53 protein-coding genes and 2 pseudogenes (1 of these 55 only partly in view) are annotated in these 56,160 nt (G+C 73.2%); 27 read left to right on the forward strand and 28 right to left on the reverse strand.

The window, feature by feature from the left end; all coding sequences use genetic code 11:
- A partial coding sequence (locus IG74_RS0109485; protein ID WP_199818810.1) for a TerD family protein occupies window positions 1-580 on the reverse strand: 580 nt, incomplete at its 3' end.
- A 281-nt stretch (window positions 581-861) separates the two neighbouring features.
- Between IG74_RS0109485 and IG74_RS0109490 the strand changes: the two genes are divergently transcribed.
- From IG74_RS0109490 to IG74_RS0109500, 3 genes are all read left to right on the forward strand, one after another.
- Window positions 862-1,314, forward strand: coding sequence for a DUF6643 family protein (locus IG74_RS0109490; RefSeq protein ID WP_030672784.1), 453 nt, complete (start codon window positions 862-864; stop codon window positions 1,312-1,314).
- Window positions 1,315-2,011: 697 nt separating this feature from the next.
- A complete protein-coding gene (locus tag IG74_RS0109495) occupies window positions 2,012-2,617 on the forward strand; it encodes a hypothetical protein (RefSeq protein WP_030672787.1) in 606 nt (201 codons plus the stop codon).
- 132 nt (window positions 2,618-2,749) lie between these two features.
- Window positions 2,750-5,173 (forward strand): right-handed parallel beta-helix repeat-containing protein, encoded by a 2,424-nt coding sequence (locus IG74_RS0109500; RefSeq protein WP_030672789.1) that lies wholly within the window; start codon window positions 2,750-2,752, stop codon window positions 5,171-5,173.
- Here the strand turns inward: IG74_RS0109500 and IG74_RS0109505 are convergent.
- Entirely contained in the window at window positions 5,112-7,340 is a 2,229-nt protein-coding gene (locus IG74_RS0109505; protein WP_234334294.1) for a hypothetical protein, read from the reverse strand. The two genes, IG74_RS0109500 and IG74_RS0109505, sit on opposite strands and share 62 nt — an antisense overlap.
- A gap of 300 nt (window positions 7,341-7,640) precedes the next feature.
- On the opposite strand from IG74_RS0109505, the gene IG74_RS0109510 reads away from it, so the two are divergent.
- Both IG74_RS0109510 and IG74_RS0109515 read left to right on the forward strand, forming a co-directional pair.
- Window positions 7,641-8,468, forward strand: coding sequence for a DeoR/GlpR family DNA-binding transcription regulator (locus tag IG74_RS0109510; protein WP_030672794.1), 828 nt, complete (start codon window positions 7,641-7,643; stop codon window positions 8,466-8,468).
- 98 nt (window positions 8,469-8,566) lie between these two features.
- Window positions 8,567-9,046: an SRPBCC family protein gene (locus IG74_RS0109515; protein ID WP_030672796.1), complete on the forward strand. Its 480-nt coding sequence runs from the start codon at window positions 8,567-8,569 to the stop codon at window positions 9,044-9,046.
- A gap of 22 nt (window positions 9,047-9,068) precedes the next feature.
- Here the strand turns inward: IG74_RS0109515 and IG74_RS0109520 are convergent, their stop codons facing one another.
- Entirely contained in the window at window positions 9,069-10,205 is a 1,137-nt protein-coding gene (locus IG74_RS0109520; RefSeq protein ID WP_030672799.1) for a PLP-dependent cysteine synthase family protein, read from the reverse strand.
- A gap of 370 nt (window positions 10,206-10,575) precedes the next feature.
- Here IG74_RS0109520 and IG74_RS0109525 point away from each other — a divergent pair, with 370 nt between their 5' ends.
- Window positions 10,576-10,902, forward strand: coding sequence for a hypothetical protein (locus IG74_RS0109525; RefSeq protein WP_030672802.1), 327 nt, complete (start codon window positions 10,576-10,578; stop codon window positions 10,900-10,902).
- 189 nt (window positions 10,903-11,091) lie between these two features.
- The gene (locus tag IG74_RS0109530) at window positions 11,092-11,601 is read left to right on the forward strand and encodes an ATP-binding protein (protein WP_030672805.1); all 510 of its coding nucleotides are present in this window, start codon (window positions 11,092-11,094) and stop codon (window positions 11,599-11,601) included.
- Between the two features lie 113 nt (window positions 11,602-11,714).
- Here IG74_RS0109530 and IG74_RS0109535 read toward each other — a convergent pair whose 3' ends face one another.
- The 3 genes and pseudogenes from IG74_RS0109535 to IG74_RS0109545 all read right to left on the reverse strand — a co-directional run bounded on the left by IG74_RS0109535 (window position 11,715) and on the right by IG74_RS0109545 (window position 15,507).
- Complete coding sequence (locus IG74_RS0109535; RefSeq protein WP_030672808.1) at window positions 11,715-14,285, reverse strand: ABC transporter permease; 2,571 nt, start codon at window positions 14,283-14,285, stop codon at window positions 11,715-11,717.
- A 161-nt stretch (window positions 14,286-14,446) separates the two neighbouring features.
- A pseudogene (locus IG74_RS0109540) lies at window positions 14,447-15,226 on the reverse strand (ABC transporter ATP-binding protein); the annotation flags it as partial.
- The gene (locus IG74_RS0109545) at window positions 15,223-15,507 is read right to left on the reverse strand and encodes an SHOCT domain-containing protein (protein WP_030672814.1); all 285 of its coding nucleotides are present in this window, start codon (window positions 15,505-15,507) and stop codon (window positions 15,223-15,225) included. The gene IG74_RS0109545 and the pseudogene IG74_RS0109540, both read right to left, overlap by 4 nt.
- A gap of 191 nt (window positions 15,508-15,698) precedes the next feature.
- Here IG74_RS0109545 and IG74_RS0109550 point away from each other — a divergent pair, with 191 nt between their 5' ends.
- The 6 genes from IG74_RS0109550 (at window position 15,699) to IG74_RS0109575 (ending at window position 20,284) form a co-directional block, all read left to right on the forward strand.
- Window positions 15,699-16,256 (forward strand): TetR/AcrR family transcriptional regulator, encoded by a 558-nt coding sequence (locus tag IG74_RS0109550; RefSeq protein WP_030672817.1) that lies wholly within the window; start codon window positions 15,699-15,701, stop codon window positions 16,254-16,256.
- 77 nt (window positions 16,257-16,333) lie between these two features.
- A complete protein-coding gene (locus IG74_RS0109555; protein WP_030672820.1) occupies window positions 16,334-16,729 on the forward strand; it encodes a cupin domain-containing protein in 396 nt (131 codons plus the stop codon).
- 47 nt (window positions 16,730-16,776) lie between these two features.
- Window positions 16,777-17,361: a DUF4865 family protein gene (locus IG74_RS0109560; protein ID WP_030672823.1), complete on the forward strand. Its 585-nt coding sequence runs from the start codon at window positions 16,777-16,779 to the stop codon at window positions 17,359-17,361.
- A complete protein-coding gene (locus IG74_RS0109565; RefSeq protein WP_420709874.1) occupies window positions 17,358-18,284 on the forward strand; it encodes a phosphotriesterase family protein in 927 nt (308 codons plus the stop codon). Before IG74_RS0109560 ends, IG74_RS0109565 begins: the two co-directional genes overlap by 4 nt.
- A gap of 88 nt (window positions 18,285-18,372) precedes the next feature.
- Window positions 18,373-18,972, forward strand: a complete 600-nt coding sequence (locus IG74_RS0109570) for a TetR/AcrR family transcriptional regulator (protein WP_030672829.1) — start codon at window positions 18,373-18,375, stop codon at window positions 18,970-18,972.
- 115 nt (window positions 18,973-19,087) lie between these two features.
- Window positions 19,088-20,284: an MFS transporter gene (locus IG74_RS0109575; RefSeq protein WP_030672832.1), complete on the forward strand. Its 1,197-nt coding sequence runs from the start codon at window positions 19,088-19,090 to the stop codon at window positions 20,282-20,284.
- A gap of 26 nt (window positions 20,285-20,310) precedes the next feature.
- On the opposite strand, the gene IG74_RS0109580 is transcribed toward IG74_RS0109575, so the two are convergent.
- On the reverse strand, window positions 20,311-21,531 hold the full coding sequence (locus IG74_RS0109580; RefSeq protein ID WP_030672834.1) for an ROK family protein: 1,221 nt from the start codon (window positions 21,529-21,531) through the stop codon (window positions 20,311-20,313).
- A 269-nt stretch (window positions 21,532-21,800) separates the two neighbouring features.
- Here IG74_RS0109580 and IG74_RS0109585 point away from each other — a divergent pair, with 269 nt between their 5' ends.
- Together IG74_RS0109585 and IG74_RS0109590 are read left to right on the forward strand one after the other, a co-directional pair.
- The gene (locus IG74_RS0109585; RefSeq protein ID WP_030672836.1) at window positions 21,801-23,015 is read left to right on the forward strand and encodes an MFS transporter; all 1,215 of its coding nucleotides are present in this window, start codon (window positions 21,801-21,803) and stop codon (window positions 23,013-23,015) included.
- Between the two features lie 324 nt (window positions 23,016-23,339).
- Entirely contained in the window at window positions 23,340-24,071 is a 732-nt protein-coding gene (locus tag IG74_RS0109590; RefSeq protein WP_030672837.1) for a maleylpyruvate isomerase family mycothiol-dependent enzyme, read from the forward strand.
- 52 nt (window positions 24,072-24,123) lie between these two features.
- On the opposite strand, the gene IG74_RS0109595 is transcribed toward IG74_RS0109590, so the two are convergent.
- Complete coding sequence (locus IG74_RS0109595; protein ID WP_030672840.1) at window positions 24,124-24,543, reverse strand: MarR family winged helix-turn-helix transcriptional regulator; 420 nt, start codon at window positions 24,541-24,543, stop codon at window positions 24,124-24,126.
- Window positions 24,544-24,629: 86 nt separating this feature from the next.
- On the opposite strand from IG74_RS0109595, the gene IG74_RS0109600 reads away from it, so the two are divergent.
- Entirely contained in the window at window positions 24,630-26,138 is a 1,509-nt protein-coding gene (locus IG74_RS0109600; RefSeq protein ID WP_030672842.1) for an MFS transporter, read from the forward strand.
- An 88-nt stretch (window positions 26,139-26,226) separates the two neighbouring features.
- Complete coding sequence (locus tag IG74_RS0109605; protein ID WP_030672844.1) at window positions 26,227-26,565, forward strand: DUF6332 family protein; 339 nt, start codon at window positions 26,227-26,229, stop codon at window positions 26,563-26,565.
- On the opposite strand, the gene IG74_RS0109610 is transcribed toward IG74_RS0109605, so the two are convergent.
- From IG74_RS0109610 to IG74_RS0109625, 4 genes are all read right to left on the reverse strand, one after another.
- Window positions 26,526-27,191: a response regulator gene (locus tag IG74_RS0109610; RefSeq protein ID WP_030672846.1), complete on the reverse strand. Its 666-nt coding sequence runs from the start codon at window positions 27,189-27,191 to the stop codon at window positions 26,526-26,528. The genes IG74_RS0109605 and IG74_RS0109610 overlap by 40 nt on opposite strands.
- Before the next feature lie 23 nt (window positions 27,192-27,214).
- On the reverse strand, window positions 27,215-28,492 hold the full coding sequence (locus IG74_RS0109615; RefSeq protein ID WP_199818807.1) for a sensor histidine kinase: 1,278 nt from the start codon (window positions 28,490-28,492) through the stop codon (window positions 27,215-27,217).
- A gap of 92 nt (window positions 28,493-28,584) precedes the next feature.
- The gene (locus IG74_RS0109620; protein ID WP_051854731.1) at window positions 28,585-29,088 is read right to left on the reverse strand and encodes a response regulator; all 504 of its coding nucleotides are present in this window, start codon (window positions 29,086-29,088) and stop codon (window positions 28,585-28,587) included.
- A 232-nt stretch (window positions 29,089-29,320) separates the two neighbouring features.
- Complete coding sequence (locus IG74_RS0109625; RefSeq protein ID WP_030672855.1) at window positions 29,321-30,523, reverse strand: geranylgeranyl reductase family protein; 1,203 nt, start codon at window positions 30,521-30,523, stop codon at window positions 29,321-29,323.
- Between the two features lie 220 nt (window positions 30,524-30,743).
- On the opposite strand from IG74_RS0109625, the gene IG74_RS0109630 reads away from it, so the two are divergent.
- Entirely contained in the window at window positions 30,744-32,102 is a 1,359-nt protein-coding gene (locus IG74_RS0109630) for a dipeptidase (RefSeq protein WP_030672858.1), read from the forward strand.
- 99 nt (window positions 32,103-32,201) lie between these two features.
- On the opposite strand, the gene IG74_RS0109635 is transcribed toward IG74_RS0109630, so the two are convergent.
- The 3 genes from IG74_RS0109635 to IG74_RS54190 form a co-directional block, all read right to left on the reverse strand.
- Window positions 32,202-32,639, reverse strand: a complete 438-nt coding sequence (locus IG74_RS0109635) for a peptidase inhibitor family I36 protein (RefSeq protein ID WP_030672863.1) — start codon at window positions 32,637-32,639, stop codon at window positions 32,202-32,204.
- Window positions 32,640-32,788: 149 nt separating this feature from the next.
- Window positions 32,789-33,478 carry a response regulator gene (locus IG74_RS0109640; protein ID WP_030672866.1) on the reverse strand — a complete coding sequence of 230 codons (690 nt, stop codon included), beginning with the start codon at window positions 33,476-33,478 and terminating at the stop codon, window positions 32,789-32,791.
- Window positions 33,475-34,740 (reverse strand): sensor histidine kinase, encoded by a 1,266-nt coding sequence (locus tag IG74_RS54190; protein WP_051854732.1) that lies wholly within the window; start codon window positions 34,738-34,740, stop codon window positions 33,475-33,477. The genes IG74_RS0109640 and IG74_RS54190 overlap by 4 nt, the downstream gene beginning before the upstream one ends.
- A gap of 368 nt (window positions 34,741-35,108) precedes the next feature.
- Between IG74_RS54190 and IG74_RS0109650 the strand changes: the two genes are divergently transcribed.
- Together IG74_RS0109650 and IG74_RS0109655 are read left to right on the forward strand one after the other, a co-directional pair.
- Window positions 35,109-36,461, forward strand: coding sequence for a tannase/feruloyl esterase family alpha/beta hydrolase (locus IG74_RS0109650; RefSeq protein WP_037824961.1), 1,353 nt, complete (start codon window positions 35,109-35,111; stop codon window positions 36,459-36,461).
- A 133-nt stretch (window positions 36,462-36,594) separates the two neighbouring features.
- The gene (locus IG74_RS0109655; protein WP_030672875.1) at window positions 36,595-37,311 is read left to right on the forward strand and encodes an MBL fold metallo-hydrolase; all 717 of its coding nucleotides are present in this window, start codon (window positions 36,595-36,597) and stop codon (window positions 37,309-37,311) included.
- A 59-nt stretch (window positions 37,312-37,370) separates the two neighbouring features.
- Here IG74_RS0109655 and IG74_RS0109660 read toward each other — a convergent pair whose 3' ends face one another.
- Window positions 37,371-38,291, reverse strand: coding sequence for a hypothetical protein (locus tag IG74_RS0109660; protein ID WP_030672877.1), 921 nt, complete (start codon window positions 38,289-38,291; stop codon window positions 37,371-37,373).
- A gap of 32 nt (window positions 38,292-38,323) precedes the next feature.
- On the reverse strand, window positions 38,324-38,767 hold the full coding sequence (locus IG74_RS0109665) for a peptidase inhibitor family I36 protein (protein WP_030672880.1): 444 nt from the start codon (window positions 38,765-38,767) through the stop codon (window positions 38,324-38,326).
- 288 nt (window positions 38,768-39,055) lie between these two features.
- On the opposite strand from IG74_RS0109665, the gene IG74_RS0109670 reads away from it, so the two are divergent.
- Window positions 39,056-39,976 (forward strand): ArsR family transcriptional regulator, encoded by a 921-nt coding sequence (locus IG74_RS0109670; RefSeq protein WP_420709876.1) that lies wholly within the window; start codon window positions 39,056-39,058, stop codon window positions 39,974-39,976.
- Between the two features lie 43 nt (window positions 39,977-40,019).
- Here IG74_RS0109670 and IG74_RS54385 read toward each other — a convergent pair whose 3' ends face one another.
- Entirely contained in the window at window positions 40,020-41,063 is a 1,044-nt protein-coding gene (locus IG74_RS54385; protein ID WP_030672886.1) for an NUDIX hydrolase, read from the reverse strand.
- 361 nt (window positions 41,064-41,424) lie between these two features.
- On the opposite strand from IG74_RS54385, the gene IG74_RS0109680 reads away from it, so the two are divergent.
- The gene (locus IG74_RS0109680) at window positions 41,425-41,757 is read left to right on the forward strand and encodes an STAS domain-containing protein (protein ID WP_234334286.1); all 333 of its coding nucleotides are present in this window, start codon (window positions 41,425-41,427) and stop codon (window positions 41,755-41,757) included.
- Between the two features lie 42 nt (window positions 41,758-41,799).
- Here IG74_RS0109680 and IG74_RS54660 read toward each other — a convergent pair whose 3' ends face one another.
- Together IG74_RS54660 and IG74_RS0109685 are read right to left on the reverse strand one after the other, a co-directional pair.
- Window positions 41,800-41,877 (reverse strand): 50S ribosomal protein bL37, encoded by a 78-nt coding sequence (locus tag IG74_RS54660; RefSeq protein WP_375256634.1) that lies wholly within the window; start codon window positions 41,875-41,877, stop codon window positions 41,800-41,802.
- Between the two features lie 164 nt (window positions 41,878-42,041).
- Complete coding sequence (locus IG74_RS0109685) at window positions 42,042-42,431, reverse strand: MerR family transcriptional regulator (protein ID WP_030672892.1); 390 nt, start codon at window positions 42,429-42,431, stop codon at window positions 42,042-42,044.
- A gap of 74 nt (window positions 42,432-42,505) precedes the next feature.
- Here IG74_RS0109685 and IG74_RS0109690 point away from each other — a divergent pair, with 74 nt between their 5' ends.
- Complete coding sequence (locus IG74_RS0109690; protein WP_030672894.1) at window positions 42,506-43,420, forward strand: NAD(P)-dependent oxidoreductase; 915 nt, start codon at window positions 42,506-42,508, stop codon at window positions 43,418-43,420.
- A 109-nt stretch (window positions 43,421-43,529) separates the two neighbouring features.
- On the forward strand, window positions 43,530-43,736 hold the full coding sequence (locus IG74_RS52025) for a hypothetical protein (RefSeq protein ID WP_037824964.1): 207 nt from the start codon (window positions 43,530-43,532) through the stop codon (window positions 43,734-43,736).
- A gap of 280 nt (window positions 43,737-44,016) precedes the next feature.
- Here IG74_RS52025 and IG74_RS47840 read toward each other — a convergent pair whose 3' ends face one another.
- The 4 genes from IG74_RS47840 to IG74_RS0109715 all read right to left on the reverse strand — a co-directional run bounded on the left by IG74_RS47840 (window position 44,017) and on the right by IG74_RS0109715 (window position 48,092).
- Window positions 44,017-44,793, reverse strand: coding sequence for a hypothetical protein (locus IG74_RS47840; protein WP_051854734.1), 777 nt, complete (start codon window positions 44,791-44,793; stop codon window positions 44,017-44,019).
- A 170-nt stretch (window positions 44,794-44,963) separates the two neighbouring features.
- Window positions 44,964-45,893 (reverse strand): carbohydrate ABC transporter permease, encoded by a 930-nt coding sequence (locus IG74_RS0109705; protein WP_030672900.1) that lies wholly within the window; start codon window positions 45,891-45,893, stop codon window positions 44,964-44,966.
- Window positions 45,890-46,804 (reverse strand): carbohydrate ABC transporter permease, encoded by a 915-nt coding sequence (locus IG74_RS0109710; protein WP_030672903.1) that lies wholly within the window; start codon window positions 46,802-46,804, stop codon window positions 45,890-45,892. Before IG74_RS0109710 ends, IG74_RS0109705 begins: the two co-directional genes overlap by 4 nt.
- Before the next feature lie 19 nt (window positions 46,805-46,823).
- Window positions 46,824-48,092: an ABC transporter substrate-binding protein gene (locus tag IG74_RS0109715; RefSeq protein WP_030672906.1), complete on the reverse strand. Its 1,269-nt coding sequence runs from the start codon at window positions 48,090-48,092 to the stop codon at window positions 46,824-46,826.
- 276 nt (window positions 48,093-48,368) lie between these two features.
- On the opposite strand from IG74_RS0109715, the gene IG74_RS0109720 reads away from it, so the two are divergent.
- Entirely contained in the window at window positions 48,369-50,426 is a 2,058-nt protein-coding gene (locus IG74_RS0109720) for an NPCBM/NEW2 domain-containing protein (protein ID WP_199818808.1), read from the forward strand.
- A 102-nt stretch (window positions 50,427-50,528) separates the two neighbouring features.
- On the opposite strand, the gene IG74_RS0109725 is transcribed toward IG74_RS0109720, so the two are convergent.
- Window positions 50,529-51,500, reverse strand: coding sequence for an ROK family protein (locus IG74_RS0109725; protein WP_030672912.1), 972 nt, complete (start codon window positions 51,498-51,500; stop codon window positions 50,529-50,531).
- 430 nt (window positions 51,501-51,930) lie between these two features.
- Between IG74_RS0109725 and IG74_RS0109730 the strand changes: the two genes are divergently transcribed.
- Window positions 51,931-52,917 carry a LacI family DNA-binding transcriptional regulator gene (locus IG74_RS0109730; RefSeq protein ID WP_051854762.1) on the forward strand — a complete coding sequence of 329 codons (987 nt, stop codon included), beginning with the start codon at window positions 51,931-51,933 and terminating at the stop codon, window positions 52,915-52,917.
- 86 nt (window positions 52,918-53,003) lie between these two features.
- On the opposite strand, the gene IG74_RS54195 is transcribed toward IG74_RS0109730, so the two are convergent.
- From IG74_RS54195 to IG74_RS0109740, 3 genes and pseudogenes are all read right to left on the reverse strand, one after another.
- Window positions 53,004-53,447, reverse strand: a complete 444-nt coding sequence (locus IG74_RS54195; RefSeq protein WP_267885555.1) for a hypothetical protein — start codon at window positions 53,445-53,447, stop codon at window positions 53,004-53,006.
- Between the two features lie 142 nt (window positions 53,448-53,589).
- A pseudogene (locus IG74_RS54200) lies at window positions 53,590-53,952 on the reverse strand (protein kinase domain-containing protein); the annotation flags it as partial.
- A 31-nt stretch (window positions 53,953-53,983) separates the two neighbouring features.
- Window positions 53,984-55,282, reverse strand: coding sequence for a DUF6986 family protein (locus IG74_RS0109740; RefSeq protein ID WP_030672917.1), 1,299 nt, complete (start codon window positions 55,280-55,282; stop codon window positions 53,984-53,986).
- Between the two features lie 286 nt (window positions 55,283-55,568).
- Here IG74_RS0109740 and IG74_RS0109745 point away from each other — a divergent pair, with 286 nt between their 5' ends.
- Window positions 55,569-56,160 carry the 5' portion of an endonuclease/exonuclease/phosphatase family protein gene (locus IG74_RS0109745; RefSeq protein ID WP_030672921.1) on the forward strand. The gene runs 314 nt beyond the window's last position, so only the first 592 of its 906 coding nucleotides appear in the window; it begins with the start codon at window positions 55,569-55,571; the stop codon falls past the right edge of the window.

Raw genomic sequence — 56,160 nt, forward strand, 5'->3', positions numbered from 1 at the left:
GGGCGGGCGCGGGCGGCGGGGTCGGTGCGGCCGCCTGCTGGGGCTCGTCCACCGTGATGCCGTAGTCCGTCGCCAGGCCTTCCAGGCCGCTGCCGTAGCCCTGGCCGACGGCACGGAACTTCCAGGCGCCCTGGCGCCGGTAGAGCTCGCCGAGGACGAACGCCGTCTCCACGCTCGCGTCGGCGCTGTCGTAGCGCGCGATCTCCGCGCCGCTCGCGGCGTCGAGGACCCGGATGTGCAGACCGGGCACCTTGCCGAACGAGCCGCCGTCCGAGGACGCGGCGAGCACGACCGTCTCGACGGCGGGCTCCACGCGCGCGAGGTCGACGACGAGCGCATCCGTCACGGTGCCGCCCGCGGTCCGCTTGCCCTCGTGGCGCACGGCGCCGGAGGCGTGCGTCGCCTGGTTGTAGAACACGAAGTCCGCGTCCGAGCGCACCTTGCCGGACGCCGCGAGCAGGAGCGCGGACGCGTCGGCGTCCGGAACTCCGGGTCCGGAACCCCAGCCCAATTCGACCCGTACGGCGGATGCCTGCACGGGAACATTCGAACCTTTGGCCATAGACATGTCTGCCCCCATCACCAGTGCCGGGCCCGGCAGGACCGCCGTTCCGTTCCCGCCCAACCTATTACCTGGCATTCGCGGACACTCACCGACCCACCCGTCAATCGCTCCGCGTCAACCGCCGGTCGACCGGCGGTAACCCAGCAGAACCCCGCCTTTTACAGGATCCCTACGTCACTGCGCGACCGATTTTCCCAGGTTCGCTCGCATTGGGGATCCGGGGCCACTGGCAACACGGCAAACAACCCTCTTATCGGTCTCCCCAACCAGCACATCAAGGGCTTAACTTATGGAGCATGACCTCCCCCCGCTCCACCTATGGCGGCGGTTACTACTCCGCGCCGTCCTTCCCGGACACTCCGATCTACGACTCTCTGGTCGCCGAGCGGGGCACCCCGCAGATCGCCCCGATCCGGGTGAACCCGTCCCCTTATGACACGGGCAGCCACCTCCCGGCCCTCCCCGCCGCGCTGCCCGCCCTGCCGTCGGCGCCCTCCGGGCCCTCGATGGCCGCTCCCCCGAACGCCGCGTACGGCTACGCGCCCGCCCCGCAGCCCGCTCCGCTGCAACAGGCTCCCGCGCCGTACATCCCGCAGCAGGCGGGTCCGCCCCGCGGCTATCCGGGACCGCAGCAGCAGCGGCCCATGGGGACCACGACGGGCTATGAGGCGATGCGCCCCGCGGCGCCCCGGCCGGCGCCCGCGCCCCACGAGGACCCGTACAACCGACAGCAGTACCGGGGCTACTGACCGGCCGCGGCCACCGCCGTCAGTGACCGCTGACAGCGTGGCCGCGCGTCGACGCCCGTCGTTCACTCGATCCACGTTCATCCGCTGAAGGCGGCCGGGGGGCACGCCCGGCGTGAGGCCGCCACCGAGCCCGAGGGCTCGCGGAGAACCACCGACGAGTACGGACCGACAGCGCGCCGCGGTGCCCTGACCCGGCATCAGCAGCAGCCGCGCCGCGTACGAGCCGCCGTCGTGCCATGGGGCCGACGGCGGCTTTCGCGTGCGCGCCCACGGCCCGCGCCTCCTCCCTCGTACGCGGCATCCGCGCACGCCGACGAGGTCCCTCGCCCATGAACCGTTTCCGGTCGAATGTGAGGCGCCCGAACTCCCCGCCGCGGCGAACGACCAGCCGTCTTTCCGGGCCGGGTGCGTTCCGCGGACGACCGGCACCATCCGTATCGGTGACCCTCAGAAGATCCTCGAATGAACAGGAAGAGCGCGGGGAACTCGACAGCGTGACAAGGTCGTTGAGGTTCATCGGGGCCCGACGGGGACCCGCTGGAAAGCACCGGCGACGGGCCTCGCGAGCCGTGCGGGGACGAGTCCGGAAAGCGACGAGAAGGAGGGTGATGTCATCCTCAGTTCTCGTGACCCACGCGTGAGCCGTGCCGTTCGCGGTTAGGGCCGTGGTGACGGACGCGGAAGGGGGTGCAAGGCCGTGCGAGCGATCGCCGGACTCTGGCGCTGGCGCCGCAATCCACTGCGCCGCGGCACTGACCTCACCGAGGCCTGGGTGGCCCTGGCCGCCCTCGTGCTGATCGTCGTGGCGACCCCGGCGGTCGGCGCGGTGACGGGCAGCCTGACCAACGACGCGCTGCTGCGCTCGGTCGAGGCACAGCGCGAGGCCCGCCACGTCGTGACGGCCACCGTGCTGCACAAGTTCGACCAGCCGCCCCTCGACCCCGACCCGGAGACCTCCTCCGCGCGGGACGCGCACCACCGCGTGCTCGCCCGCTGGACCGGCCCGGACGGCTCGGGGCACGCGGGCACGGTCGCCTCCGACCTCAAGTCGCCCCGGCCCGGCGACCGGTTCACCGTCTGGACCGACCGGCACGGCCGGGTCGTCGGCCGCCCCCTCGACCCGGCCACCGCGACGACCCACGCGGCGCTCGCCGGATTCGGCGCCGCCCTCGCGAGCGCGGGCCTCGTCGAAGGCGCGAGGCGGCTGCTCCTGTGGCGCATCGTCCAGCGCCGCTACGCCCGCTGGGACCAGGCCTGGGAGCAGGCGGGACCGGACTGGGGCAAGACCGGTACGGGCGCTTGAGCTGGTGAGAGCCTGCCCATCGGGTCAACTCCCCCGCGCCGCGCGCGCTACGGTGGAGCGGGCCAACTCTTCGGCCTCCTCGTGCGCGGGCGCGAGGTCCCGCGTACGTCGAGGTGGGGGCAGAGCAACTCCATGGCACAGGGCACGGTCCAGGTGACGCACACCGGTACGTCGCGGTGGCGGCGCCGCACGGGAGAGTACGCATCGCTGACCGCCGCCTTGGAGGCCGCGGGCGACGGGGACGTCCTGACGGTGGCCCCGGGGACGTACCGCGAGAACCTCGTCGTCCAGCGGGCGGTGACGCTGCGCGGCCCCGAGGGCTCCCCCGGCTCCGTGCGCATCGCGCCGGTCGACGGCGTGCCCCTGACGGTGCGGGCCTCCGCCGTCGTGCAGGATCTGCACATCGAGGGCCAGGACTCGGCCGCGCCCGCGCTGCTCGTCGAGGACGGCGCGCCGGAGCTCGCGGACATCCGGGTGATGACGCGCTCGGCGGCCGGCATCGAGGTCCGCGGCGGCGCACGCCCCACCCTGCGCCGCTGCACGGTCGACAACGCGGGCGGCATCGGCATCGCCGTACTCGACGGCGGGGGCGGCGTGTTCGAGGAGTGCGAGGTCGTCGCGGCGGGCCAGTCCGGGGTCGCGGTGCGCGGCGGCGGCCATCCGCGCCTGGAGCGCTGCCGGGTGCACCACACCTCCGGCGCGGGCCTCTCGGTCACCGGCGAGCACAGCGGTCTGGAGGCCGTCGGCTGCGAGGTGTACGAGGTCAAGGGCGCGGGCGTGCAGATCACCGCGCGCGCCACGGCGCACCTGACGGACTGCGCGGTGCACCGCACGACGTCCGACGGCGTCACCCTCGACACGGACGCGGTCCTCACCCTCGCCGACTGCCGCATCCACGACATCCCGGAGAACGCGGTCGACCTGCGCTCGCGCTCGGTCCTCACGCTGACGCGGAGCACGGTGCGCGAGTTCGGCCGCAACGGCCTGTCGGTGTGGGACCCCGGCACCCGCGTGGACGCCAACCAGTGCGAGATCCACGACAGCACGGGCGACTACCCGGCGGTGTGGGTCAGCGACGGCGCGACGGCCGTCCTGGAGTCGTGCCGGGTGCACGACGTGCCGGACGCGCTGTTCGTCCTGGACCGGGGGTCGCGCGTCGACGTCATAGACAGTGATCTGACGCAGGTGCGCAACACGGCGGTGTCGGTGAGCGACGGCGCGACCGCCCAGCTGGACGACGTGCGCATCCGGGAGGCGGGGACCGGCGCGTGGTTCCGCGACCACGGCAGCGGCGGCGTCCTCGCGGACTGCACCGTGGACGGCACGCAGACCGGCGTGATCGTCACCAAGGGCGCCGACCCGACCATCGAGCGGTGCACGGTCACCTCGCCCGCCGAGGCGGGCTTCTACGTCTCCGCGGGCGGGCGCGGCAGCTTCCAGCGCTGCAAGGTCGTCGGCAGCGGCGGCTACGGCTTCCACGTCCTCGACGGCTGCCGTACGACGCTGAAGCGGTGCCGCACGGAGCGGTGCGCGCGCGGCGGCTACGAGTTCGCGGAGGACGGCCCGCTCGTCGAGGACTGCACCAGCGACGAGAGCGCGAGCGTGCGCCCCGCCGCGGCCGAGGCGACCGTGCAGACGGCCACGCAGTCCGCGGGGCTCCTCGGCGCGGTGCCCGAGCCGCGCGCCACCGAGCAGCCGCCCGAGCGGGCCGCCCCCGCGCTGTCCCGCACCTCCAAGGCCGTGCTCGGGGAACTGGACACGCTGGTGGGCCTGGAGAGCGTCAAGCGCGAGGTGCGGGCGCTCACCGACATGATCGAGGTGGGGCGGCGCCGCCAGGAGGCGGGGCTCAAGGCCGCCTCCGTCCGCCGCCACCTGGTGTTCACCGGCTCCCCCGGCACGGGCAAGACGACCGTGGCCCGGCTCTACGGCGAGATCCTGGCATCGCTCGGCGTCCTGGAGCGCGGCCATCTCGTCGAGGTGTCGCGCGTGGACCTGGTGGGCGAGCACATCGGGTCGACGGCCATCCGCACCCAGGAGGCGTTCGAGAAGGCCCGTGGCGGCGTGCTGTTCATCGACGAGGCGTACGCGCTCTCGCCGGAGGACTCCGGGCGCGACTTCGGCCGGGAGGCGATCGACACGCTCGTGAAGCTGATGGAGGACCACCGCGAGGCGGTCGTGGTCATCGTCGCGGGCTACACCGACGAGATGAACCGCTTCCTGTCGGTCAACCCCGGCGTCGCGTCCCGCTTCTCCCGCACCATCACGTTCGGCGACTACGACGCCGAGGAACTCCTGCGCATCGTCGAGCAGCAGGCGGAGGAGCACGAGTACACGCTCGGCACGGGCACCACAGAGGCGCTCCTGAAGTACTTCACGGCCCTCCCGAAGGGCCCCACGTTCGGCAACGGCCGCACCGCGCGGCAGACGTTCGAAGCGATGGTGGAGCGGCACGCGGGCCGGGTCGCGCAGGTGGCGGCGCCGAGCACGGACGACCTCACCCTGCTGTATCCGGAGGACCTTCCGGAGCTGGAGCAGGACGCGGTACGGCGGGCCTGAGCCGGGCAAGCAGCCGGGTGCGCTCCTCGGCGAACGCCGGGTCGGCCTGGTAGTCGCCGTGGCCGAGCAGGGGCGCGGGCAGCGGGTGCTCGGCGGTGCGGCCGTAGGCGAGCGGGTCCTTGAGCGCGGCGCGGTCGACCTGGGGGCCGCAGTCGCCGTGCAGCCGTACGGGGCCGCCGATGGGGTCGGTGGCGCGGTGCAGGTTGCGCCAGCAGTCGACCTCGCGGTGCAGGGAGCTGAGCGCGGCGGGCCCGAAGTGCGCGGGGAACCAGCGGCCGTACAGGCGCTCAAGGGGTGAGCCGTAGGTGAGCAGCGCGACGCGCTTGCGCACGGACGGCAGCAGCTGCCAGGCCGCGGCGGCGGCGAGGACGCTGCCCTGGGAGTGGCCGGACAGGACGAGGCGGCCGCCCGTGGCGCGGGTCCAGGTGTGCATGCGCCAGGTCAGGTCGGGCACGGCGCGCTCGGCGTAGCAGGGCGGCGCGAACGGGTGGGCGGCGCGCGGCCAGAACGTGCCGACGTCCCACAGGATGCCGATGGTGCGGCGCGCCGACGCGTCGCGGTAGGCGCGGCGGCCCCAGGTGACGAACAGTATGAAGCCGAAGCCGATCAGCCAGGAGCCGAGCGCCTGCGCGGTCTGCGCGGTGCCCTCGACGAACGCGGGCGCGCCGTCGGCGGCCTCGCCGGGGACCTCCTCGCTCGCCCAGGCCCCGACGAGCGCGGCGGCGCCGAGCAGCAGCGTCGTGGCCGAGGTGACACCGACGATGAGGGGCACGCGGTCGGTGAGGGTGGCGCTCGCGCGCTTGGCGGCGATGCGCCGGGTGCGGGCGGTGTCGGGGCGCTCGCCGGGGTACTCGCCGGGCACGCGGGCGAGTTCGGTGCGCAGGTGCCGCGCGGTGCTGACGGCGAGCCCGGCGCACAGGACGGCGACGACCACGAGCAGCGGCGGGATGACGGAGGCCTGCCAGGTCAGCAGGGCGGGCGGGCCGTCGATCGTGCCGCCCCTGCCGTCCAGCCAGTCGGCGACGCGCTGGGAGCCGCCGCCGGACATGACGCCGCCGAGGGCGCAGGCCAGCATCGCCACGGCGGGGCCGCCGAGGCCGCGCATGGCGGTGCGGGTGTCGGGCGCCCTGCGGTAGAGGGCGGTGGCGACGGCCGCCAGGGCGAGCACCAGGGCGCCCTGGACGAGGGCGATGCCGCCGAAGGTGGTGTTGCCCGGGAGCCGGCCCGTGGAGGCCCAGTCGGGGCGCGACCACCCGGCGTACAGGACCGCCAGGGCGAGCAGGCCGAGGGCGACGAGCGGCAGCCAGCGCACCAGGGTGCGGTCGAGCCGCCGGTCGAGCCGGTGCTCGCTGCGGCCCCTGCGGCACACCACCCACACCACGAAGGCCCCGCACCCGGCGACGGCCGACAGGAGGAGCCAGCCGAGGGCGTCCAGGAGCGCGGATCCGCCGGGGCGGCGGTCGTACCGGGCGGCGGACGCGCCCACGGCGGCGGCGACCGTGAGCAGGCCCGCGGCGGTGTGGGCGGCGCGCAGCCGGGCCACCAGGCGGCGCCCGTACCAGAAGCCGGGCCTGCCGAGGGCGTTGCGGGCGGCCTCCTCGGGGTCCGGCTGGTGCGGCAGCGGCTGCTGGGACTCGTAGGCGCTCCAGGTGCGGTGGGACAGGTACCAGAGCAGGCCGGTGAGCGCGGCGGGCAGGGCCGCGGCGAGCGCGAGGCGGCGCCCGGGCTGCGACCACCAGCCGCCGCCCCCGGCCGCCTCGGGGGCGAGGAAGCCGAGCCAGGAGTGGTCGGCCACGCACGCGCGTGTGCCCGCGCACTGCCAGGCCACCAGGTCGACCGCTATCTCGCAGGCCGCGGCCACGAGCAGCACGGTCAGGGTGAGGGCGACGAGCCGCACCAGGAGGCCGTACGCCCGCACGGCGCGCTTCATGCGGCGTGCGGTGGGGCGCATCCAGTGGGCGAGGTTGGCCACCATGAACGGCAGGAGCAGGAGCCACAGGGCGCGGGAGCCGTTGCCGGAGGTGAGGTTGGACCAGACGTACGCCTCCGGTACGGGGCGGCCGCGGTAGTCCCCCGGGCGGGACTCGGCCGTCACGTCGTCGGCGCGGCGGTGGACGGCCGCGGTGCCGTCGCCGGAGACGCGGACGGTCCTGGGGTCGTCGAGCATCTCCTGCGGCGTGGTGCCGCCGACGCCGTGGACGAGGAGTTCCAGGGCGATCCGCTCCGCCGGTGCGGGCGTGCCGGACGCCGGTTCCTTCGCGTGGGCGGGCTGCCCCGCCGTGGCGCGCTCCACTGTTCCGCTTCCCCCGAGGTGTGCGCTGCTGACTGCGGACACCAAGGATCCCGGCTGGGGGCGCCGCGCGCACCCGCCGTCACGTAATCTCCCCCTTCGTTATCCACCGGTGGCGCATGCGAGGATGAGGCGACCTGATGACGGGCTTGACGAGGCGAAAGGGCCGGACCTGACGTGAGTGAGAATCAGCACCTCCTCGCGGAGCAGCGCCGTGCCCTGATCCTGGACGAGGTCCGCCGCCGCGGCGGCGTCCGGGTCAACGAACTCACCCGCAAGCTGGGTGTGTCGGACATGACGGTCCGCCGCGACCTGGACGCGCTCGCGCGCCAGGGCGTCCTGGAGAAGGTCCACGGCGGCGCGGTCCCGGTGGCGGAGGCGAGCACGCACGAGCCGGGCTTCGAGGCCAAGTCGGGGCTCGAGCTCAGCGCCAAGGAGGACATCGCGCGCGCCGCGGCGGCCCTGGTGGCCCCGGGCACGGCGATCGCGCTCTCCGGCGGCACGACGACGTACGCGCTCGCGCATCAGCTCCTGGACGTGCCGGACCTGACGGTGGTGACGAACTCGGTGCGGGTCGCGGACGTCTTCCACTCCGCGCAGCGCAGCTCGGGCCAGCGGCAGGGGGCGGCGACGGTGGTCCTCACCGGCGGCGTGCGCACTCCTTCGGACTCGCTGGTCGGCCCGGTCGCCGACCAGGCGATCGCGGCGCTCCACTTCGACGTGCTGTTCCTCGGGGTGCACGGCATAGCGGCCGGTGCCGGTCTGTCCACGCCCAACCTCGCGGAGGCGGAGACCAACCGGCGCCTGGTGCGGTCCGCGCGCCGTGTCGTGGTGGTCGCCGACCACACCAAGTGGGGCACGGTGGGCCTGAGTTCCTTCGCCACGCTGGATCAGGTGGACACGCTGGTGACCGACGCGGGGCTGCCCGCCGACGCGCGCGCGGAGATCTCCGAGCAGCTGCGGCTCGTGGTGGCGGGCGAGCGGGAGGGCGCCGAGGAGGCCTGAGGGCCATCGGTGTCCGCCGGTCACTGCCCTTGGTGACCGTGCTCGTCTAAGGTGACCGTACGCGTTCCACCACCGCCGTCCGCTGGGGGCTGAGTGCGATGCCACGCCGTCTGAGGCCCGTGGGGCTCGAATTCCTCTCGTCCGCTCCCGTGCGGCACGTCTTCACCCGCGAGGTGTCCGCGCCGCCGGATGCGGTCTTCCACGCCCTGGCCGTGGACGTGGCGCAGTGGCCCGCGTGGTTCACGTCCATCACCCGCGCCCGGACCACGCGGGGCGGTGCGGGCCGCGTGGTCCAGCTCCAGGGCGGCTTCCGGATGCTGGAGACGATCCTCGCCGCGGACGCGCCGACGCGGTACGTCTACCGCGTCGACGTCACGAACGCGCCCGGGGTGCGCGCCCTGGTCGAGGAGTGGCACCTGACGCCCACCGGCACCGGCACACGGGTGCGGTGGACCTTCGCGGTCGAGCCCCGGGGCCTGATGCGCTTCCTCTTCCGGCACGGCCGCAGGGGCCTGGGCAAGTCCTTCGACACCTCGGTCGGGAACCTGGACCGCCGCCTTTCGGGTACGAAGGCCTAGGCGGCGGGGCGGCCGGTCCTGCTCAGCCTTCCGTCCACCGGCCCGTGGCGAGGAGCGTCTCTATGGCCGCCGCGTACGGCCGGATGTCCAGGCCCTGCTCGGCGAGCCAGGCGTCGGAGTAGTACTTGTCCAGGTAGCGGTCGCCGGGGTCGCAGAGGAGGGTCACGACGCTGCCGGTGCGGCCCGCCGCCACCATCTCGGCGACGATCTTCAGGGCGCTCCACAGTCCGGTGCCGGTCGAGCCGCCCGCCTTGCGGCCGATGACCTGCTCCAGGGCGCGGACTGCGGCGACGCTCGCGGCGTCCGGGACCTTCATCATGCGGTCGATGGCGCCGGGCACGAAGCTCGGCTCCATGCGGGGGCGGCCGATGCCCTCGATGCGGGAGCCGCAGTCGCTGGTGGCGTCCGGGTCGCTGTTCGTCCAGCCGTCGAAGAAGCAGGAGTTGTCCGGGTCGGCGACGCAGATGCGGGTGTCGTGCTGCATGTAGTGCACGTAGCGGGCGATGGTCGCCGAGGTGCCGCCCGTCCCGGCCGTCGCCACGATCCAGGCGGGCTCCGGATAGCGTTCGAGGCGCAGCTGCTGGTACATCGACTCGGCGATGTTGTTGTTGCCGCGCCAGTCCGTGGCCCGTTCCGCGTACGTGAACTGGTCCATGTAGTGGCCGCCGGTCTCGACGGCGAGGGCGGCCGACTCCGCGTACATCGTGCGCGAGTCGTCCACGAAGTGGCACTGGCCGCCGTGGAATTCGATGAGGCGGCACTTCTCGGCGCTGGTCGTGCGCGGCATCACCGCGATGAAGGGCACGCCGATCAGCTTCGCGAAGTAGGCCTCGGACACGGCCGTCGAGCCGCTGGAGGCCTCGATCACGGGGCGTCCCGGGCGAATCCAGCCATTGCACAGGCCGTACAGGAACAGCGAGCGGGCGAGCCGGTGCTTGAGGCTGCCGGTCGGATGCGTCGACTCGTCCTTGAGGTACAGGTCGATGCCCCAGTGCTCGGGCAGCGGGAAGCGCAGCAGATGCGTGTCGGCCGAGCGGTTGGCGTCGGCCTGGACCTTGCGCACGGCTTCTTTCAGCCAGGAACGGTACTCCGCGTCGCTGCGGTCGACGTCGAGAGTGACGCCGGGCTCACCGGTCGGGTCGTGCTGGATGGTGCTCACCGCGTGGCTCCTCGCGCTCATGCCGGACGCGGTTTCGATCCGGCCGGACCCTTCGATGATAAACACCTACAACACCGCCCTCACCTGCATAAACACTCCTTTTGGTACCTCAAAGGCGCAGCTGTCGCGGCCATCTGGCCCCCTTGAGTTCCTGACGTGGTCACGCACGGAAGTGGCATGTGCGACGTCGCCGTACGCCCTAGTGTTCGGCGCCGGGCACGTGCACACTGCACCGCACGGGGCAGGGGTAGGGTCCCGGACGGGCGCCATCGGGCGGCGCCCGGACAGCGGCAGACGAAGGCCCGCGGCACGTCGGAAGCCGCGGCACACCATGCGCGGGACGCCACCGCGCGCGAGGGGGCGGAGCCTCATGGCAGAGCCGGAGTTCGCGGCCACGGGCGTGCGGATCGGGAAGCGGCTGCGCTCCCTGACCCGGGCGGGACAGGTGCGGATCAACGACGGCAGACTGGAACTGCTCACCAGCTACGGCACGGAGATCGACAGCGCACCGGTGCAGGCGGTGCGCGTGGGAAAACCGTGGTTCGCCCCGCACGACCGGGCGCTCGCCGAGGTCAACGGCACGCGCTACCGACTCACGCTCGGCGACCACGATCCGGTGCCCGGGGAGCCCGGGCCACCTTCCGTCCGCGCCTTCCTGGAGGCGCTGCGCAGCGCGGGCGGCCGACAGCGCTTCTGACGGGGCCGAGCCGGGCGCGAGTTGCACGCCCGCACCCCCTGCGTCACTCTGGTCTCACATCACTCTGGGTTTACCGGCGATAACGCTGCGAACCAGCCCGCCGGCCCGACAGCAGGCGGCAGACAGCGCGCGGCCCCTGCTGGATCGGAACGCCGTCTTCTTCCGGACCTCACTTCGGGGAGTCGCACCGTGATCAGCCAGCCAAGCAGGCAGTGCACGGTAGAGCTCCAAGCCCTGCCGTCGCGGATCGGTCAAGTCCGCAGAATCGTATCGGCGCAGTTGCGCTACTGGCATCTCGATCCGTTGATAGACCGGGCCGCGCTCGGCGTGACCGAGCTGCTCACCAACGTCCACCGGCACGCGGAGCCGGACAAGGTGTGCACCGTGGACATCGAGCTGATGCTCGGCCGTCTCGTGGTCTCCGTCCACGACCACGATCCGCGGCTGCCGGAGGTGCACGACGCGGAGCCGTTCGAGACCTGCGGCCGCGGGCTCGCCATGGTCGCCGCGGTCAGCGAGAGCTGGGGGGTGAGACCGGAGGGCGAGCACGGCAAGGTCGTCTGGTTCACGCTCGCCGCCCCGTCGCCCGCCGTGGACCTGCCGACGTATCCCGCGTACGACGCCGCGAGCACCCGCTCCTTCGTCGCCGCGTCACCCGTCGGCGCGCATACTCCCGCCCGGTCGGCCGTTCCTGGCTGACCGGGCGGTGACTGTTCCCGTCCTGTTCCCTCGTCGCTTCGCTTGTTCCTTTGCTTTCCCTTCGCTCTCGACTGTTTCCGCTGCTTCGGTTCTCGTTCTCCGCCGCGTTCCGCTCACTCGGTCGCGATCGCGCGCAGTACGTCGAGACGTGCCGCGCGCCGCGCCGGGCGCAGGCCCGCGAGGGCGCCCGCGACCACGCCCACCAGGGCGACCACGGTGAGCGGCAGCGGCGGAAGGGCGAACGCGAAGGCGCTGTCGGACGCCCCGTCGGACGCCTTCACCAGGACCCAGCCGAGGAAGCCGCCGAGCGCCAGGCCGCCCGCGGTGCCGAACGCGGCGACGAGCACCGACTCCCAGCGGACCATGGCGCGCAGCTGGGCGCGGGTCTGTCCGACGGCCCGCAACAGGCCCAGTTCCCGGGTGCGTTCGTGCAGGGCCAGGGTCAGGGTGTTGGCGATGCCGAGCAGCGCGATGAGGACGGCGAGGGCGAGCAGCGCGTAGACGAGGGTGAGCATCATGTCGATGGCTCCGGCCGACGAGCGCGCGTACTCACCGCGGGTCTGCACCTCGGGGTTGCCGTGGTCCTTCGCCACGGCGGACACCGCGGCCTTGCCGTCGGCGGTGCTCACGCCGTCCTTGAAGGTGACGGAGACCAGCGTGTCGGAGTCCTGGGCGCGGTGCGGGGCCCAGGCCTCGCGGGTGACGACGTAGTCGCCCACGAGTTCCGACCTGCCGTAGACGGCGCGCACGGTGAAGGTGTCCTTCTTGCCGTCGGTGAAGGCGAGTTCGGCGCGGTCGCCGACCTTCAGGCGCTGCTTGTCGGCTTCGCCACGGGTGACGGCGATGCCGTCGTCGCCGAGGCCGGTCAGCGAGCCCTGGACGCGGCCGAGGTCGAAGGACCGGGCGAGGGCTCGCGGGTCCGTCACGGTCAGGGCCCGGCCCTTGCCGTTGACCTCGGCCACTCCCCTGCCGAGGCCGACGGCCGTGGCGACCTCCGGGCGCTCGGCGAGCGCGGGGGCGAGGCGGGGGCTCAGACCGCTGCCTCCGGCGCCGAAGCCGGGGGTGCTGACCGCGACGTCACCCGCGAAGGACCGGGACACCGTCTGGTCCATGGTCGCCTTCAGGGACGCGCCGAAGACCGTGAACAGGGAGACGACGGCGACGCCGATCATCAGGGCGCTCGCGGTGGCGGCGGTCCGCTTGGGGCTGCGCAGGGCATTGCGCCGGGCGAGGCCGCCGGTGACGCCGCGCAGCCGGTCGAGCGGCCCGCCGATGACGCGTACCGCGCGCGCGGCGGCGACGGGCCCGAGCACCACGAACGCGGCGAGCGCGAGCACGGCACCGGTCCCGGCCAGCCACACCGACGGGTCGGCGAGGACGCCGAACAGCGCGAGGCCCACGGCGGTGAGCCCGAGCGCGGTGCCCGCGAAGGCCCGTGCCCGCGAGGCGCCGGAGTGGTCGACGGCCGTCTCGCGCAGCGCGGCGAGCGGCGCGGTGCGCCCGGCCCGGACCGCGGGCAGCAGCGCGGAGGCCACGCAGACCACGACGCCGACCGCGAGGGGCAGCAGCATCGAGGTGCCGCTGATCACCAAGTCGCCCTCGGGGAAGGGGAATCCGATGGCGGGGAACAGCGCCTGGAGCCCGGCCGCGATGGCGATGCCGCCCGCGAGGCCCGCCAGGGACGCGACCACGGCGACGGCACCGGCCTCCAGGAGCGTCGCGCCCGTGACCTGGCGGCGGGAGGCGCCGAGGGCGCGCAGCAGGGCGTTCTCGCGCGTGCGCTGGGCGACGACGATCGCGAACGTGTTGTGGATCGAGAAGGTCGCCACCAGGAGCGCGATGCCGGAGAAGACGAGCAGGAACGTCGTGAACAGCGTCAGGAACTGACCAGAGATCATCTCGGAGTTCTCCGCCGCCGCCTCCTGCCCCGTGATGGCCTCGACGCCCTCGGGCAGGACGGGCGCCAGCGCGTCGACGAGCTCCGCCTGCCCGGTCCCGGGTCCGGCCCGCACCTGGATGGACGAGGCCTGGCCCGGCTTCGGCGTCAGGTACTTCTCCGCGTCGGCGCGGGTCATGCCGGTGAAGGTCGTCTGCGCCATCCCGTCCTCGCCCGCGAACGTGGCGAGGCCCACGACGGTCACCTCGACCGGGTCGGGCGTGCGCAGGGTCGTGGTGTCGCCGATCTTCAGGTCGCCGCTCTCGGCGGCGCCGCGGTTGACGACGACCTCGCCGGACTTCGCCGGGGCGCGGCCTTCGGCGAGCCGGTAGGGGTTGAGCGCGGTGTCGTCGATCCAGTTGCCCGCGAGGGTGGGCGGGCCCTGGCCGCCGATGGGGTCGCCGTCCTTGCCGACGAGCTGGCCCGCGCCCTGGATGCTGGGCGCGGCGGCCGCGACGCCCGGCACGCGCGCGATCCGGTCGGCGAGGCCGGAGTCGACGGCCCGGCGGACGCCCTGGCTCTCGCCGGGCGTGGTGATGGTGTTCTCCGCGCGCACGACCGCGTCGGTGCCGCGGGTCGCGTCGCCGAACATCGTGTCGAAGCCGGCGCGCAGCGTGTCGCCCATGACGAGGGTGCCCGCCAGGAACGCGACGCCGAGCAGCACCGCGACGAACGTACCGGCGAAGCGGCGCTTGTGGCCGCGCAGGGACGTGCGGCTGAGGCGCGCGGCGGGGGCCAGGGAGGTCATGACCCCGCTCCTTCCGCGTCACCGAAGGCGCCGGAGGCGTCGTGCCCGGAAACCTCACGTCCGGGGACGTCACGTCCGGAAGCATCACGCCGGGAAGCGTCGTACGCCGCTTCGCCGTACGCGTCGTACGAGGCCACGCCCGACCGGGCCGCGCCCGTGGCCTCGAAGGCCTTCATGCGGTCGAGGACCTTGTCCGCCGTGGGGGCCCGCATGCGGTCCACCAGGCGGCCGTCGGCGAGGAAGACGACCTCGTCGGCGTGGGCGGCGGCCACCGGGTCGTGGGTGACCATGACCACGGTGCGGTCCATCTGGCGCACCGTGCGGCCGAGCAGCCCGAGGACCTCGCCGCCGGAGCGCGAGTCGAGGTTCCCGGTGGGCTCGTCGGCGAAGACGACGTCGGGGCGGCCCGCGAACGCCCGGGCCACGGCGACGCGTTGCTGCTGTCCGCCGGAGAGTTCGGCGGGCCGGTGGTGCAGCCGGTCGCGCAGGCCGACGACGTCGATGAGCGCGTCCGTCCACTCCTGCTGGGAACGGTCGCGGCGGCGCCCCGCGAGGTCCATGGGCAGGGTGATGTTCTCCGCGACGGTCAGCGTCGGCACCAGGTTGAAGGCCTGGAAGACGAAGCCGATCCGGTCGCGGCGCAGCAGGGTCAGGCGCCGGTCGTCGAGGGAGCCGAGGTCCGTCTCGCCGATGTAGGCGGCGCCCGATGTGAGGGTGTCCAGGCCCGCGGCGCAGTGCATCAGGGTGGACTTGCCCGAGCCCGACGGGCCCATGATCGCGGTGAAGCGCCCGGCGGGAAAGCCGACGCTGACGTCGTCCAGGGCGGTCACCGCGGTCTCGGCGGTCCCGGCGGTCGCCGTCGAGCCGTAGACCTTGACGGCCCGCTCGACCCGTGCAGCGTAGCGGATCCCGGTCGGCTGCGGGGTGGTGGCGGTGCTCACGACCGGCCCCCCTTGGCCACGCGGCCGAACTCCTCGTTCAGGACGCTGAGGCGGCGCCAGTACTCGTCCTCGTCGATCTCGCCGGCGGCGAAGCGGTGGCCGAGCACGGCGATGGGCGACTTCTCGTCGACGCCTGCGGCGCCCCGCCGCCAGGGTCCGCCCCGGCCGCGCCACACCGTGCGGCGCAAGGCCGTGACGACGCCGAACACCACGGCGGCCCAGACCAGCGGGAAGAGCAGGATCCACGGGCCGGGCCCGCCGTCGAACGCCAGGGTGTGCATGATGTCCATCTCCTCGGAAGGGGTGCGGAGCAGTGCTTTCCGTCGCTTCCGAGCCTGGTCCGGGGGCGCCTCGAAGTCGTCGTACGGCCAGCGGCAGTGCGCGTACCTCCCCGGGAGTACGAGAGGGCCGCGCGGCTGCTTCCACCCCTCCTGCCTGGCACTCTGTACCTATTAGTATGTACAGTGTGGTCATGAGCACTCCGGAGCGTCTGATCGAGTCCACGCGCGAGCTGCTGTGGGAGCGGGGTTATGTGGGCACGAGCCCCAAGGCCATCCAGCAGCACGCGGGCGCCGGGCAGGGCAGCATGTACCACCACTTCTCGGGCAAGCCCGACCTCGCGCTCGCCGCGATCCGGCGCACGGCCGAGGAGATGCGGGCCACCGCCGAGGCGTCGCTGAGCGGCACCGGATCGGCGTACGAGCGCGTCGCCGGGTATCTACTGCGCGAGCGCGACGTGCTGCGCGGCTGCCCCGTCGGACGGCTGACGATGGACCCGGACGTCATCGCGAGCGACACGCTGCGCGCGCCGGTCACCGAGACCCTCGACTGGCTGCGCGAGCGGCTCGCCGCGATCGTCCAGGAGGGCCTGGACCAGGGCGAGTTCAGCCCGTCGCTCGACGCCCGCGAGATCGCGTCGACGATCGTCGCGACGGTCCAGGGCGGCTATGTCCTGGCCCGCTCCACGGGCTCCCCCGAGGCCTTCGACGCCGGTGTGCGCGGCCTGTTGGCCCTGCTCGCACCGCGCTGAGCCGCCGGGCCCGCACGCAAGCGCCCCACACGCACCACCGAGGCATCACTTCCCCGTACTACGCGCAGAGGAACGCCGTGCACATCACCCGCACCCGCCCCGAAAGCCTTCGCGGCCCCGCCGAGCACTTCACCGGCAGCGTCTGGCTCGACGAGATCGCAAGCCCCGAACCCCCGTCCCGGCTCCGGATGTTCAGCGTCCACTTCGCCCCGGGCGCGCACACCGCCTGGCACCGCCATCCGCACGGCCAGGTCCTGCACGTCACCGAGGGCGAGGGCCTGGTGCAGCGCGAGGGCGGGCCCGTGGAGCCGATCCGGGCGGGCGACACCGTGTGGATCGCGCCCGGCGAGCGGCACTGGCACGGGGCCGCGCCGCGCACGTTCATGACGCACCTCGCCGTGGTGGAGGCCGCCGACGACGGCACCGCCGCCCACTGGGAGGAACTCGTCGCCGCCGACGAGTACCCGGCCTGAGCCCGCGCCTTCGACGGCATTCGACAGGAACAGCAGGTACGCACACCATGCACGCCCTTCAGTACGAGATCACCCTGCCCGCCGACTACGACATGGCCGTCATCCGCGAACGCGTGGCGGCCAAGGGCCACCTCCTCAACGCGTTCCCGGGCCTCGGCTTCAAGGCCTACCTCATGCGCGAGCGCGGCGTCGACGGCTCACCCGTGAACCAGTACGCGCCCTTCTACCTCTGGAACACCGCGGAGGGCATGAACTCCTTCCTCTGGGGTCCCGGATTCCAGGGGCTCAGCGATGACTTCGGGCGACCGGTGGTGCAGCACTGGATGGCGCTCGCCTACGAGGCCGGGCCCGCCGTCGACGCCGCGCCGAAGGCCGCGGTGCGCCACCGCACCCCGCTGCCGCAGGGGGCGCGGATCGCGGACCTCGCCACCGGGCTCCTCGACGACGCGGCGGTCCTCTCGTGCGTCGACGGGGCGGTCGGCGTGGTCGTGGCCGTCGACCCCCGGCACTGGGAAGCGGTGACGTTCTCGCTCTGGGCCGGTGCGGCGCCCGCGGAGCGGGGCGAGGTCTTCCAGGTCCTGCACTGCTCGACGCCGGAGTGGGACCGGCTCGTCCGGGGCCGGGCGTGGTGACCGCGTCACGGCCGGCGGTCCGCACCGTCACCGGGGACGTCGCGCCGTCCGCGCTCGGCGTCTGCGACGCCCACGACCACCTCTTCCTGCGCAGCCCCCTGCTCCCGGGCCAGGAACTGGACTCGGCGCGGGCCGCGGCCGCGGAACTCACCGCCTTCGGCGAGGCGGGCGGCCGCAGCGTCGTCCAGTGGACCCCGCACGGCATGGGCCGCCGAGCGGCCGAACTGCCCGCGCTGTCCCGCGCGACGGACCTGCACATCGTGGCGGCGACGGGCCTGCACCAGGCCGTGCACTACGACGAGGACGACCTCGCCGCGCTGCGCACCGGGGACCTCGCCGCGCTGTTTGTACGGGAGCTGACCGTCGGCATCGCCGACAGCGGTGTGCGAGCGGGTCTGATCAAGGTCGCGGGCGGCTTCCACTCCCTGGACGCGCACGCCCGCTGGACGATGACGGCGGCGGCCGAGGCCCACCACGCGACGGGCGCGCCCGTCGCCGTCCACCTGGAGCTCGGCACCGGCGCCCAGGACGTGCTCGACCTGCTCTGCGCCGACCTGGAGGTGCCGCCCGCCAAGGTGATCCTCGGCCACCTCAACCGCTTCCCCGACCTGGAGGTCCACCTGCGCGCCGCGGCGGCGGGCGCCCAGTTGGCCTTCGACGGGCCATCGCGCGCCCACCACGCCACGGACTGGCGCATGCCGGACGCGGTACGGGCCCTCGCCGACGCGGGCCACGGCTCCCAGCTGCTCCTGGGCGGCGACACCACGACGTCCGCCGCGCGCTCCGTGCACGGGGGCCCGGGCCTGCCCCATCTGCTGCGCGGGGTCCGTCCGCGCCTGGAGCGCGCCGTCGGCAAGGACCTGGTCGACCGGATGCTCACGGCGAACCCGGCCAGGGCCTTCGCCGTGCAGTGGCCCGGCTGACACCGCAGGTGAGCGCCCGCCTCGGAGGCGGGCGCTCACCTGCGGCCCCGTATTGCATCGCACGTTCCAAAACAGGTACGGTTCCGTCATGGCCCGACCGAGGACGTTCGACGAGGAGCGGGCCCTGGACGCGGCGATGCGCGCCTTCTGGGCGAAGGGCTACGAAGCCACTTCGACCCAGGACCTGTGCGACGCCACCGGCCTGGGCCGCAGCAGCATCTACAACACCTTCACCAGCAAGCACGACCTGTTCCGCAGGTCGCTGAACCGCTACATCGACATGATGAGCGCCCCGCAGGCGGAGATCCTGGAGGACAGCGAGCGTCCGGGATTCGACCGGATCCGCGCGCTGTACACCCGGATCGTCGACAGCGAGTTCGAGTACCGCGTGGACGAGGAGCGCAGCATGGGCTGCCTCACCGTCAACACGGTGGTGGAGCTCGCCCGGCGCGACGCCGACGCGGCCGCGCTGATCGAGCGCGACCTCGACATCCGGCTCCGGCTGCTGCGGATCGCGATCGACGCGGGCAAGCGCGACGGCACGATCACCGCCCGCCGGGACACGGAGTCCCTCGCCCGGTTCGTCAACGCCACCATCGGCGGCATGCGGCTCTCCGCTCAGGCGGGCGCCGACCGCACCGTTCTCGAATCCATCGCCGGGACCGCCCTGGACGCGCTGCGCGCCTGAACCTCCCCGCCGCACGGGCACGTTGAACTCATCATCGGGCTTCGACGTGCCGTCCCCTGCCCTGATTTTGTACTGACCTGTCCAATACTTGGACCCGCTCACCCAAGGAGCACCCATGCCCCGCGCCGTATACGTCCTGGCCCTAGGCATCTTCGCCATGGTGACCAGTGAGTTCGTCGTCGCCGGACTCATGCCGCAGATGGCCGACGGGCTCGGCGTCACGATCTCCGAGATCGGCTATCTGATCACGGCCTTCGCGATGGCCATGGCCTTCGGCGGGCCGTTCCTGACGGCCGCCCTGCTCAAGCTGGAGCAGAAGCGGGCCCTGATGGTCATCTTCGCCGTCTTCCTCACGGGCAACGCCCTCGCGGCCCTCGCGCCCGACTACCGGACCATGCTGGTGGCGCGCGTGGTCACCGGCATCGCCTCGCAGGCCTTCTTCGGGGTCGGCATCTCCATGGCCACCCAGCTGACCCGCCCCGAGATCCGCGGCCGGGCCGTCGCCGTCGCGCTCAACGGGCTGATGCTGGGCACGCTCCTCGGGCTGCCGCTGGCCACCGTCGTCGGGGAGCACCTGGGCTGGCGGGCCGCGTTCTGGGCCATCACCGTGCTCACCGCGCTCGCCGCGGTCGCCACGACCGTCAGCGTGCCCCGCGTCGAGCGCACCGGGGGCGGCGGCGCCCTGCGCGACGACCTTGCCGCCTTCAAGAGCGCGCGGCTCTGGCTGGTCCTGATCACCAGCACGTTCGTGATCGGCGCGACGTTCTCCGCCTTCAGCTACCTCAACCCGATCCTCACCGAGGTCACCGGCTTCGCCACCGGCACCGTGCCGCTGCTGCTCATCGCCTACGGCGCCGCCACGCTGATCGGCAACACCGTCGTCGGCCGCCTCGCCGACCGGTACACCCTGCCCGTCCTGGTCACCGGCCTGCTGCTGAACCTCGGCTTCCTCACCGGCTTCGCGCTCGTCGCCGACGTGCCGGTCGCCGCCGTGGCCATGATGCTGGGCATCGGCCTGGTGGGCGTCACCATGAACCCGGCGATGATCACCCGGGTCCAGCGCGCGGGCAACACCGGCCCCCTGGTCAACAGCGTCCACTCGTCGTTCATCACGGGCGGCATCATCATCGCGACGTCCGTCGGCGGCCCCGCCATCGACGCCTACGGCCTGCGCGCCCCGCTGTGGATCGGCGCCGGACTTGCGGTGCTCGGACTGCTCTCGCTGCTCCCGGACCTGCTGCGGCGCGGGACCGCCGCACCGGCCGCCGCCGACGTCACGGCCCCCGTACGGGAGCCCGCCCAGGTCGGCTGAAGCGTCCCGGGTTCCTCGGGCAGGACCTAACCCAGCGCCCCCAGGGGGTCGTCGAGCACCGGCTGCCAGGCAAGCTCGGCGGCCCCCACCAGGCTGTTGTGGTCGAGGGTGCAGGCGAGGATCGGCACGCCGCCGCTGCGGCCCCACAGGCTCCGGTCGGCGACCACCGCGCGCAGCCGCTCCGGATCGGCGTCGAGCAGAGCGCGGTGCAGGCCGCCGAGGATGATGCGGTCGGGGTTGAGGATGTTCACCAGGCCCGCGAGGCCGAGGCCGAGGCGGTCGATCAGGACCTCGGCGGCCACCCGCACCGCCGGGTCCGCGTAGCGCTCGGCCAACAGCGTGCGCGCCTGGTTGAGCAGGCCCTCGGGCCCCGGCCTGACCCCGACCTCCGTCAGGAAGGCGAGCGGGTCGGTCTCCACGTCCAGACAGCCGCGGCTGCCGCAGTGGCAGGGGCGCCCCTCCGGATGCACGGTGAGGTGTCCGACTTCGAGGGCGAGGCCCGAACTCCCGGTGTGCAGACGGCCGTCGAGGACCAGCGCGCCGCCGACGCCCCGGTGCCCGGTCGCCACACACAGCAGGTCGCGGGCGCCGCGCCCGGCGCCGTGCCGGTGCTCGGCGAGCGCCGCGAGGTTCACGTCGTTGCCGGTGAACGCGGGGCCCGTCACGCCCGCCGCCCGTACGCGGTCCGCGAAGATCTCCCGCACCGGCGCGCCCGCGGGCCAGGCCAGGTGCAGCGGGTTGAGGGCGGTGCCCTCCGGTTCCGCGACCGCCGACGGCACCGCGAGTCCGGCGCCCACGCACCGCCTCCCGGTCTCGCGCAGCAGCCGGGCGCCCTCGTCGACGACCGCGCCGAGCACCTGCGCCGGGTCCGCGTCGATCGTCTCGCAGCCGGGCGCGGTGGCGACGATCTCGCCGCCGAGGCCGACGAGCGCCGCGCGGAAGCCGTCGGCGTGCACCTGCGCGGCCAGCGCCACCGGCCCTGTCCCGGCGACGGAAAGGCGGTGCGAAGGGCGGCCCTGCGAACCCGCGGCCGCACTCGGCTTGGCGTCGACGCTGATCAGGCCGAGCGCCTCCAACTCGGCCGCGACGGCACCCGCCGTGGCCCGCGTGACACCCAACTCGGCGGTGAGGACGGCCCGGGTGGGGGCGCGCCCGGTGTGGACGAGTTCGAGTGCGGGGCCGAGCGCGGTACGCCCGCGCTCCAGGCGCGTGCGCGCCTCACCCCCGGTGGCAGCCTTCCCGTTCATGAGGGCGAGTCTCCCATGATCCGTACGCCGTCTCGCCGTTCCTTCGTCGCCATCCGGCCTTCCCGTGCTCGTCGCCTGCCCGTGATCCACGGTTTCGTACGCCTATTTCCGATGTGCGTAGCCGTGACGAAGCGTCGCTTCGCGAGGCCGCACCACGGGCGAAGCCATCCGTGATCCACGGACGGACGCCGCCGCCCCTTCCCCGCGTCGCGACCCCGCCGCGGACATCCACCTTGTCCGCGACCGGGGTGCGCCTCTACGCTGACTTTGTGCCGCTACTAAACAAAACCACGTCAGAGGCGTCCGAGGCCACTTCCCGCGACTTCAGTCGGCTCCGCGCCGCGCTCACCGTCTTCTTCGCCCTCGACGGCTTCGTGTTCGCCGGCTGGGTCGTGCGCATCCCGGCCATCAAGGAGCAGACCGGGGCCTCGGCGAGCGCGCTCGGACTCGCGCTGCTCGGGGTGTCGGCGGGGGCCGTGGTGACGATGACGCTCACGGGGCGGCTGTGCACGCGCTACGGGAGCCATCCGGTGACCGTGGTGTGCGGCGTCCTGCTGCCGCTGAGCGTCGCGCTGCCGCCGCTGACGCACTCGGCCCTGGCGCTCGGTCTGGTCCTGCTGCTCTTCGGCGCGGCGTACGGCGGCATCAACGTGGCCATGAACAGCGCCGCCGTCGACCTCGTACGGGCCCTGCGACGCCCGGTCATGCCCAGTTTCCATGCGGCGTTCAGCCTGGGCGGCATGATCGGCGCGGGCCTCGGCGGCCTGGTCGCCGGGCACCTCTCCCCCACCCGGCACCTGCTCGGGCTCGCCCTGATCGGCCTCCTCGTCACGGCGGTCACGGCGCCGACGCTGCTGCGGTACGAGGTGCCGAAGGCCCCGGCCGCGACCGGCACGCGGGCGGCCGCGCCGCGCGGCTCCGGCCGCGGCGCGCGCGGGCTCGTCGTGGTCTTCGGGCTCGTCGCGCTGTGCACCGCCTACGGCGAGGGGGCGCTGGCCGACTGGGGCGCGCTCCACCTGGAGCAGGACCTCGACGCGCACCCCGGCGTCGCCGCGGCGGGCTACTCGGCCTTCGCGCTCGCGATGACGATCGGCCGCCTCTCCGGTACGACGCTCCTCGAACGCCTCGGGGGGACGCGCACCGTCGTCGGCGGCGGGCTGCTCGCCGCGGCCGGGATGCTCCTGGGCGCGCTCGCGCCCTCCACGGGGACGGCCCTCGCGGGGTTCGCGATCACGGGCCTCGGCCTGGCGAACATCTTCCCCGTCGCGATCGAGCGCGCCGGCGCGCTCGCCGGGCCGAGCGGGGTGGCCACCGCGTCCACGCTCGGCTACGGCGGCATGCTGATGGGACCGCCCGCGATCGGGTTCATGGCGGACTGGCTCTCCCTGCCGGTGGCGCTGACCAGCGTGGCCGTGCTCGCGGCGGTCGCCGCGTGCATAGCCGGGGCGACGGGACGCACGTCCGTGCCGCACGGCACGGGCTGAGCCCCACGGCACGGCACGCGCTGAGCCCCACGGCACAGCGCGGCCTGAGCCCCACGGCACAGCACGGGCTGAGCCCCACGGCACAGCGCGGCCTGAGCCCCACGGCACAGCACCTGAGCCCCACGGGCCGCGCCGCCGCCCGCGAACGGGCAGCGGCTCCTTCTGCCTACCGACGGGTGCGCCCCCGGGCCGCACCCGCTCGCGCGCGCATCACGCCCGCCCCGCGCACGCTGCCGCGCCCGGTCGCAGTCGCCTTTCGCCCCGGCCCGAACGCGGTCACCCCTTCCCCCACGCGGCGGCCGGGTCGTCCTGCACAATCCCCGCATGGAGATTGCCGAGCACATCGAAACACTCGACAGGGAAGGCCGGTTGCTCGCCCGCGCCGCCGAGCAGGCGGGCACCGGTGCCGCCGTGCCCACCTGCCCCGGCTGGCAGGTGCGTGACCTGCTGCGGCACACGGGCGTGGTGCACCGCTGGGCCGCCGCCTTCGTCGCCGACGCCCACCCCTCGTTCCGCTCCTGGGAGGAGGAGCCGTCCCTGGACGGTGCCGACCTCGTGGCGTGGTTCCGCGAGGGGCACGCCCTGCTCGTCGCCACGCTCACCGCCGCCCCTTCCGACCTGCGGTGCTGGACGTTCCTGCCCGCCCCGTCACCGCTCGCCTTCTGGGCGCGGCGGCAGGCGAACGAGACGGCGGTGCACCGCGTGGACGCCGAGTCAGCGCGCGGCGGTACGCCGACGGCCGTCGGCACGGACTTCGCGGTGGACGGCATCGACGAGCTGCTGCACGGCTTCCACGCCCGGTCCAAGAGCCGGGTGCGGACGCCGGAGCCGCGCGTGCTGCGGATTCGCGCCACCGACGCGAAGGAGGCGTGGACGGTCCATCTGTCCACGGAGGCGCCCGTCACCGAGCGCGGCGACACGCTGCCCGCCGACTGCGAGGTGGCGGGGCAGGCGGCGTATCTGTATCTGGCCCTGTGGAACCGCCTGCCGTTCCCGCAGATCACGGGCGACGCCACGCTCGCCACGCTGTGGCGCGAGACGTCGGGGGTCGGCTGACGGCCGGACCCGCGGGCGCTCGGCCGCGGCCGAGTGCGCCCTCGGCCCGCCGTCAGGCGTCCGACGCCGCCAGCATGCGGGTGAGCACGGCGCGCTGCACCGGCCGCACCTCGGCGTGCAGTCGACGCCCCTTGGCGGTCACGCAGACCCGGACGCCGCGGCGGTCCTCGCTGCACATGCCGCGCTCGACCAGGCCGTCCTTCTCCAGACGGCCGATGAGGCGGGACAGGGCGCTCTGGCTCAAGTGGACCTGGCAGGCGATGTCCTGGACCCGGAAGCCCCCGTCGCCGTCGGCGGAGCGGCCTTCGGCGAGCACGTCGAGGACCTCGAAGTCACTCGCGCCCAGGCCGTGCGGATGCAGCTCCCGGTCCAGCTCGCAGAGGGTGCGCGCATGCACCGCGAGGATCTCCCGCCACTGGTTCACGAGCCCTTGCTCGGCCTGCGCCGCGGGCTCGGCCTTCGTCGCCGCCATGGCGGCACCGTAGCAGAAATCGGGCGATTATTGCATCGGAATTAAATGCACTTGCAGTCAATGCATATGCATGTACTCTGCTTCGCATGACTTCACCGGTCTCCCCTGCCCCTCTCGCCTCCGCGTCGGCGGAGCGCTGGACCCCACGCCTGTGGGGCACCCTGCTCGTCCTGTGTGCCGCGATGTTCCTGGACGCCCTCGACGTCTCGATGGTCGGCGTCGCCCTCCCCTCCATCGGCTCCGACCTTGACCTCTCCACCTCGTCCCTGCAGTGGGTCGTCAGCGGCTACATCCTCGGCTACGGCGGTCTGCTGCTGCTCGGCGGCCGCGCCGCCGACCTGCTCGGACGCCGCGAGGTCTTCCTCATCGCCCTCGGCGTCTTCGCCGTCACCTCGCTGTTCGGCGGGCTCGTCGACTCCGGGCCGCTGCTCATCGCCAGCCGCTTCGTGAAGGGCCTGAGCGCCGCGTTCACCGCGCCCGCGGGCCTGTCGATCATCACCACGACGTTCGCCGAGGGCCCGGTCCGCAACCGCGCCCTGTCCATCTACACCACCTGCGCCGCCACCGGCTTCTCGCTCGGCCTCGTCCTGTCCGGCGTCCTCACCGAGGTCAGCTGGCGCCTGACCATGCTGCTGCCCGCACCGATCGCCGTCATCGCGCTGATCGCCGGGCTCAAGCTCATCCCCCGCTCCCCGCGCGAGGAGAAGCGCGGCGGCTACGACGTGCCGGGCGCCGTCACCGGCACGGCGTCGATGCTGCTGCTCGTCTTCACCGTCGTCCAGGCCCCCGAGGTCGGCTGGGCCTCCGTCCGCACCCTGCTCTCCTTCCTCGCGGTGGCCGTGCTGCTCGCCGCGTTCGTCCGCATCGAGCTGCGCACCGCGAGCCCGCTGATCCGGCTCGGCGTGCTGCGCTCGGGCCAGCAGATCCGAGCCCAGCTCGGCGCGGTGACGTTCTTCGGCGGCTACGTCTCGTTCCAGTTCATCGCCACCCAGTACCTCCAGTCGCTGCTCGGCTGGTCGGCCCTGGAGACGGCGCTCGCCTTCCTGCCCGCGGGCGTGATCGTGGCCCTGTCCGCCACGAAGATCGCCGGTGTCATCGACCGGTTCGGCACCACCCGGGTCATCGTGACCGGCTTCGCGCTGCTCGTGGTGTCGTACGCGCTGTTCCTGCGCATCGACCTGACGCCGACGTACGTCGCGGTCATCCTGCCGTCGATGGTGCTGCTCGGCATCGCGTGCGCCCTGGTCTTCCCCTCGCTCAACATCCAGGCCACCAACGGCGTGGCCGACCACGAGCAGGGCATGGTGTCGGGCCTGCTCAACACCTCGATCCAGGTGGGCGGCGCGGTCATCCTCGCCATCACCACCGCGGTGATCACGGCCTCCGGCGAGGGGTCGCCCGAGACCGGCGCCTCGCCCGGAGCCGTCCTGGACAGCTACCGGCCGGGCCTGGTCCTGGTGACGGCCTTCGCCGTCGCCGGTCTGCTCATCAACCTCACCGGCCTGCGCGCCCGGCGTCGGCAGCGGACCATCACGGTCGCCACGTCGCAGCCGCAGCCGGACGCCTCCCGCGAGCGCGTCACCGTCGGCGACTAGCGGCCGCCGCGGCAGTTCGCGACCGACCTCCGGGGGCCCGGCGGGCAGTTCCTTGCCCGCCGGGCCCCCGGTTTGTGACACTCCCCGTATGGATGACATGGGGGACACGGTCGGACAAGGCCGACGCAGCAGCGCCGAGCGGGACGCGATCACGATCGAGATCGGGTACGCGCTCGCGAGCGCGGTGGCGGCCGCCGCGCTCGTCTTCATGGCCCTGGCGGGCGGGCCCATCCTCGTCTTCGGCCTGTCGGGCGGCACCGCGTCGACGCTCACGGTGGTGGGCGTCGCGCTCGCCGCCTTGGTGTTCGTCGTGCGCCTGGTCACCGTCCTGTGGCGGTTCGCCGAGCGGTGGCGGGCGCGGCGCGCGGCCCTTCCCGGCCTGCCCGCTCAGCCCAGCCAGCCGGGCCGGACCAGGCCGGACTCATAGGCGAGGACGACCAGTTGGGCGCGGTCACGGGCGCCCAGCTTCACCATCGTGCGGCTCACATGCGTCTTGGCGGTGAGCGGGCTGACGACCAGGCGGCGCGCGATCTCCTCGTTGGACAGGCCGATGCCGACGAGGGCCATCACCTCCCGCTCCCGCTCGGTGAGGTGGGCGAGCGCCCCCGCGGCCGCCGGTTCCTTGGAGCGCGCGGCGAACTCCCCGATGAGGCGGCGCGTCACGCCGGGGGAAAGCAGCGCGTCCCCGGCGACCACCGCCCGTACCGCCCGCAGCAGTTCGTCCGGCTCGGTGTCCTTCACCAGGAAGCCCGAGGCGCCGGAGCGGATCGCCTCGAAGACGTACTCGTCGAGCTCGAACGTGGTGAGCATGACCACCCGTACGCCGTCGAGGTCCGGCTCGCCGGTGATCCTGCGGGTGGCCTCCAGGCCGTCGAGCAGCGGCATGCGGATGTCCATCAGGACGACGTCGGGCCGCAGCTCCCGCACCTTGCGCACCGCCTCGTCGCCGTCCGCGGCCTCGCCCGCCACCTCGATGTCCGGCTGTGCGTCGAGCAGCGCCTTGAACCCCGCGCGGACCAACGACTGGTCGTCGGCGAGCAGTACGCGGATCACGGGGGCCTCCTGGGGTGGGGTGCTCACTGCTCGTCGTGCCGGTCCCGCTCGGGCCGGGCGGCACCGGTGGTGGGCAGCACCGCCGTCACGCGGAAGCCGCCGTCGGGGCGCGGGCCCGCCTCAATGGTGCCCTTGAGCGCGGCGGCCCGCTCCCGCATTCCGGCGAGGCCGTTGCCGCTGCCGCCCGAGTCCGCGCCGGTGGCGGGCCCGTCGTCGTCGACGCGCAGGGTCACGGATCCGGGGGCGTGCCGCACCAGGACGCGCGCCCGCCGCGAGCCGGAGTGGCGTACGACGTTGGTGAGCGCCTCCTGGACGATGCGGAAGGCGGCCAGGTCCGCGCCGGGCGGCAGCGGGCTCCGCGGGCCCTCCGTGGTGACGGTCACCGTCAGGCCGGTGCTCCCGGCCTGCTCGACGAGTTCGGGGAGCCGGTCGAGGCCGGGGGCCGGGGCGCGCGGGGCGGCTCCGGGGGCCCGCAGGGTGTCGAGGACCTGGCGGACCTCGCCGAGCGCCTCCTTGCTGGCGGCCTTGATGGTGGTCAGGGCGGTCCTGGCCTGCTCGGGGTCGGAGTCGAGCAGGGCGAGGCCGACCCCGGCCTGCACGTTGATGACGGAGATGCTGTGGGCCAGGACGTCGTGCAGCTCACGGGCCATCCGCAACCGCTCCTCGTCGGCGCGCCGCCTGGCCGCGAGCGCGCGCTCGGCCCGCTCCTTGGCCCACTGCTCGCGGCGGGTGCGGGCCAGCTCCGAGACCGCGACGACCGCCACCACCCAGACGGCGACGACCAGTTCCTCGCCCCAGCCGCGCGCGCTGTCCCCCGCGGGCGGCAGCCACCGGTAGAGCACCTGGGTGACCAGGATCTGCCCGGCCCACCACACGCCAACGGCGCCCCACGCCGCCCGCCGGTGCCCCGCGACGACCGCCGCGAAGCAGCCGACCGCGACCGCGAGGAACACAGGTCCGTACGGATATCCCGCGCCGAGGTAGACCACGGTGGTCCCGGCGGTGACGTAGGCCACGGCCACGGGGTGGCGGTGGCGCAGCAGCAGGGAGCCCGACGCGATGACCAGCAGCGCCCGCGCGAAGCCGTCGACCGCCTCGCGCTCGGGCTGGCCGTGCTCCGCGAAGCCCGTGCCGACCTGGATGAACGCGGTGAGGAGCAGGGTCGTCAGCCAGGGCAGGCGGCGCCCGGCCGCGGCACTGTCGTCGGTGCCCTGGAGCCGCCACCACGGCGGCCCCTGCCGCCACGTCGGTGGTCCGGTGAAGGGCGGACCACCGCACCCGCGTCCGCGCTGTTCGTCCATGGCGGCCACGCTAGACGGCGGCCGGGGCGCCGGGCGTCCGCCAGGCGTGGCGATCAGGCGTACTCCCTGGGGAGTAGCCGCCCGCGCGGCGGTCAGTCCTTCGGCAGCGGCCTGCGGCGCACCGTCCCCTTGGGCTGGGAGGGCACCCGGACCTGCACGCCGTCGAAGCCCCGGGACCGGTAGCCGTCGACCTCGGCCTGGAGCGCGCGCAGCCGCTGGTAGGTGTCGTAGAGGTAGCGCACCTTGGTGCGCAGCGTCCACGGATCGACGGGCTTGACGACGATGTCGGCCACGCCGAGGCGCAGGGCCGTCGCCGACAGCTCCTGGCTCACGTCGAAGCCGGTCAGCAGGATGATCGGCAGGAGCTGCGTCTGCTCCACGCCCCGTACGTAGCGCACCACGTCGAGGCCGTCGACGCCGGGCATGCGCACGTCGAGCAGGGCCACGGCGATGTGGCCGCGGAGTATCTCCTTGAGGGCGTCGTCCCCGTTGGTCGCGCACGTCGTCTCGTAGCCGAGCGGAGCCAGCGCGCTTTCGAGCGCGAAGAGGTAATCCTCGTGGTCGTCCACGACGAGGACCTTCGAGTGCGACGGCATGTGTCGAGCCCCCTCATCCGAGCTAACCAGCCTATGCCCCTGGCGAGTTGGAGAAACCTTCATGCGAAAAGCTAGACGACTTCTCATTCTTCACAGCCGGATCACCGAACTCAGCGGCTCCACGCGTTTCCTGCCAGGGGGCGTGCGGGACGGGCGCGCGGGTGGGAGTGCGAGGCCGTCGGGGCGGGCGCGCGGGAGAACTCCCCGTCCGCCACCCGCCCCGACGGCACCGCTACCGGTCCAGCCTGCCGAGCACCCGGCCCGCCATCGGGTGCGTGCGCACGAGCTCGGCGAGCGTGGTCGAACCACGGGTGATCTTCGCGAACGCGTTCCACGCCGGGCGGAACGTCGTGATCGCCGTGTGCAGCAGGCCGGGGCGGCGCTCGAAGAGGGTCAGCATGCGCCGCCCGACGCCCATCTCCACGCCGAGGCCCGCCTTGACGGCGAACGCGTAGTTCAGCGCCTGGCGGCGGGCGTCCACCGCGTCGTGCGCCTCCGCGATGCGCACCGCCCACTCCCCCGCGAGGCGGCCCGAGCGCAGGGCGAACGAGATGCCCTCGCGGGTCCACGGCTCGAGGAGGCCCGCCGCGTCGCCGCACACCAGGACCCGGCCGCGGGACAGCGGCGAGTCGTCGCTGCGGCAGCGCGTGAGGTGGCCCGAGGAGATGCTCGGCTCGAAGCCCGAGAGGCCGAGCCGGGCGATGAAGTCCTCCAAATACCGCTTCGTCGCGGCGCCTTCCCCGCGCGCGGAGATCACGCCGACGGTCAGCGTGTCGCCCTTGGGGAACACCCAGCCGTAACTGCCCGGCATCGGGCCCCAGTCGATGAGCACCCGGCCCGCCCAGTCCTCGGCGACCGTCGCGGGCACGGGGATCTCCGCCTCGAGGCCGAGGTCCACCTGGTCCAGCTTCACCCCGACGTGTGCTCCTATGCGGCTCGCGCTGCCGTCGGCGCCCACGACCGCACGCGCAAGGACCGTCTCGCCGCCCTGGAGGACGACCGCGACCGTGCGCCGGTCCGGCACCGCCGGGCCGTGCTGCTCGACGCGCGCCACGGTGACGCCGGTGCGCACCTCCGCGCCCGCCTTCTCCGCGTACTCCACGAGCTGCTGGTCGAACTCCGGCCGGTTGATGAGCCCGAAGAGCGTCTTCCGCGAGCGGCGGGTGCGGGAGAACTTGCCGTCCAGGGTGAAGGTGACCGCGTGCACCCGGTCCCGCAGGGGCAGGTCGAAGCCCGGGGGCAGCGCGTCCCGCGAGGGGCCGATGATGCCGCCGCCGCATGTCTTGTACCGCGGCAGTTCGGCCTTCTCCAGGACCAGGACGCTGCGTCCCGCGACGGCCGCCGCATAGGCCGCGGAGGCTCCCGCGGGGCCCGCGCCGACCACGACGACGTCCCACACCTGCCGCGTGTCGTCCGCTGACTTCTCGCTGCTCACGTTGGTCTTCCGCTCCCGATCCCCGTCTTGGCCGCGCTGTCGTTGCTTATCGGAAGGCATCCTACGGCGCACGCCCGCGCCACCCTCCTGTGGGAGGATCAGCAACGTGCACACCGCACGCACCGTGCCCACCGGCCACGCGCGCGGCGCGCACGCAAGACACAGCGAACCGTTTCACCCGTCCCACAGGGACAACGTCGCACCTACGAGGAGCGTGCCCATGCCGTCGAATCCGATCGCCGAGACCGTCGCTTCGCTCATGCCGCGGGCGAAGGCGGAGCTCACCGAGCTGGTGGCCTTCAAGTCGGTGGCGGACTTCGAGCAGTATCCGAAGAGCGAGAGCGAGGCCGCGGCGAACTGGGTGGCCGACGCCCTGCGCGCCGAGGGCTTCGAGGACATCGCGCTCCTGGACACCCCGGACGGCACGCAGTCGGTGTACGGCTTCCTGCCGGGCCCCGAGGGCGCCCCGACGGTGCTCCTGTACGCGCACTACGACGTGCAGCCCCCGCTCGACGAGGCCGGCTGGGTCACGCCCCCCTTCGAGCTGACCGAGCGCGACGGCCGCTGGTACGGCCGCGGCAGCGCCGACTGCAAGGGCGGCGTGGTCATGCACCTGCTCGCGCTGCGCGCCCTGAAGGCCAACGGCGGCATCCCGGTGCACGTGAAGTTCATCGCGGAGGGCTCGGAGGAGCAGGGCACCGGCGGCCTGGAGCGGTACGCCGAGGCGCACCCCGACCTGCTGCGCGCCGACACCATCGTCATCGGCGACGCGGGCAACTTCCGCGCGGGCCTGCCGACGGTCACCGCGACCCTGCGCGGCATGACCCTCGTCCGCGTCGAGATCGACACGCTCGAAGGCAACCTCCACTCCGGGCAGTTCGGCGGCGCCGCCCCGGACGCCCTCGCGGCCCTGGTGCGCGTCCTCGACTCGCTGCGCGCCGAGGACGGCTCGACGACCGTCGACGGCCTCGATAACGCCGGTGTCTGGGAGGGCCTGCAGTACGCGGACGACGACTTCCGCAGGGACGCGAAGGTCCTCGAAGGCGTGGGCCTCATCGGCGAGGGCACGATCGCCGACCGCATCTGGGCGCGCCCGGCCGTCACCGTGCTCGGCATCGACTGCCCGCCCGTCGTCGGCGCCACCCCCTCCGTACAGGCGGCCTCGCGGGCGCTGATCAGCCTGCGGGTGCCGCCAGGCGTGGACGCCGCGGAGGCGACGAAGCTGCTGCGCGCCCACCTGGAGGCGCACACGCCGTGGGGCGCCCGGGTGCGCACGGAGCAGGTCGGCCAGGGCCAGGCCTTCCGCGCGGACGTCACGAGCCCCGCGTACGAGGCCATGGCGGCCGCCCTGCGCGAGGCGTACGACGGCCAGGAGATGCAGGCCTCCGGCATGGGCGGCTCGATCCCGCTGTGCAACACGCTGGGTGCCCTCTACCCCGAGGCGGAGATCCTCCTCATCGGTCTGAGCGAGCCGGAGGCGCAGATCCACGCCGTGAACGAGAGCGTGTCGCCCGACGAGCTGGAGCGCATGTCGGTCGCCGAGGCCCTGTTCCTCCAGCGGTACGCGACCGGGGCCTGACCCCACGTAGGGCCTGTCCGGGCCCGCGCCACGCGCACATGAGCCCGGGGCCGCCTTCGCGGCCCCGGGCTCAGGCCCCCCTCCGGGCTGTATGCAGGGCTACATGCAGAGCACGTCCACGGAGCTCGTCTCGTTGTTGTGGCCGGGAGCGAGGTTGCCCTTGAACCACGCCGGCATCGGGCCCTGGTACTTGCCCTGGTTGCTGTCCTTGAAGACCAGGACGATGTACGGGGTCCTGTTCCACGCCGAGGTCAGCCTGTCGTTGAACTCTCTGGGCACGTTGTGCCGGCCGCAGGCGGGCACCACCCAGAGGTCTCCGACCCCGTCGTACTCGCTGAAGAAGCAGGTGCCGCCGCCGCAGGCGTCCCATGCCGCCGCGCCCCGGTCGTCACCCGTGATCCGGTACCTCCCCTCCTCCCCCGGCACCGGCGTCACTCGCGTCACGTCCCGGGCCGTCGCGCTCGCACTCGCCGCCGTCGGTCCCGCGAGCGTCGCGGCGACTGCCGCGAACACGGCCAGCATCTTCGTCTTCCGCACAGCTTCCCCCTGCTCAAAGAAGGTGAAGGGCCTCGTGCGCCCCCGATTCGGTGCTGGCAATACCGTGCCCGGTCGCACTACCTCGCGTCGTTGACACGGAGCGCCGAAACCCTTCGCACACAGCGCGGCACGGACGTGAACAGGGATTCCTACAGCAGGCCGTGGTCCCTGGCGTACAGCGCGGCCTGGGCGCGGCCGCGCAGGCCGAGGCGGGTGAGGATGCGCGAGATGTGGTTCTTGACGGTGCCCTCGCTGAGGTAGAGCTCCGCCGCGATCTCGCGGTTGGTGGCCCCGGCCGCGACGAGCCGCAGGATCTCGACCTCGCGGGCGGTGGGCGAACCGGCCGCCCCCGTGGAACCGGCCGGTTCCACGAGGGGCCGGGGCGGCTCGGCGGGCGGTGACGCGGCGGCGAGGCGCCGGGTGACCGCCGGGTCGAGCTGGGCCACGCCCCGGTGGGCGAGCCGTACGGCGTCGGCGAGTTCGGCGGCGGGCAGGCTCTTGAGGAGATAGCCGACGGCACCGGCCCGCAGGGCGCGGACGACGTAGTCCTCGTCGTCGAACGTCGTGAGCATGACGACCTTGCAGGCGGGAGCGCGCCCGCCGACGGCGGCGACGGCCGTGACGCCGTCCATGCCCGGCATGCGCACGTCCATCAGGATCACGTCGGGCGCCAGCGAGAGCGCGGCGTCGACCGCCCCGGCGCCGTCGGCGGCCGTGCCGACCACCTGGATGCCGGGCTGGATGCCGAGCAGGGACGCGATGCCCTCACGGATCAGCTCCTGGTCGTCGACGACGAGGACGCGTACGGCGCCGGAGCCTTCGGGGGCCGGGGAGTTCATGAGGTGCGTCCGGTCGGGCCCGGGAGATCCGGGGAGTCCAGAGGATCCGGGAGACCCGGGAGATCCGGGGAATCGGCTGCGCGGGGCACCGTCGCCGTGAGCGTCGTGCCCTCGCCCGGCGCGCCGCGCACGCTCAGTTCGCCGCCGAGCGGCCGGAGCCGTTCGCGCAGGCCGCGCAGGCCGAGGCCGGGGACGGACCGGGCGGCGGGGACGGACCGGGCGGCGGCGGGGTCGGGCAGTCCGCGGCCGTCGTCCGTCACGGTCAGGCGCGCGCCTACCGGTCCGTACTCCACGTGGAGGTGGACGTGTGCCGCGTCCGCGTGGCGGCGGGCGTTCGTCAGGCCCTCCTGCGCGGCGCGGTACAGCGCGGTCAACTGCCTCTCCGCGTATCCCGTTTCCTCACCCGCGACGTCGAGGGTGACGTGCGGGCCGCCGCCGTCGGCGCCGTGCCGGACCAGCTCGGTGAGCGCGCCCGCCAAGGAGAACGGCTCCGGCTCGGCCCGCAGCGCCCGCACCGAGAGGCGAGCCTCCTCCAGGGCGCGCCGCGCCGACCAGCGGGCGGCCGCCAGGGCCCGGTCGGACTCCGCGCGGTCGAGGTCGCGGAACGCCTCCGCCTTCTCCACCTGCACGGCGATGGCCGTGAGGTGGTGGCCGATGCTGTCGTGGATCTCGCGGGCGAGCCGGTTGCGCTCCTCGGCCGTGGACAGTTCGGCGACCCGGGCGGCGTACGCGCGCAACCGGTGGTGGGAAGCGGAGAGTTCACGCACCGTCGACTCCAGGCGCCACCGGGCGTCCTGCTCCCCCGTCGCGACGGCCGCCATGGACACCGTGAGCGTCAGGACGAGGGCGAACATCAGCAGGTCGGAGATCGCCTCGGCGTCCGCGTACCAGCCGTCGGCGGTCAGCACGTACCGGCCGAGCAGCGCCCCCGCGCAGCCCGCGCCGAGCACGAGGCTCGCGCGCCGCCCGAAGGCGAAGTACGCCGTGAACGGCACAAGCACGAACAGCGCCCGGGACAGGCCCGCGCTGTCGCAGGAGGTCACCGCGGCGAAGAGGCCCACGCGCGCGACGAGCACGCTCACCGCCAGGGCGCGCGAGGTGCCCGACCGCCGATGGCACCGCCGCTCGGCCGCGTCCAGGGCGAACAGCGCGCCCAGTGCGCCGACGAATCCGGCGGTGCGCGCGGGCGGTTGCGGCTCGTCCCCGACGAGGTCGTAGTACACGCCCGCGAAGAGCACGGCCGCGTAGAGCAGGGAGGACACCCAAGGCGGGGCGTGTGCCGGTCGTGCCGGTTGCGCCGGTTGCGCCGGTTGCGCCGGTTGCGCCGGTTGCGCCGGTTGCGCCAGGGACGGCACCCCGGAGTGCCCCCACGTGGTCGTCATCGACTCCCCCCTGCCCCCGAACAGCCTGTGGGTGACGGTACTTGCGGCGTGCGGCCGCCCACGACCCTTCGGAGGCTCCGAGCGCGGCTCTGGCCGTTCGGCACGTGCCCAACGGCCGGGCGTCGGCCACAGAGTGCCCGGAGCTCCGGCCGTCCGGCACTGCCGGCCGCCCCCGGCCGCTCCCTACGGTCGCCCTGCCCCGCCGCCGTCCGCGGCCGGGCCCACCACGAGCACAGGGAGCCTCGCGCATGATCCGTCACCTGGCCGCCACCACCGCGGCGTTGCTCCTCGCGACGCTCGCCCCCGCCGCCACGGCCGCGCCACCGGCCGGCGCCTGCCCCGGCGAGCGGCTGCGCGTCCCCGGCGCCGCGAAGACCGTCGCGGCCTGCCTCGACGACCTCACCACGGCCGGTACGGTCGCCTCCGGCCACACCGACCCGGCGGACTGGGCGGGCCTGGTGGCGCCCAGCACCCGCAGCCCTTCGGGCGTGCCCGGCGTCCAGCTCGACGGCTACTTCCCGGACTCGTCGCGCACGAACGGCACGCACGGCTGGAACCACGACAGCCAGTTCGTGATCCGGCTGCCCGCGGGCTGGAACGGCGGTCTCGTCGTGGCCGGGCCGCCCGGCGTCCGCGAGCAGTACGCCAACGACCGCACCATCGGTGACCACGTTCTGGCGCGGGGCTACGCCTTCGCGGCCACCGACAAGGGCAACACGGGCCCCACCCTGTACCGCGACGGCAAGCGCCCCGGAGACGCCATCGCCGAGTGGCATCTGCGGCTGACCCAGCTGACCGTGGCGGCCCAGCGGGTCGCGGGACGGCACTACGGCCGCGCGCCCCTGCGCACGTACGCGGCGGGCACGTCCATGGGCGGCTACCTGGTGCGCTGGCAGCTGGAGAACGTCCCGTGGCTGTACGACGGCGGGCTCGACTGGGAGGGCGTCCTGCTGACCCGCGACGCGCCCAACCTCCTCACGACGCTGCCGCCCGCGCTGCGCGCCTACCCGCGGCTCCGGGCGGGCGAGCCGGGCGCGCGCGAGGCGATGGCGGCCGCGGGGTACCCGCCCGAGTCCGAGCCCCTGTGGGACACGCACTACACGACGCAGTGGGACACCCTCCAGCGGCTGATCCGCGAGGAGGTCGACCCCGGCTACGACGGTGCCACCCAGGCCGGGACGCCGTTCTGCCGCGAAGGCACCGGCCGGGGCTGCGACACGGACTACGACTACGCGGCGCGCCCGCGCGCGGTGCACGACGCCGTGGGCAGGCTCGCCCTGACCGGCCGCATCGCACGCCCGCTCCTGACCGTGCACGGCACGCTGGACGCCCTGATCCCCATCGGCCCCGGCTCCGACACCTACGCGCGACTCGTCGACAAGGCCCGGCGCGGCACGCTCCACCGCTACTACCGGATCACCGGCGGCACCCACACGGACGGCCTGTACGGCGCGCACCCCGGCCTCGTCCGCCCCCTGCTGCCGTGCGCGCGCGACGCCTTCGACGCGCTGACGGCCTGGGTGGAGGACGGCACGGCGCCCCCGCGCGGCCGTACGGTGCCGCGCCCCGACGGCGATCCGGTGCACACGTGCGCGCTCTGAGCCCCGCCCGCCCCACGCGCCCCCGACACCCGCTCCGACCAGCGCGCTTCGCCGGGAGCAGAACCCGTACGCCCCCGGCGAAGCGGGCTCGCCCCGCAGGGCGGGCCGTCCCTACGGTCACCGCATGAACCAGATCGAGATCATCGGGCTCGAGCCCCGGCTCCACCTCTTCCGCTTCCCCGTCGGCCAGGCCTATCTGTGGCGCGACGACGACGAGCTGACCCTCGTGGACGCGGGTGCCCCCGGCGCGGGACCGGCCATCGCGGAGGCGATCGAGGGGCTGGGGCTCCGCGCCCGCGACGTACGGCGCGTCGTGACGACGCACTTCCACAGCGACCACGTGGGCGGCGCGGGCGAGTTCGCGGCCCTCACCGGGGCCACGGTGTTCGCGCACCACCTGGACGCGCCCATGGTGCGCGGGGAGGTCCCGGGCCCGGCGCCGGTCCTGGAGGACTGGGAGGTGCCGATCTTCACGGAGACGTCGAAGAACGTGCCGAAGCCGACCGAGCAGCGGGTGTACGCCGCCGAGCTGCGGGAGGTAACGGACGGCGACGTCCTGCCCTTCGGCGGCGGCGCGCACGTGGTCGGCGCGCCCGGGCACACCCGGGGCAGCATCGCCCTGCACCTGCCCGAGCACGGCGTCCTGTTCACGGGCGACGCCATCGCGAACACCCCCGAGACGGGCGTGCTCCTCGGGGTCTTCAACCAGGACGGGGAGCAGGCCGTCGCCTCCTTCCACCGGCTCGCCGCGCTCGAATCGGACATGGCGTGTTTCGGTCATGGCGATCCGGTGCTCACGGACGCGTCGACGGTGCTGCGCACGGCGGCGGCACGCTATGCGACGGCCTGACATCGGCTGGGGGCGGCGGAGCTGACTCCGCCGCCCCGGCGAGCGGGCGCGGAAGCCGCTCAGCGGCCGATGACCGCCTCCGCGCGCTTCAGGGCAGCGCCCTGGACGCGGATGAGCTCGGCGAGCACCGCGCGGTCCTCGCCCGGGAGGGAATGGACGAGCGCCCGCCGTCCCGCCAAAGCGGCCTGGGGCAGCCGCACTTCGAGCGCGCATTCGCCGTCCGCGACCGCAATGGCGCGTTCCCGCCGCCGGAAGGCGTCGTGCATCTTCATCGGTGAATTCCGCCCGCCGGATTTCCCGTACGCGTCCGCCAGCTCTTTCTGTGCCTTTTCGGGGGTCGGAAAGGGATATCCGCGTTCCGACATGCACGTGCGCCAGCGGGCGAGTGCGGAGACGTAACCGGGCTGCCGGGGCACCCGGGAGTCCAGACGCCCGTTGAGCGCCTCTGGTACGTAGTACATGCGCGCCCAGGCGACGACGCCACCGGCGAGGCGGCGGCGCGCCTCGGCGTCACAGCCCCGCGCGCTCACGCGCACCGTGCCCAGGCCCGTCTCCACCTCCTGCTTCGCGCCGGGCGGCCCGGAGAAGGCCAGGTCGAAGCGGCGGCGCCGGTCCGCGTCCAGCTCGGTGTAGTACGGCGCCGGTGGCTGCCCGGTGTCCGGCGGCCCGGTCGCGATGCCGTAGCCGTACCGCTCGCGGCGGTCCAGGTCGACCAGGGCCCGCGCGTCGTCGAACGCCTCGGGCAGCGCCGCCCGCCTGGCGGGGTAGGTGAAGCCGGCGCGCTCCATGCACCGGTGGACCAGCGTGTTCACGGCCGTGTCCAGGGTCTGCTGGGTCCGGGGCCAGGTGCCGGAGCGGGTGACCATGTCGACGGCCGCGGCGGGCAGACGTGCGGTGGACGGCGTCCGCTCCGGCCGGGTCGTGGCCGGCCCGGCGGGCTCGGATGCCGAGCAGCCCGCAAGGCCGGCCAGCGCGGCCACCAGGAGAGACACAGCTCGCGGTGGCCGGTGCGTCACCTCGGACTGCACCAGTGGTTGGAGCTGATGGCGTCGTTGAACGCCGGGTCGTTGTAGCCGACCGGCGGCGCCGCCGCGAAGTTCGGCACCTCGTCGTTGCGGCTCAGGCTGTGGTACCGGCCGGTGTAGTTGAAGCCCGTCCAGAAGTAGACGGTGCACTCACGGCCGCGGTTGGCGATGGAGCTGACGCAGTCGTTCCAGGTGCCGCTCGCGCACTGGCCCTGCGGGAAGTCGCGGAAGTCCCCGTTGTTCCCCGCGACCCGGCCCCTGTTGCCGCCGTAGTTGATGTGCACCCAGAAACACGTGTCACCGGCCGCACAGGTGATCGCCGCGGCTTCGCTCCCGCCTCCCGAGGAGTCGCCCGCCGAGGCCGGCGCCGTCGCGAGACCGCCGAGCAGCAGCGCCGAGGAGGCGGCGGCCACACCGATTTTCTTGCGCATGTTTCCCCCTTCAACCGTGGTGGTGGTACGGCACTTTCCCGGTGCCGTACCGCGCGTCGGACTTCGTGCCGAAAAGAGCCTCCTGTATTCGCCCGACCGACTGGTAGAAGTGTGCGCCAGGACGCAAAGACCGCGGTACGAGGCGGTCTCGCCGCACGTGCCGCCGGAAGAATCACGCGGAGCATCACTCGGACGAGAAGTGCGGGAAACGGAATGCTCAGGATTCATTTCACTTCTGACGATCTGGCACGCACCCGTTTCGCCCAGGAACCGGATCCGATGTGGGAGTTGAACATCAGCCTCCACCGGCTCCAGCGCCGGGACGCCTCCGTGCTCTTCGGCCCCTGGCGCAGAGAGGTGGCGCCGTCGCTGCCCGCCGCCACGCGGCTGCTCGCCGCCCTGTCCCCGGCCCGGGGCTACACCTGCGACTTCCTCACTCCCCGGACCGGCCAGGGCCTGGCCGCCCAGACGGAGGCGCTGCGGGCGACCCCGCGACGGCGACTGCGCGTGGAGCTGGAGACCTTCGAGCGGCTGCACCCGGACACCCGGCTGCCCGCGTGGTCGGCGGAGCTGGCCACGGGCTCGGCGCAGCTGCTCGGCCGGCTCGCCGCCACCGCGCACGCGTACTTCGACGCCGGTCTGCGGCCGTACTGGCACACCGTCCACGACGTGGTGCGCCACGACGTGATGCTGCGCGCGAGACAGCTGGCCCACGGCGGCTGGGCGACCGTCCTCGGCACCCTGCACGCCTCCGCGCGCTGGGAGTACCCGGTGCTCAGCCTGGACTTCCCGGTCGAGCAGGACCTGCATCTGGCGGGCCGCGGGCTGCTGCTCCAGCCGTCCTTCTTCTGCCGCTACGGGCCCACCGTCCTCTTCGACCCCAGCCTCGAACCCGTCCTCGTCTACCCCATCGAGCACCGCCCGGGCTGGGAGCGGCCGCGCCCCGGCTCCACGGCCCCGCGGTCGCTGACCGCGCTCCTCGGCCGGGGCCGGGCGCTCCTCCTCGAAGCCGCGGCCGACGGCACGTTCACCACCACGGAACTGGCCCGGCACACCGGTCTCACCCCGTCCAACGCCAGCCGGCACCTCACGGCGCTGCGCGAGGCCGCCCTCGTCTCCAGCCGTCGGCACCGCAACACGACGCTGCACACAGTCACGGCTCTGGGGGCGGCACTCCTCGACGGCTGCCGGCCGACGCTGCCCGCCTGACCGGGCCGCGGCCACGCACCGTCCGCGCGGGCTCAGCGCGGGCTCAGTCGCCCACCGGCACCCCGGCCTCCAGATACAGCGGAACGCCCCGCTCGCGGGCGCGCAGGGCCCAGCGCAGGCGCTCGTAGCGCACCGGCGGAAGGAGCCGGGCGGCCTCCTCCTCGGTGACGAAGCGCCAGTCGCGCAGCTCGGACCCCGGCAGCAGCAGCCGCTCGACGTCGGCGCCGTCGAGGACGCCGCCGTCGAAGAGGAACCGCATCCCGCCGTAGCCGGGCGGCAGCGGCGGCTCCCAGTCGGCGACGAGGAGCCGGGGATTCCCGGTGAGCCGGATGCCGGTCTCCTCCGCGACCTCGCGCACCCCGGCGCGGGCGGGCGCCTCGCCGCGCTCCACGACCCCGCCGGGGAACTCCCAGCCCGCCTTGTACGTGGGGTCGACGAGCAGCACCCGGCCCCGTTCGTCGAAGAGCAGCACGCCCGCGGCCAGGGTCTCGGCGGTGGGCCGGGGGGTCTGCACGATCTCGCAGACGGGGGCGGCTCCGGTGCGCACGGCGTCGGCGATGTGCTCGGCCGTCTCGTACGGCGTCAGGGCGCTGGTGTCGACGCGGTGCGCGTCCGCCCCCAGCCAGGCGGCGAGCGCGGCGCGGAAGGACTCGATGTGGTCGAACGACCATTGGCGAATGCGCAGTTCGCCATCGGGCAGGTCCGGGGGGATTTCGCGATCGGCTATGCGTTCGCGCAGGATCGTTTCGTCCGGGGCGAGCAGCACATGGCGTATCGGTATCCGCCGCGAGGCGAGGCCGCCGAATATCTCGTCCCGGTACTCCTGGCGCAGGAGTGTCATCGGCACCACGAGGACCCCGCCGAGCTCGGCGAGCAGCCCGGCCGCCGTGTCCACCACGAGGCGCCGCCAGATCGGCAGGTCCTGGAAGTCGCTCACCTCGGCGAGTCGCTTGGCGGGCAGCAGCTGCGGCAGGGCGCCGCCGATGACCTCGGGGTCGAAGAGCGCGCTGTTCGGGATCAGCTCGATCAGCTCCCGCGCGGTGGATGTCTTTCCCGCCCCGAACGCCCCATTGATCCAGACGATCACGTTTCCCCCTCTTCTGTTGGCCCCCAGTGGCTTGCCCGCAACACAGTGCCACGGAAACCAGCACCTGTTGAGGACCGCCGACGCCAGACCAAAAGCCGCCAGATCATGTCAAGTCTCTCGCGACAACTTCGCCCCATCGAGTGACACCGCCACCCCACGAATCGTTCCCGCACTGCGGCGCAGGCTCCCGCCCGCTAGCGTGATCCGCCAGGCACCCCGGCCCCTGGTGACCTCCTCATTCCGGTTGCTTCACGGCATCCGCCCCGGCCTCGCAGAGCGACCGGGGCCCGCCCTGGGGGGATTAGTGCATCAGGACGAACTGCGCGAATTCGCGTGCGAGATTCCGGACTTACCACCTCGGGTGTACGAGTCCGACGGCAGTGTCGTGGTGGAACTGCGCGGCGAGGTCGACCTCGTGGGCTTCCAGCAGGCGACACCCGTACTCGACCCGGTGACCGCGGGCTCCGCCGAGACCGTCGTCATCGATCTGACCCACGCCACGTTCCTCGACTGCTCCGGCCTCGCCCTGCTCATGCGGGCGCGGCGCCGCCTCACGTCGAGGGGCGCCGAACTCCGGGTGGTGTGCCGCGATCCGATGGCGCTGCGCGTCATGGGCATCACCGGCCTGCGCGTGGTCCTCGCGCCGGTGCCGTCGGTGCGGGAGGCGCTTGGGCAGCCGGGGCCCGACACCTAGGGCCGGTCCTGGCGGGGGCGGCTCGAAGCCGCCCCGGCCGGGTCAGGACTGGGGACGCTTGCCGTGGTTGGCCGCGTGCTTGCGGCGGGCCTTCTTCTTGCGGCGTCGCTTCGAGGACATGCGTGCTCCTCAGCTCTCGGGGCTTCTCGGGTCTTGCCGGCCTTCCCGGTTCCGGTGTGCGGCCCGGGTGCGATCCGGGCCTCCCTCCACCGTGGCACACCCCTGCCCCACCCGCGATTCGCCGCCCTCCCGGACCCCGTGGGCGCTCGCGGCTCCCGGGTGCCTCAGGCCACGTAGCAGGCGTCCCGGTCGGCGAGCGCGCCCGGCACCGGCGCGTTGATGATCTCGTCGAGACGGGCGCGGGCGGCCAGCAGACCGGCGACGGCCTCGTCGATGCGCTCGCGCTCCTTGGCGAGGTCCGGCAGCAGGCCGGAGCAGCCGGGGGCGAGGGAACCGTCGTCATCGACCATGCAGGGCAGCAGCTCCGCGATGGTGGCGGTGTTGAGTCCCGCGGCCAGCAGGACGCGGATGCCGCGCACCGTGACCACGTCCTGCTCCGTGTACTCCCGGTATCCGCTGGGCCGCCGCGCGGGAGCGAGCAGGCCCTGCTCCTCGTAGTAGCGCAGCAGCCGCTGACTCACTCCGGTCCGCCGGGAGAACTCGCCCATACGCATGTGATCACCACCACGTCCGTCGACCCTCACATCGATTGACTCTCACATCGATGTGAGAGAGCAGTCTAGGCCGCATGACGAACCACGCAGCAGCCACCACGAGTTCCCCGTCCCCCGTCACCGTCGTCGGCCTCGGCCCCATGGGCCTGGTCCTCGCCGAGGCCCTTCTGTCCAAGGGCCATCCCACGACCGTCTGGAACCGCACCCCGGAGCGGGCGAGCGGCCTCGTCGCCCGCGGCGCTTCGCTCGCCGGAAGCATCGCGGACGCGGTGTCCGCGAGCCCCGTCACGATCATGTGCCTCAACACCTACGACACGATGTACGAGGTGTTCGGACCCGCCGGGGACGCCTTGCGGGGCCGGGTCCTGGTGAACCTCAACTCCGGTACGCCGCAGGAGGTGCGCACCGCGGTCACCTGGGCGTCAGGCCTCGGCGTCCGCTATCTCGACGGCGCCGTCATGGTGCCGCCGCCGCTGGTCGGACGGCCCGACGCGGTGTTCCTGTACAGCGGCGACCGCGCCGTCCTCGACGAGCACCGGGCGACGCTCGCGAGCCTGGGCGACCCCCGCTTCCTCGGCACGGACCCGACGCTGGCGGTGCTGTACAACACGGCCCTCCTGCACATGATGTACGCGACCCTCAACGGCTATCTGCACGCCACCGCCCTGGTCGGCTCGGCGGGCGTCTCCGCGGTCGAGTTCGCCGGCATCGCGCTCGGCTGGTTCATGCCCGCGGTCCTCGACCCGTCCTCCCTCGCGCCGCGCGCCGCCGACCTGGACGAGGGCAACTACCCGGGCGCCCTCGGCACGTTGCGGATGAACGTGAACGCCCTGGAGCACATCGCCCGCGCCTCCGAGGAGCAGGGCGTGCACTCCGAGCTCCCCCGCCTCATGCGCGAGGTGGCCGAACGCGCGGTCTCCCAGGGCCACGGCGACGACAACTACTTCTCGGTCCACGAGCTCTTCAAGCGGCCCTCACCCGCCTCCTGACCGGCACCCCCGGGCGCGGGCACAGGGCCGCCACGCCCGGCGAAACGCTTCCTCAGCCCGGTGGGACCTTCGTGGTAGTCGTGGAGGTCCGGTCGTCGAGAGGGGTGCCATGGCTGAGGAACCTGTGCCGGCCCGGTTGGGCGTGGAGATGCGGGAGGCCACGTTCCCCGACGGGACGAAGGGCGTGATCACGGTCAAGGCGGGCCTGCCGCAGGCCGAGGTGGACGCGGCCGCGGCGCGGATCTGGGCCGCGGCCCCCGCCACGCCCGAGACCACCCCCACGCCCGGTGCCGCCCCCGCAGACCGGCACCGCTGACTCATGAATCCAGACGGCCGACCCGGACCGTGAGCCCCTCGGAGCGCCGCGCCGTTCGCCAGGTAGTGGGCGCCAGTCCTCCTCGTCCACCGCGAACCGCCAGTCCAGCGCCGCCGCGAAGAAGGCGGCGGTGCCGGGCAGGTCGCGGGTCTTGAGGTCCGCCCAGCAGAACGCGTTCCGTGAACCCAGTCGGGTGGTCATCCGGTGCTCCTTTGTCGTCCGGATGCTGGGCATCCGGAACCCGTACGGCTCCGCGAGCGGATTTCGGTGCCGTACGCCGTCAGCCCCGGGCCGGTGGCTGATCCTTGCTGTCGGGTGCCGCTGTGCGGTCGTCGATGGTGATGGCGACGGGCTGGTCGTCCGGGTGGGGTGTGGTGGCGAGGGAGCGCACGGTTTCGGCGACGCGCTCGTAGAGGTGGTGGGCGATGGCCGCGGTGCCGGGATCGACGTCCGGGGTGTGCTGAGTGGCGCGCAGACTGGTGAGGGTGGCGACGAGGCTGAGGCCGGAGACGTCGACCGTGACGGTGCCCTTCTCCTCGCGGACGGCGCCGGGGATGTGGAAGTGCCGGTCCTGTCCGGCGTGCGCCACGAGGAACGCCCAGGTGTCGCGGTGGACTTCGAGCTTGGCGGCGGAGATGCCCGCGGCCTTGCGGAGGAGCCCTGTGTGGTCGCTGCCGTTCTCGTTCGGGTGGCCGGTGTCGTAGGCGTCGACCTTGGGCGGTGCGGGCTCGGCGTGCCGGACGGGCGCGGGCTGCGTCGGCGGAGGATCCGTGGCGGGCCTGGCGCGGGCAGGTTCGTTGAGGGTGGTGCGGATGGCGGCCAGCTCTGCGCCGAGGGTCGTCAGCGAGTCGCGGATCGTGTCGCTGCCGCGGTCGAGACCGTCGCGCACCACGGCCCGGATCTCGGTGAGGCCGCGGCTGAGGGCGGCGTCGGCGTCCTGCCTTGCCTGGTCGACGGCGTGCTGCTGGGCGTCGACGCGCTGCCGCAGCTCGCCGACCTCCCGGAGGATCTGGTGGAGCAGGTCACTGTGGTCGGGCCCTTTACTGAAGATCCGCACGTGCCCCCCTGGGTCGGTGGTCGAAGTGCACAGCGTCGGACCTGGTCCGCGTACCAACAAGCGCGCGAACCGGACACGACACGCGCTCACCACCTGGCCGACCGTCGCCGCCCCTCTTCGAAGTGGATCTCCCCGGATGCTCCCCAGGCCGAAGTCGCCGGCTCGTCCCCTCAGCCCTTGCTGGATCCCAGGGTCAGCCCCGCGATGAAGTGGCGTTGCAGGAGCAGGAACACCAGGATCGTCGGCAGGGCGACCAGGACCGAGCCTGCCGCGAGCAGGTTGTAGTCGGTGAAGAACTGGCCGCGGAGGTTGTTCAAGGACGAGGTGATGGGGAGCTTGTCGGGGTTGGAGATGAAGATGAGGGCCCAGAGGAAGTCGTTGTAGATCCAGGTGAATTCGAGGGTGGCGAGGGCCGCGAGGGCCGGGCGGCACAGCGGGAGCGTGATGCGCCAGAACTGGGTCCACACCCCGGCCCCGTCGACCACCGCGGCCTCCAGGATCTCCCTGGGCAGGGTGCGCATGAACTGGGAGAGGACGAAGACGCAGAACCCCACCTGGAAGCCGATGTTGACGAGGATGACCGCCCAGTACGAGTCGTAGAGGGTCATCGAGTCGGACATCCACCAGGGCAGGTCGATCCGCAAGAAGAGGACGTAGAGCGGGGTCACCAGGACCTGCGGCGGGAGGAGGTTGCCCGCCGTGAAGAACATGAGCAGCGCGAGGCCGCCGCGGACGTTCAGACGGGAGACCGCGAAGGCGACGAAGGCCGCGAGGAACAGCGTGACGATCACCGCGGGCACGGCGATGATCAGGGTGTTGGTGAAGTACTTGCCCATGTCGGAGGCGGTGTAGGCCTCGCGGTAGTAGTCGAGGGACAGCGTGTCGGGCCAGGAGAAGTAGCCGTCCCTCGCGGTCTCCTCGTACGGGCGCAGACTGGCGTAGACGGCGAGCAGCAGCGGGGCGACGAACGCCAGGCACACCGCGGACAGGAAGATGTGGACGCCGAACCTGCCCCGGCGCGGCCGGCCGTGCGGCGCGGCGCCCCGGACGGCCGGCGTCACGGCTCCGGCCCGGGTCGTGGACTTCAGGTCCGCGGTCATTTCTCGCGCGCTCCTCTCAGCTCCTGGACCAGGAACGTGACGACGAAGCCCAGCGAGACGCTGAGCAGCACGACCGCGATGGCCGAGCCGAATCCGATGCGGCTGGCCTCTCCGATGATGTTGTCCGTGATGAGGACGGAGAGCAGTTCCAGGCCGTTGCGGCCCTTGTTCACCGCGTAGACGATGTCGAAGGCGCGCAGCGCTTCGATGACCGTGATGACGCCGACGATGACGTTGACGGGGCGCAGGGTGGGAAAGGTGATCCGGAAGAACGTCTGGCGTTCGTTCGCGCCGTCGATCGCCGCGGCTTCCTTCAGTTCGGGGTCGACGGACTTCAGTCCGGCCAGGTAGAGGATCATCACGTAGCCGGTGTGCCGCCAGCTCGCGGCGAGCATCATCATCCACAGGTTGATGTCGGAGTCGCCGAGCCAGTCGACGGGGTCCTGCTCGTTGCCGATGATGGTGTTGACGACGCCCTGGTCGGTGCCGAGCAGCAGTTGCGCCATGAAGCCGACGACGGCGAGCGAGAGCACGACCGGCATGTAGAGCACGGACTGGTAGAAGCGGCTGAAGCGGATGCCCCGGTCGACGAGGACCGCGAGGAAGAGCCCGAAGGGCGTCGCGACGAGACCGAGGAAGGCGATCCACAGCAGGTTGTGGCGGACGGCGGGCCAGAACGCGGGATAGTCCTGGACCAGGTTCTCGTAGTTGTCCCCGCCCACCCAGTGGATGTCCCCGATGCCGTCCCAGGACGTGAAGGACAGGCCGACGGAGGCGAGGGCGGGCCCCCAGACGATGACGACGTCGAGCAGGACGGGTATGCCCAAGAGCGCGCCGAGAACGGCGATGTCGCGGCGTGTGAAGCGCCGCGTCGTACGCCGTCCGGCGCGCCGCGCGGTGTTCTGCGGCACGGAGTGCGCTCCCCCTGATTCAGCTCACGGACGTGGAGAAGATGTCCTTCTTCTGCCGTTCGATCCTGTTGCAGAGGCCGTCGACGTCCCGGGGATTGTCGATGAAGTCCTGCAACGCCTTGATCATGACGGTCTGGGCGAAGTCGGGACGGGTGTCGCGGTCCAGGAACTGGGAGATCTGCTTGGCCTCGGCGACCAGTTCGGCTGATTTCTTCTGGAGCGGGCTGTACTTGCTGGTGTCCGCGTCCTCATTGACGGCGACGTTGTTCGGATCGCCCTTGAGGTAGACGTCCTCGGCCTCGGCGGTGCCGAGCCACTTCATGAAGTCCTTGGCGCCTTCCACGTTCTTCGACTTCTTCGGGACGAGGAATCCGTCGATGGGCGCCTCCACGGCGTCCCGGCCGTACTGCGGGTCGATCTCGGGGAAGGGGAAGAAGTCGATGTCGTCGCGCTCCTCCTTCGGGAACTGGGAGCCGGGGTGCGGCATGCCGAACACGGCCATGCCGGTCCTGCGCCGCTGGAGGCCCTGCCCGGCCTCCTCCCAGGTCCGACCGAGGGCGCCCTTCTGGTAGTACGGCATGAGTTCGCGCCACAGGTCGAAGACCTTCTTGACCTTCCGGTCGGTCCAGGCCTCCTCGCCGGCCATCAGGCTCTTGTGGAAGTCGTATCCGTTGAGCCGCAAGTTGATGTAGTCGAAGGTGCCCATCGCGGGCCAGCCGTCCTTGTCGCAGAAGGCGACGGGAATGCCGTCCTTGTGCATCTTCTTGGCGAGCGCGATGAACTGGTCCCAGTTCCCCGCCTGTTCGTACCCCTGCTTCTCAAAGAGGCTCTTCCGGTGGAAGACCGCCCACGGGTAGTAGTAGTACGGCACGAAGTACTGCTTCCCGTCGTGCGTGGACTGGTCCTTCAGCGCCTGCGAGAAACCCCGGAAGCCCTTCCACACGTCGCTGATCTCGACCAGCAGGCCCTTCTCCGCGAAGTACTGCATGCGGTATCCGGCGAACCACATGAAGACGTTGTCGGGCGATCCCTGGAGATAGCGCGTGATGTTCTGCTGGAATTCGTTGTGCTCCGTGGTGTTGACCTTGACGCGCTTGTCGCTTTCCTTCTCGTACGCCTCGAAGGCCTGCGCGAACGCCGCCTTGGGGACGGCGTCCGACGCGTTGGAGCCCACCGTCACTTCGTTCTTGTTCCCGCCGGGCCCGTCGCCACAGGCGGTGAGCAGGGCCGGAAGCGTGACCGCCCCGGCGCCGAGGGCCGTACCGCGCAGGAGGTTCCGGCGGGACATCGGATGTCCACTCACATTCCGCGGGGCGATCTGCGCGTGGGACCCGGTGAAATCTGACGGTGCCATGTCCCCCTCCTCGGGGTGCAACCCAACACAACCGAACGCGAGGGTTGGATCTCACTCCCAAGAGTCACCGCCGTCAAGGGTTTTGACGCGGGATGCTCGAACCGTTACCCCTCCTCTTCCAACAGACTTCAACACGCTCTACCGTAAGCGCGCACGACTGACTCGGACATGGAGACATCCCATCTTCCGCGAGTACGGAGGAACGTAACGATGCGTCACCTTCCCACCCGCACATCCCGCCGAAGAGTGGTCGGATCCCTCACCGCGGCGCTCCTCTGCGCGGCGGGGCTCGCCTCGCCCGCCGTGGCGGGCGAGGCGCGGAGCCCGCAGGCCGCGCGGCCCGCGGGCGCCGACGGGCCCCGGCTGCCCGACGGCCTCGCGCTCACCCCGCCGATGGGCTTCAACAACTGGAACGCCACCCACTGCCGCGCCGAGTTCGACGAGGCGATGGTCAAGGGGATCGCCGACATCTTCGTCTCCAAGGGTCTCAAGGACGCGGGCTACCAGTACGTCAACCTCGACGACTGCTGGGCGCTGCCGCAGCGCGACGCGAACGGCAAGCTCGTGCCCGACCCCAAGAGGTTCCCGGGCGGCATCAAGGCCGTCGCCGACTACGTGCACGGCAAGGGCCTCAAGCTCGGCATCTACACCAGCGCGGGCACCAAGACCTGCAACCAGGCGGGCTTCCCCGGGGCGCTCGGCCACGAGCGCAGCGACGCCCAGCAGTTCGCCGACTGGGGCGTCGACTACCTCAAGTACGACAACTGCAATAACCAGGGCGTGGACGCCAAGAAGCGGTACGTCGCCATGCGCGACGCCCTCAAGGCCGCGGCGCAGAGCACGGGGCGCCCCATCGTCTACAGCATCTGCGAGTGGGGCGAGAACAAGCCCTGGGAGTGGGCCTCCGACGTCGGCCACCTGTGGCGCACGACGGGCGACATCAGCGACAACTGGGGCTCGATGCTCTCCATCATGAAGCGGAACCTGCCGCTCGCGCGCTACGCGGGCCCCGGCCGCTGGAACGACCCGGACATGCTCGAAGTCGGCAACGGAGGCATGACCGACACCGAGTACCGCACGCACTTCTCCATGTGGTCGATCATGGCCGCACCCCTGCTCATCGGCTCCGACCTGCGCAAGGTCTCGCCGCAGACGTTCGAGATCCTCGGCAACAAGGAAGTCGTCGCGGTCGACCAGGACCCGCTCGGCAAGCAGGGCGCGGTGGTCTCGTCCACCGGCGGGCGGTGGGTCGTCGCCAAGGAGATGAAGGACGGCAGCCGCGCGGTCGCGCTCTTCAACGAGACCGGCAGCCCGCAGCGCATCGCCACGACCGCGAAGGCCGTCGGCCTGCCGCAGGCCTCCGGCTACACGCTGCGCGACCTGTGGAAGCACGAGAGCTTCCACACCGCGGGCACCATCTCCGCGACCGTGCCCGCGCACGCCACCGTCCTGGTGCGCGTCAGCGCCGACGGCACCTGGGCCGACAAGCCACCGGCCGTCGAACTCGGCCTCGACGGCGACGCGTTGGTGGAGGCGAGCAGGCCCGACAAGCTGACCACCCGGGTCACCAACCTCGGCCGCACCCCGGCGCGTCACGTCGGCGCGCGCCTCACCGGCCCGGCGGGCTGGCAGGTCAGGGCGACGTCACCCACGAGCGCGGCGGCCCTGCCCACCGGCAGGGCCCTCGCCACCTCCTGGACCGTGACGGCACCTCAGGGCACGCCGCCCGGCTCATACGACCTCGACCTCAAGGCCGACTACCGCGCCCCGGACGGCAGCCCGGTCGAGAGCACGCTGCCGCTGACGGCCCAGGTCGTCGTCGCACCGCCCGCGGGCCGCTCGGCGCTGAGCGACCTGCCGTGGATCTCCACCACCAACGGCTGGGGCCCCGTGGAGAAGGACACCAGCAACGGCGAGAGCCGGGCGGGCGACGGCAACCCGATCACCATCGACGGCAAGGTGTTCGCCAAGGGGCTCGGCGTCCACGCGGAGAGCGACGTCGCCTACTACACGGGTGGCGCCTGCGAGCGGCTGACCGCGCAGGTAGGCGTCGACGACGAGAAGCTCCTCCAAGGGACCGTCGCCTTCGAGGTCTGGGCGGACGGCGAGAAGGCGGCGTCGACCGGCGTCCTCACCAACCGGATGCCCGCGCAGGCGATCTCCGCCGACGTCAGCGGCGCCGGGGTGGTGCGCCTCGTCGTGACCGACGGCGGCGACGGCATCGACTCCGACCACGCGGACTGGGCGGAGCCGGTGCTCAGTTGCTGAACGGCCCACGCGGTCGGGGCGCGGGGCCTCGACGCACCGGGGCCCCGGTCGGCGCCGCACGCGCGCCGGCGCCATACGCGCGCTACCGGGGCCCCGGTCCGCTCAGCCGTTGACGGCGGACCGCAGCCGGGGCACCGCCGGGTCGGGGAAGGCGCGCAGCGCGGCCGCCGCCGCGCCCACCAGGCCCGCGTCCGTGCCCATCAGGGCCGGGGCGACCGTCAGTTGGCGTACGAAGGACAGCGTGGCGTAGTCCCGCAGGGCGCGGCGCAGCGGCGCGAACAGGACGTCGCCCGCCATCGCCACGCCCCCGCCGATCACCGCGATGTCGATCTCGACGAGCGTGGCGGTCGCGGCGATGCCCGCCGCGAGCGCCTGCGCGGCCCGGTCGAAGGACGCCGTGGCGACCGGGTCGCCCGCGCGGGCCGCGAGGGCGACGGCCGCCGCCGAGGAGTCGCCGTCCGGGCCCGGCCGCCAGCCCGCCTCCAGGGCGCGCCGGGCGATGTTCGGGCCGCTCGCTATCCGCTCGACGCAGCCGCGGGAGCCGCAGGGGCACGGGTCGCCGTCCAGGTCGACGCAGATGTGGCCGATGTGGCCCGCGTTACCGGTGGGGCCGGGGTGCAGGGAGCCGCCCAGGATCAGGCCGCCGCCGACGCCGGTGGACACCACCATGCACAGGGCGTTGTCGTGGCCCCGGGCGGCGCCCTGCCAGTGCTCCGCGGCTGTCATCGCCACGCCGTCGCCCACCAGCTCCACCGGCAGCCCGTCGGTGGCGGCGCGCACCCGCTCCACCAGGGGGTAGCCGCGCCAGCCGGGCACGTTGACGGGGCTGACCGTGCCCGCGGAGGCGTCCACGGGGCCCGCGCTGCCGATGCCGACCGCGCGCACCTGGGCCCACGGCTCCCCCGCCGCGAGCTCACCGATGACGTCTTCGACCGCGCGCATCACGGTGTCGCCGTCCTCGCGCGCGGGCGTCGGGCGCTGGGTGCGCAGCAGGATCCGGCCGCGGCCGTCCACCAGGGCGCCGGCGATCTTGGTGCCGCCGATGTCGAGTGCGGCGACGAGGTCCGTGGGCATCACTGTCAGATCTCCTGGTGAAAGGGCAGGCCGGAGAGTGCGGGGGGACAGTCTCTCGTGCTTCTGACAACGTTGTCCAGATTCTATGCTCGAAGCCACACGACGGGCCCGCTCGCCCACCGCGGGAATCGTGGCCCCCGCCCCGGCAGCGCCTGACGCTACCCCCGGGTAAACACCGGACATCCCACCCCCCGTATACATAGTGGACGTCAAATGAGCCCCGTACACAGTGGAAACCTGAACTTCCGCACGCGGACGGGCCTCCGTTGCGCAGACTGGGTCCGCGACCCGCGCAGCACAGCCCCGTAGTGGACGACAGACAGGACAGCGCATCGTGGCAGAGACCGCCCGCACCCCCGTCTCCCACCGACGCCCCGACGGCGGTCCGGACCCCGCGGACCCCAGGAGCCGCTACGGCAACCGGCCGACCATGAAGGACGTCGCCGCCCGTGCGGGCGTGGGCCTCAAGACCGTCTCCCGCGTCGTGAACGGCGAGCCGGGCGTCACGCCCGACACCGAACGCCGCGTCCAGGAGGCCATCGACGCCCTCGGCTTCCGGCGCAACGACAGCGCGCGGGTCCTGCGCAAGGGCCGCACGGCCAGCATCGGCCTCGTCCTGGAGGACCTGGCCGACCCGTTCTACGGCCCGCTGAGCCGCGCGGTCGAAGAGGTGGCGCGGGCGCACGGGGCGCTGCTCATCAACGGTTCGAGCGCCGAGGACCCGGACCGCGAGCAGGAGTTGGTGCTCGCGCTGTGCGCGCGGCGCGTCGACGGACTCGTCGTGATCCCCGCGGGCGACGACCACCGCTATCTGGAGCCGGAGATCGCCGCGGGCGTCGCCACGGTCTTCGTGGACCGGCCGCCGGGGCGGATCGACGCGGACGTGGTGCTCTCCGACAGCTTCGGCGGCGCGCGCGACGGCGTCGCGCACCTCATCGCGCACGGTCACCGCCGCATCGGCTTCATCGGTGACCAGCCGCGCATCCACACCGCCATAGAGCGGCTGCGGGGCTACCGCACGGCGATGGCGGACGCGGGCATCGAGGTCGACGAGTCCTGGGTGTCCCTCGGCCTGACGCACCCCGAGCGCGTGGCCCGCGCCGCCGAGACGATGCTGACGGGCCCGGCACCGGTCACCGCGATCTTCGCGGGCAACAACCGCGTGACGGTGACCGTCGTACGCGTCCTCGCGGGTCTCCCCCGCCCCGTGGCCCTGGTCGGCTTCGACGACATCGAGCTGGCCGACCTGCTGCGACCGGGGGTCACGGTGGTCGCCCAGGACGCGGCCCAGCTCGGCCGCACGGCGGCGGAGCGCCTCTTCCGCCAGCTGGACGGCGCGTCAGGACCGCCGGAGCGGGTGGAGCTGCCGACGCGCCTGATCACCCGGGGATCGGGAGAGCTGGCCCCCGCGGACTGAGCGCGGCGGGACGCGCCTGCCGCCCGCCTCCCGTGCGTCACTCGCCTCGCTCTTCTCGCCGTCCCCGCCGCCCAGTGCGGCGACGGTCACGCCGGTCGCCGCGAGGACCACGGCCACCGCGGCGGCGGCCAGCAGGGCCTTGCCCCGGCGCGGCCGGGCGGGCGTCTCGGTCCGGGTCGCGGGGGACGCCGGTACGGCGTGGGCGACCGGGTCCGGCGGCGCGGCGTGGGCCGTCGGGGCCTGCGGCGGCGGGCCGAAGCCCGGCGGGGGCGTGCTCGGGATGTGGCGCACCGTCGGTTCGCGCGGTATCGCGCCGCCCGGCGGCGGCGCGGGTGTGAGCGAGGGCGCGGGCGCGCCTGCCGCCGCCCCGGCTCCGGCAGCGGGTCGACCACGATGGCCGTCAGCGTGGACCACGTCGACGTGCGGCGGAACGGCGGGGCGCCCTCCACCACGGCGTACAGCGTCGCGCCGAGTGCCCAGACGTCCGACGCGGGGCCGGGCTCCTGGCCCTGGGCGCGCTCGGGCGCCAAGTAGGCGAGGGAGCCGACGAGTTCGCCGCTGCGGGAATGGGGTCTCCCGGGGAAGCGTGGCGGAGCCGTCGCCCGGGTCCTCCATGGTGGCGATGCCGAAGTCGGTCAGGACGACGCGGCCGCCGGTCCCCAGGAGGATGTTGCCGGGTGTGGCGCCGCGGTGCAGGACGCCGACGCGGTGGGCGACCGCGAGCGCGTTCATGACCTTCGCGCCGACGGCCGCGGCCTCGCGCGGGTCCAGCGTCCCGCGCTCGCGCAGCACGTCGTCCAGGGAGGGGCCGTCGACGAGTTCCCTGACGATGACCGGGCGCCCGTCGACCTCGGTCACGTCGTGGACGGCGACGACACCGGGGTGGCGCACGCGCGCGGCGGCACGCGCGTCGCGCTGCATCCGCAGCCGCAGATCGGCGAGCTCGGGCCCTGCCGTGTCCGTGTACGTCCGCTGTTCCTTGACGGCGACCTCGCGGTGCAGCACCTCGTCGACGGCGCGCCAGACGACGCCCATGCCGCCGCGCCCGAGCTGCTGGGCGACGCGATTACTTGGCCGACGGGGTGAGGTCGCCCCGGCGCGGTCCCGCGTACGTCTGGAGCCCGGCCAGGGTGAGCCCGGTGAGCCGGGTGACCTCCGCGGTGTCGAGCGCGCCGCAGTCCAGGCCGCGCAGCAGGTACCCGGCGAGCGCCTTGGCGGTGGCGGGCTCGTCCGCGATGTCGCCGGTGGTGCGGTTGGCGTAGGCGGCGAGGCGGGCGGCGGCCTGCTCGAAGCCCTCGCGGTAGAACGCGAACACGGCGGCGTAGCGGGTCGGGATGTGGCCGGGGTGCATGTCCCAGCCCTGGTAGTAGGCGCGGGCCAGGGCGCGCCGGGTGAGGCCGTAGTGCAGGCGCCAGGCGTCGTGGACCTTCGCCGTGGGGCCGACCGGAAGGACGTTCGTGGAGCCGTCGGAGACGCGTACGCCGGTGCCCGCCGCGGCGACCTGCATGATCGCCTTGGCGTGGTCGGCGGCCGGGTGGTCGCTCGCCTGGTACGCGGCGGACACGCCGAGGCAGGCGCTGTAGTCGAAGGTGCCGTAGTGCAGGCCCGTGGCACGGCCCTCGGCGGCGTCGATCATGCGGGCGACGGCGGCGGTGCCGTCGGCGGCGAGGATCGACTGGCTGGTCTCGATCTGGATCTCGAAGCCGATCCGGCCGGGGGTGAGGCCGCGCGCCTTCTCGAACTCCTCCAAGAGCCGCACCATCGCGGTGACCTGCTGCGGGTACGTCACCTTCGGCAGCGTCAGGACGAGCCCGTCGGGCAGGCCGCCCGCCTCCATGAGGCCGGTCAGGAAGACGTCGAGGGTGCGGATGCCCCGGTCGCGGACGGCGGCTTCCATGCACTTCATGCGGATGCCCATGTACGGCGCGGCGGCGCCGCCCGCGTACGCCGCGGCGATCAGCCGGGCGGCGCGGGCCGCGTCGGCGTCCTCGTCGGCATCCGTGCGCCCGCCGTAGCCGTCCTCGAAGTCGACCCGGATGTCTTCCACGGGCTCGCGCTCCAGCTTGGCCCGTACGCGCGTGTAGACCGGCTCGGCCAGGTCGTCGGCGAGGCCGAGCACGGCGGCGAAGGAGGCGGCGTCCGGCGCGTGCTCGTCGAGGGCGGCCAGGGCCCGGTCGCCCCAGGAGCGGATCGTGTCGGCGGCGAACAGCTCGCCGGGGACGTACACGGTGTGGACGGGCTGGCGGGTGCCGGGGTCTCCGGGGTAGCGGCGTTCGAGCTCCTCGTCCACCGGCGTGAGCGAGGCGCTCACGCGCTCGCTGACGGCGCCCGCGAGACTCGTCGCCACCTTTTCCTGCTGACCCATCCGTGCACCCTCCACCTTCATAGTGCGGCGTTCCGCGCTCACGGTGTTCCATGGCGAGTACGCTGGCGAACCGCCCCTACAGATCTTCCGCTTCACGGAATCAGGAATCCGTATGGCGAAGTTATCCGTGTACCTTCCCACTGGTCAACACCTTCTCGCGTACCGGACCCCGGCCGTTCACGCCCGTCTCAGATGGTGCTCCCACACTCCGGTGGACCCCTTGCCCGCCGCAGGATCCCGCACCGAGCCCCACCGCGCCGCACCGCGACCGACCGAAGGAGAACGCGTGCCGACCGACACACCCGTGACCCGCCGCTCCGGCCTGCGTACGGCCGTGGCCACCGCGACGGCCGTCACGGTCCCCCTGCTCGCCACGGCGCTCGCCGCCGCGCCCGCGCACGCCGCGGAGCGCCCCGGCCGCCGCCTGGAGGTCATGAGCTTCAACCTGCGCTACGCGAGCCCCACGCCGCCGAACTCGTGGCCCGAGCGCCGCCCCGTCACCCGGGAGTTGCTGCGCCGCGCGCGGCCCCACGTCATCGGCACCCAGGAGGGCCTCTACCAGCAGGTGCGGGACATCGCCGAGGACCTGGGCCCGCACTACGCCTGGATCGGCACGGGCCGCGCGGGCGGCAGCCGCGACGAGTTCATGGCCGTCTCCTACGACACGCGCAGGCTGACGCCCCTCGAGTACGAGCACTTCTGGCTCTCGGACACCCCGGACGTGATCGGCTCCAACACCTGGGGCGGCGGCTCGATCCGCATGGTCACCTGGGTCCGCTTCCACGACCGGCGCACGGAGCGCCAGCTGTACGTCCTCAACACCCATCTGGACAACCACAGTCAGTACGCGCGCACGCGCGCCGCGCATCTGATCTCCG

Origin of the sequence: Streptomyces sp. NRRL B-1347 (genome assembly GCF_000720325.1) — a bacterium.
GTDB lineage: Bacteria > Actinomycetota > Actinomycetes > Streptomycetales > Streptomycetaceae > Streptomyces.

Coding starts and splice junctions, on each gene's coding strand:
- IG74_RS0109490 (WP_030672784.1), top strand. CDS start 862: ATGACCTCCCCCCGCTCCACCTATGGCGGCGGTTACTACTCCGCGCCG.
- IG74_RS0109500 (WP_030672789.1), top strand. CDS start 2,750: ATGGCACAGGGCACGGTCCAGGTGACGCACACCGGTACGTCGCGGTGG.
- IG74_RS0109505 (WP_234334294.1), bottom strand. CDS start 7,340: ATGCTCGACGACCCCAGGACCGTCCGCGTCTCCGGCGACGGCACCGCG.
- IG74_RS0109515 (WP_030672796.1), top strand. CDS start 8,567: ATGCCACGCCGTCTGAGGCCCGTGGGGCTCGAATTCCTCTCGTCCGCT.
- IG74_RS0109525 (WP_030672802.1), top strand. CDS start 10,576: ATGGCAGAGCCGGAGTTCGCGGCCACGGGCGTGCGGATCGGGAAGCGG.
- IG74_RS0109535 (WP_030672808.1), bottom strand. CDS start 14,285: ATGACCTCCCTGGCCCCCGCCGCGCGCCTCAGCCGCACGTCCCTGCGC.
- IG74_RS0109545 (WP_030672814.1), bottom strand. CDS start 15,507: ATGCACACCCTGGCGTTCGACGGCGGGCCCGGCCCGTGGATCCTGCTC.
- IG74_RS0109550 (WP_030672817.1), top strand. CDS start 15,699: ATGAGCACTCCGGAGCGTCTGATCGAGTCCACGCGCGAGCTGCTGTGG.
- IG74_RS0109560 (WP_030672823.1), top strand. CDS start 16,777: ATGCACGCCCTTCAGTACGAGATCACCCTGCCCGCCGACTACGACATG.
- IG74_RS0109570 (WP_030672829.1), top strand. CDS start 18,373: ATGGCCCGACCGAGGACGTTCGACGAGGAGCGGGCCCTGGACGCGGCG.
- IG74_RS0109575 (WP_030672832.1), top strand. CDS start 19,088: ATGCCCCGCGCCGTATACGTCCTGGCCCTAGGCATCTTCGCCATGGTG.
- IG74_RS0109580 (WP_030672834.1), bottom strand. CDS start 21,531: ATGAACGGGAAGGCTGCCACCGGGGGTGAGGCGCGCACGCGCCTGGAG.
- IG74_RS0109590 (WP_030672837.1), top strand. CDS start 23,340: ATGGAGATTGCCGAGCACATCGAAACACTCGACAGGGAAGGCCGGTTG.
- IG74_RS0109595 (WP_030672840.1), bottom strand. CDS start 24,543: ATGGCGGCGACGAAGGCCGAGCCCGCGGCGCAGGCCGAGCAAGGGCTC.
- IG74_RS0109600 (WP_030672842.1), top strand. CDS start 24,630: ATGACTTCACCGGTCTCCCCTGCCCCTCTCGCCTCCGCGTCGGCGGAG.
- IG74_RS0109605 (WP_030672844.1), top strand. CDS start 26,227: ATGGATGACATGGGGGACACGGTCGGACAAGGCCGACGCAGCAGCGCC.
- IG74_RS0109615 (WP_199818807.1), bottom strand. CDS start 28,492: ATGGACGAACAGCGCGGACGCGGGTGCGGTGGTCCGCCCTTCACCGGA.
- IG74_RS0109620 (WP_051854731.1), bottom strand. CDS start 29,088: ATGCCGTCGCACTCGAAGGTCCTCGTCGTGGACGACCACGAGGATTAC.
- IG74_RS0109630 (WP_030672858.1), top strand. CDS start 30,744: ATGCCGTCGAATCCGATCGCCGAGACCGTCGCTTCGCTCATGCCGCGG.
- IG74_RS0109640 (WP_030672866.1), bottom strand. CDS start 33,478: ATGAACTCCCCGGCCCCCGAAGGCTCCGGCGCCGTACGCGTCCTCGTC.
- IG74_RS0109650 (WP_037824961.1), top strand. CDS start 35,109: ATGATCCGTCACCTGGCCGCCACCACCGCGGCGTTGCTCCTCGCGACG.
- IG74_RS0109665 (WP_030672880.1), bottom strand. CDS start 38,767: ATGCGCAAGAAAATCGGTGTGGCCGCCGCCTCCTCGGCGCTGCTGCTC.
- IG74_RS54660 (WP_375256634.1), bottom strand. CDS start 41,877: ATGTCCTCGAAGCGACGCCGCAAGAAGAAGGCCCGCCGCAAGCACGCG.
- IG74_RS0109685 (WP_030672892.1), bottom strand. CDS start 42,431: ATGCGTATGGGCGAGTTCTCCCGGCGGACCGGAGTGAGTCAGCGGCTG.
- IG74_RS0109690 (WP_030672894.1), top strand. CDS start 42,506: ATGACGAACCACGCAGCAGCCACCACGAGTTCCCCGTCCCCCGTCACC.
- IG74_RS52025 (WP_037824964.1), top strand. CDS start 43,530: ATGGCTGAGGAACCTGTGCCGGCCCGGTTGGGCGTGGAGATGCGGGAG.
- IG74_RS0109705 (WP_030672900.1), bottom strand. CDS start 45,893: ATGACCGCGGACCTGAAGTCCACGACCCGGGCCGGAGCCGTGACGCCG.
- IG74_RS0109715 (WP_030672906.1), bottom strand. CDS start 48,092: ATGTCCCGCCGGAACCTCCTGCGCGGTACGGCCCTCGGCGCCGGGGCG.
- IG74_RS0109720 (WP_199818808.1), top strand. CDS start 48,369: ATGCGTCACCTTCCCACCCGCACATCCCGCCGAAGAGTGGTCGGATCC.
- IG74_RS0109725 (WP_030672912.1), bottom strand. CDS start 51,500: ATGCCCACGGACCTCGTCGCCGCACTCGACATCGGCGGCACCAAGATC.
- IG74_RS0109730 (WP_051854762.1), top strand. CDS start 51,931: ATGAAGGACGTCGCCGCCCGTGCGGGCGTGGGCCTCAAGACCGTCTCC.
- IG74_RS0109740 (WP_030672917.1), bottom strand. CDS start 55,282: ATGGGTCAGCAGGAAAAGGTGGCGACGAGTCTCGCGGGCGCCGTCAGC.